Here is a 56,431-nt window from a genome sequence, read left to right as displayed (position 1 = left end):
GACACTGGTCAACGTGATGGTGGACGGTATCAACCTGCGTATCACCTTCCGTAACCAGTTCTCCGACCTGTATCAGCAGCAACGCAGCATCGGTGACACCATCGAAGCCTGGGCGGCCAAGATGCAGGATGTAAAGCTGGAAAAAACGGCAGGCAACGACGATGACAGCAGTGAAGGTTGAGCAGGTCTCTGCCGAAGAGATACGGCTGAGTGGCGACATGATCTTTGCGACCGTGCTGTCGGCACGCACGTCGCTGCTGTCGCTGTTGTCCAGCGCCAGTGGCACCTGTCGTGTGGACTGGTCCGGCATCGACCGGGTGGACAGCTCGGCGCTTTCAATGTGGCTGGTGTGTCAGCGTTACGCACAGAGCCGTGACCTGAAGCTGGTGCTGGAAAATCCGCCGTCCGGGTTTTCCTCCATCGCCGGGCTGGTCGGTCTGGCGGACCGGCTTTCTTGAATGGGGGAAGGGCGACGCGTCGCCTTTCAGCCCCCGTTTCGATAACATTTACATATTCTGGAATGCAATCTAATCACGAGGTAAGGGCTACGCATGCAGGCTGAAGAGGTAAAACAGATTCTGGAACAGCAGCTTGAAGGCTGCACTGCCATTACCGAAGGCGAAGGCTGTGATTTCAGCGTCACCGTAATCGGTGAAGTCTTTGCCGGACTGACACCGGTTAAGAAGCAGCAGCTGGTGTACGGCTGTCTGAGTGAGCACATTGCCAACGGCAGCATTCACGCCGTGACAATCAAGACCTACACCCCAGAACAGTGGTCAGCCCTGAGCTGATACCCGGCGGAAGACCCTGATGGACAAATTGATAATTGAAGGTGGCGTACGCCTGAACGGCGATGTGCGCATTTCCGGTGCCAAGAACTCGGCACTGCCCATTCTGGCGGCCACCCTTCTGGCTGATGAGCCGGTCACGATCTGTAATCTGCCGCACCTGCATGACATCACGACCATGCTTGAACTGCTGCGCCGAATGGGCGTGGACCTGGTGGTCGATGAAAAGCTGAGTGTCGAGATTAACGCCAACACCATTCATGACCTGTGCGCGCCTTATGATCTGGTTAAAACCATGCGCGCCTCGATTCTGGTGCTGGGGCCCCTGCTGGCTCACTTTGGCCGTGCCGAAGTGTCGCTGCCGGGTGGTTGCGCGATCGGCAGTCGTCCGGTTGACCTGCACATTCGTGGCCTTGAAGCGATGGGTGCGGATATCCAGGTGGAAGGCGGCTATATCCGTGCTCGCACCAATGGTCGACTGAAGGGCGCGCGTGTTTTCTTCGACACGGTGACGGTGACCGGTACCGAAAATATTCTGATGGCGGCTGCACTGGCGGATGGCGAAACCATCATTGAAAACGCAGCCCGTGAACCCGAGATCGTGGATCTGGCGAACTGCCTGAATGCCATGGGTGCAGACGTCCGCGGTGCCGGTACCGATACCATCACGGTATACGGTGTCGAGTCCCTCAAGGGGTGCCGCTATTCTGTCCTGCCGGATCGCATCGAAACCGGCACCTTCCTGGTGGCCGCAGCCGCCACGGGCGGTCGAGTGAAGTGCAAACACACCCGTCCCGATATTCTGGATGCCGTGCTGCAGAAGCTGATTGAAGCGGGTGCGGACATCGAGACCGGTGAGGACTGGATCAGCCTCGACATGCATGGCAAGCGGCCCAAGGCCGTCAGCGTGACTACCGCTCCCTACCCGGCATTCCCGACCGATATGCAGGCGCAGTTCGCTGCACTGGACGTGGTCGCCGAAGGCGTGGGCAAAATTCGCGAAACCGTGTTCGAGAATCGTTTCATGCACATGCAGGAGATGATTCGCATGGGCGCGGATATCTCCATCGAAGGGAATACCGCCGTGATCGAAGGGGTCGACAGCCTTCAGGGGGCGCCGGTGATGGCGACCGACCTGCGTGCATCGGCCAGCCTGGTTATCGCGGCACTGGTGGCCGAAGGCGAAACTGAAATAGACCGCATCTATCATATCGACCGCGGTTATGAGTGTATCGAAGAGAAACTGCAGCTGCTGGGCGCACGCATCCGTCGTGTTCCCGGCTAGAGCTGAATGAGCGAAGAGGCCCATGAAACAACAGCTGACCATTGCCCTCTCGAAGGGGCGCATCCTGAAAGAGACGCTGCCACTGCTGGCGGCGGCTGATATTGTTCCGGCTGAAGATATTTTCAGCAGCCGCAAGCTGATCTTCGATACCAACCATGACCATATCAAGCTGGTGGTGATTCGTGCCACCGACGTGCCCACCTACGTTGAATACGGTGGCGCAGATATGGGGATCGCCGGCAAGGATGTGCTGATGGAACATGGCGGCGCGGGGCTGTATGAGCCGCTCGATCTCGAGATTGCCAAGTGCAAGCTGATGGTTGCGGGCATGAAGGACGCGGCTCCCGTTGAAGGCCGCATGAAGGTGGCGACCAAGTTCGTTAACCTGACCCGTGAGTACTTTGCCCGTCAGGGGTGCCAAGTCGATATCATCAAGCTGTATGGTGCCATGGAGCTTGCGCCGATCATGGGGCTGGCGGATCGCATTGTGGATATTGTCGATACCGGCAACACCCTCAGAGCCAACGGGCTGGAGCCGATGCAGCATATCGCCGATATCAGCTCCCGGCTGGTGGTAGGACAGCCGTCGATGAAGATGAAACACGCAGTGATCCAGCCCATTCTGGATCAACTGCAGCGTGCAATCGATGCACAGCGCGAGGGTGTGGCATGAGTATCAATATTCGCCGCCTGGATATGAACCAGGCAGGGTTTGATTCCGAACTGGAAGCGTTGCTGGCCTGGGAAAGCGTTTCGGATACCCGGGTCAATGCAATTGTGGATGAGGTGATTGCACGGGTACGTGCCGAGGGCGACGCCGCGTTGGTGGAATATACCAACCGTTTCGATCGCACGCAGGCCACAACCATGCAGGATCTTGAACTGGGGCAGGCGCGCTTGCAGCAGGCGCTGGACGGGCTGCCACAGGCGCAGCGTGAAGCGCTGGAGCAGGCCGCTCAACGAGTGCGTGCCTACCACGAACGTCAGAAGGGCGAGTCCTGGCAGTACACCGAGGCCGACGGCACCATGCTGGGTCAGCAGATTACGCCCATGGATCGCGTCGGGATCTATGTGCCCGGCGGCAAGGCCGCTTACCCGTCGTCGGTGCTGATGAACGCACTGCCGGCACACGTGGCCGGCGTGAAAGAGATCATCATGGTTGTCCCGACACCGGACGGCACGCTGAATGAACTGGTACTGGCGGCGGCAGCGCTGGCGGGCGTCGATCGCGTCTTCACGCTGGGCGGTGCTCAGGCGGTGGCCGCACTGGCCTATGGTACGGAAACCGTGCCGCGCGTTGACAAGATCGTGGGCCCGGGGAATATCTTCGTGGCGACCGCCAAGCGTGCGGTGTTTGGTACCGTCGGGATCGACATGATTGCCGGGCCTTCCGAGATTCTGGTGGTGTGCGATGGCAAAACCGATCCCGACTGGATCGCGATGGACCTTTTCTCACAGGCGGAACATGACGAGGATGCCCAGTCTATCCTGATTGCGCCGGATCAGGCCTATCTGGATCAGGTAGAAGCCAGCATCAACAAGCTGCTGCCGACCATGGAGCGCCGTGAGATTATTGAGGCTTCCCTGCAGGGACGCGCGGCCCTGATCAAGGTGAATGATCTTGAGCAGGCGGCCGAGCTGAGCAACCGCATCGCGCCGGAGCACCTTGAGCTGTCCGTGGAAGACCCGGAAGCGCTGTTGCCATCGATTCGCCATGCCGGCGCCATCTTCATGGGACGCTACACGGCTGAGGCGCTGGGAGACTACTGCGCAGGCCCCAACCACGTCCTGCCGACTTCCGGCACTGCACGTTTCTCATCACCGCTGGGCGTATACGACTTCCAGAAACGCTCCTCGCTGATCATGTTCTCGCCGGACGGTGCATCAGAAACCGGCAAGATTGCATCGGTACTGGCACGGGGGGAAAGCCTGACCGCGCATGCCCGTTCTGCGGAGTACCGTATCAAGGATCAGTGAAGCCGCGGATGGCTCAAAAAAAAGCGCCCTGAGGCGCTTTTTTTATATCCGCTTACTGCCGGCTGGGCGGGCGCTCGCCAACTTGTGCATCCAGACTCATCTCATGTCCGTTTCGCAGCACGCCCAGTGTAATACGATCACCCGGCTTGAGCCCCGCGATGCGGTTCATCTCAAGACGGCTGCTGCGGACGGTTTCACCGTTGATGGACAGGAGCACATCACCCGGCTGCAGCCCGGCCTTGTGCGCGGGGCCGTTGCGGAAAATGCCTGCGACCACCAGACCCTTGCGATCACCAACGCCGAAAGATTCAGCCAGCCTTGGGCTGAGCTCCTGAATTTCCACACCCAGCCAGCCACGAATGACGCGCCCATGCGTGATCAGATCCTGCATCACCTGTCGCGCCAGGCTGGAAGGGATAGCAAAACCGATGCCCTGTGATCCCCCTGATTTGGAGAAAATGGCGGTGTTGATGCCGATCAGGTTGCCGTGTGCATCCACCAGTGCGCCACCCGAGTTGCCCGGGTTGATCGCGGCATCGGTCTGAATGAAGTCCTCATAGGTGCTCAGGCCAAGGCGGTTACGACCGGTGGCGCTGATGATCCCCATGGTGACCGTTTGGCCAACACCAAAAGGGTTGCCTATCGCCAGTGCCACATCGCCGATACGCAAATCGTCGTTGGCAAAGGTAATACTGGGCAGATCTTCCAGGTCGACTTTCAATACCGCCAGATCGGTTTCCGGGTCGACACCCACCACGTCGGCGACCGCCTCACGCCCGTCTCGCAGTGCGACAATAATGCTGTCCGCACCCGAAATAACGTGGTTGTTGGTGACGACATAGCCCTGCGGATTGAGAATCACCCCGGAGCCCAGACTGGATTCGATGCGCTCCCGCTGCGGCAGCTGGTCGGCATTGAAAAAATTGCGGAAGAAGGGGTCATTCAACAGTGGATTAACCGGCTGACGCACCAGTGTACGGGTATAAATATTCACCACCGCCGGTGCAGCCTGGTCCACGGCATCCGCATAGGAGACCACACCGCTTGAGGGCAGTGCCGTTGTATCAATACTGGCGGCTTCCCGTATTTCCACACGGTTGACCGGCGGAGAGACAAGCCCCGGCCATAGCTGCAAAATCAGCAGAGCAGCCAGGATGCCGGTTACAACAGGCCAGATCAGATAGGAAATTCGTCGCATTGGCTTGATTGCACCTGTGAATCATTTAGGTATGCGATAATTATACGTTTGCGGAAACTGTTTGAACAATTGCGGAGGTCACCATGTCCACAACGCTGAAAGAGCTACAGACCTATATTGATCAACTGCTTGAGGTGCCCCGTTTCAAGGATTATTGCCCCAATGGCTTGCAGGTCGAGGGGCGGCCTGAAATCTCGCGCGTACTGACCGGTGTGACGGCCTCTCAGGCGCTGCTGGATGAGGCCGTTCAATGGCAGGCGGATCTGGTGCTGGTCCATCACGGTTATTTCTGGAAGGGGGAGGCTGAGCCGATTACCGGTATCAAGCGCCGCCGCATTCAGACACTGCTGGCCGCTGATATCAACCTGATGGCCTATCATCTGCCGCTGGATGCGCATCCGACACTGGGCAATAACGCCCAGCTGGCGCAGTTGCTGGGGATCCAGATGGAAGGGCCGCTGTCGCCGGGTGAGAGCCCCGCGATCGGCAATGTGGGCACACTGGCGTCACCGATGACGCTGCAAGCGTTTGAAGCGCGTGTTGCCGAGGTGCTTCAGCGCGAGCCTCAGACCATTGCGGGCGGGGATCACACTATCGAGCGTGTTGCCTGGTGTACCGGCGCAGCCGAACGCATGATCGATCTGGCGTTGGCACAGGATGCAGACCTGTACCTGAGTGGCGAAATTTCAGAACCCGTTGTGCATGTGGCGCGAGAGGCGGGCATTCATTACATCGGGGCCGGTCACCATGCAACGGAGCGCTACGGTGTTCAGGCGCTGGGTGAGCATCTGGCGGCGGAGTTCGGGCTGGAGCACCGTTTCGTGGATATCGACAACCCGGTATAAGGCAGGCTCAGGCGGCTGTGCCGCCTGAGAATGGAGCTTACTGAGGCTTGCGGGACTCGGTCTCGCCGTCCTTTTTCTCCAGCTCCGGATCTTCGGCATAGGCCGTGGGGTCGGTTCCGTGCGGGTTATCGACCGCTTCGGCTTCCGCCTTTTCCTTCTGTTTCAGGCCGTACTCCTCTGACAGGGTACCGGCTTCGTCCGGGCTCTTGGGCGCGTAATCGCGCGGCGGCTCGGGCAGTTCATCCTGCTCGTCGTTGTCGAGCGCATCCGTCACGGTGGGAATGCTTTGCCCCAGCTGGGCCTGCTCCTGCTGCTGCAGTGCGGCCGATACGGGAAGGCCGGGGCAGAGCGTTTCAGCGCTGCTGGCCAGGTGGTGGTACACCTTGCGGTACTGCTCACTGAGCCCGTTTACCAGCTCAGCCGTTTCCTCAAAGTGGGATGATACCTTGTGCTTGTAACTGTCCAGTTCGGCACGGGCTTCGTCGAGTTCATCGACCAGCTCCTGTTCACGGCTTGAGCTGCCACCGGCGCGGCCCAGCAGAAAGCCGATCAAGGCGCCAATGCCGAGCGCTACAAGAGTGATTATCCAGATATTGCTTTGTTCCACGCATCAATCCTCGGTCGCTCATGGGTGATGGGGTCATCTTAAAACAAAGTGAGACTGAAGCCCATGCGCCCATCACAGTATTGCACCGCTCGGATCGCTTCGCTCCAGAGCCTTTGGCGATGCCCGGGGTTGCGCGTTTCAAATCAACGTTTGACGGGGCCGTGTTCTGATATACTGACGCGTGTAGGCTACACGAAACATCGACCCCTGTTGCGCTTAAAGGATCAGTGTGAAGTATCAACAGACGCTTAATTCCATCTATTCGCGGCTGGACCGGCTGGGTGATCTGCCCGTCTTCAGTGCGACGGTCAACCGGATCCGCCAGGTCAGCAGCTCGCGCCAGAGTGATGCCATGGCGCTGGCCATGGCCGTCATGAAGGATGCCAACCTGTCGACCAAGCTGCTCAAGATTGCGAATACGCCGACGTACAACCGCAGTGGCGGCCATATCAGTGCCGTGTCCAGAGCCGTGGTGCTGATCGGCTTTGAGCGGATCCAGAACCTCTGTGTCACGCTGAAACTGATCGAAAGCTTCCGAGATGAACAGCCCGATAGCCTGATTGAACCCTTGCTGATCCGTGCATTCCTGAACGCTTCCATGGCGCGTGAGATGGCAGCGGCTGCCAATATCCGCGACATAGAGGAAACCTACATCTGCGGTCTGCTGTACGGCCTTGGCGAAATCATCGTGGCTTTTACGCTGCCGGATACCTACCGGGACATGTTGCGCCAGAGAGTGGCGGCACGTGAAAGCTGGGGCCGCATTCAGTTGCAGGCGCTGGGGGGCAATTTCAGCGACATTGGTCAGGACCTGGCACAGGGTTGGGGGTTTCCCAAATCCGTGGTTCAGGCGATGGACCCGATGACGGCCGACCAGCTGACCGGGGGGCGCAAGGCCAACTACAGCCTGGCGTCTGGCTGCCATGACCTGCTGGAGCTGATCTATCAGCGTGATACGGCGGATGAACTCGACTACGACAAGCTCATGAATGGCCTTGCAGATGTTACCGGCCAGCAGCCGGAGCAGCTTGAAGCGCACATGGACGAATCCTTCCGTCAGCTGTGCGATTTGGCGGAAGAGTATGGTCTGGCACACTCGGTGATCAGCCCGAAAATGACCGAGAGCGAAAATGAGTCGCTGAACGATCTGACCCGTCGTCTTGCCTACTATGTGCATTCACGGGAACACCGTCAGCGTGATACCCAGCCGGCCGCCGAGCCGGCCTCGCCCTCAGTCGATCGCCAGTCGCTCTGGATGGAGCAGCAGCTGCAGTACCTGCAAAAGCTGAATGACCTGATTGCCCAGCAGGCCAGTGCCAGCCAGCTCATCGAAGTGGCCGTCAAGGCCGTGGTGGACTGCTGTGGCCTGGAGCGTTCCGCGTTCTGCCTGTTGGGAGGCCTGGGGCGTGAGCTGAAGGTACGCTTTGCGGCCGGTTATGACTGTACGACGCTGGAGCACTTTTTCCAGCTGCGGCAGGGCGATGCGGACAGCACGCTCTTCTTCCGCATTCTCAGCAAGCGAATGACCCTGCTGGTGCCGGACGCGAACGAGCCCGGCTGGCGCGAGCGCCTGCCGGACCGTTTTCTGGATCAGGTGCAGCCGCAGGGGTTTATCATGGCGCCTCTGGTCGTCAAGGAGCGCCTGATCGGTTTGCTCTACGCCGACAAGCTGAGTACGGGCAGCACGGTCGAAGACGAGGAGTTTCGGGTATTCAACCAGTTCCTGGTGCAACTGCGGCTGGGACTCGAGGTGATGCAGGGGCGGCGCTAGCCCTTGCCCGAGGGGGAGCGTGGCTGCCACAGAATGTCGCCCCTGTTGTCCTCCCGGTTGAGGCAGCGGGCCGCTACAAACAGCAGGTCCGACAGGCGATTCAGGTAGGCAACGGCCTGCGGGTTGACGGTTTCGGCGTCTGCCAGCTCCACCAGACGCCGCTCCGCACGTCGGCAAACCGTTCGGGCCAGATGCAGTTGAGCGGCTTCTCGGCTGCCCCCGGGCAGGATGAACTCCTTGAGCGGAGGCAGGGTTTCGTTCATGCGGTCCAGTTCCGCTTCCAGCCACTCGACCACCTCAGCCGTCATGACCGTATAGTCCGGGCTGTTGACCGCCAGCTCGCCGCCCAGATCGAACAGATCGTTCTGTACCCGGCGCAGCAGACACAGCAGCGGGTCTCTGTCGTCTCGTTCGGCCAGTGCACAGCCGAGCAGTGAATTCAGTTCGTCCACATCCCCCAAGGCTTCGATGCGAGGATGGTACTTGGGCAGGCGGCTGCCATCCGCCAGGCCGGTCTGGCCCTTGTCACCACTGCGGGTGTAAATACGGCTGAGTCGGTTGCTCATGAGGGGTCCTGTGTAGTGTTGGCTTTCAGGCTCAGGTGAGCCGGCTGAACGATCAGTGGATCAGGCTCAAGCTCCAGTTCCGGGTTGGCATCCGGGTAGGGTAGCTCGCTCAGAATAAATTTCAGTGCATTCAGGCGTGCCCGCTTCTTGTCGTCCGACTTGATCACGGTCCAGGGGGCATCGGCGGTATCGGTATGGAAGAACATCGCTTCCTTCGCTTCCGTATACGCATCCCACTTGTCCAGTGATGCCATGTCGATGGGCGAGAGCTTCCAGTGTTTCAGCGGGTCTTCACGGCGCGCCTGAAAGCGTCTGAACTGCTCTTCCCGGCTGACCTCGAACCAGAGTTTGAACAAACGAATGCCACTACGCACGAACATGCGCTCCAGTTCAGGGGCTTCACGCATGAACTCCAGATATTCCGTCGGGGTGCAGAAGTCCATCACTCGTTCGACACCGGCCCGGTTGTACCAGGAGCGGTCGAACAGCATGATCTCTCCGGCGCTCGGGAGGTGCTTGATATAACGCTGGAAGTACCACTGCGTCTTCTCACGTTCCGTTGGCTTTTCCAGCGCAACTACGCGAGCGCCACGAGGGTTGAGGTGCTCCATCACGCGCTTGATGGTGCCTCCCTTGCCGGCGGCGTCACGGCCTTCGAAAATAATCAGGATTTTCTGGCCGGATTCCTTCACCCAGCGCTGGACCTTCAGCAGCTCAATCTGCAGTTGTCTTTTCTCGGCCTCATACAGGTCACGTTTGAGCTTTTTCTTATATGGATAGCTGTCCGGCAGGTTACTCATCAGGTGGAAACTCCTTTGCCACATTCAAGTTGCGGACCTGCTCCAGCAGGGCCTGGTTGACCGGGACGCTCAGTCCCAGGTGTTCAGCCTGGCGGCATAAAAATCCGGTGATATGTTCGATCTCGGTCGGACGGTGTAGCCGTATGTCCTGTAGCATGGATGAAAGGTTATTCCCTGTCGACTGCGCGACCGCTTCGGCCTGCTCGGCCAGTGGCGTATCAAACAGCCGGATCTCCAGTGCCCTGGCAACGGTTTCGACTTCATGGCATACCTGTCGGAGCCTTTCGTGCCGTGCCGGGTCCGTCAACAGTTCACTATTGCGGCAGTGATGCAGGGCCGTCAGCGGATTGATGGCACAGTTGATGGCCAGCTTGCGCCAAAGCACAGACTTGATGTCGGGTGTACTCTCCAGGTCGATCTCCAGTGCCCCCCAGCCGTCAGACTGCAGCATCTGGTTTGTCCCCCAGGGGCCTATCCGGGTCGAGCCGAGACTGACCAGTTGCAACCGGGTGGGGGACTCGCGCCAGGCACCCGCCGTGGTGGTGGCGGCCCAGAGTAACTGCGATGGCAGCAGGCGCGCTGCAGCCTCATGTTGCCCCATGCCGTTTTGCAGCAGCACGACCTGAGCATCGGGTGTCAGACGGGGGATTATCTGTGCCAGTGCCGCTTCGGTCTGCTGAGCTTTTGTTGTCACCAGCAGGTGTTCGATGTCGGGGCCTTCAGAGCTCAAGGCTTCTGTCGCGGGCTCGATGCCTGAAGTCCCCCGGCTGCTGATAATCTCGATGCGTTGATGCTTGGCATCTGGCTGGCGCTGCAACAGGGTCACCCTGTGACCGGCCTGCAGCAGCAGGCTGGCCCAGAGGGTGCCGATCGCGCCGGGCCCAAGAATGTACCAGTGCATGTATACTCCGCTGGAAAAAGTGACAGGGTGTCCCCATATAGGGGACTGTAACCCGATATTAACAGGAGATGCGCAATGCCTTCATTTGATGTGGTATCCGAGCTGGATATGCACGAAGTCACCAACGCCGTTGATCAGGCCAATCGTGAGCTGCAGAGTCGCTATGACTTCAAGGGCGTCAATGCCGGTTATGAACTGAGCGGTGAGAAGGTGCAACTTGAAGCCGAGGTGGATTTTCAGCTGCAACAGATGCTGGAAATGCTGAAAGCCAAGCTGACCGGGCGCAAGATCGACATCAAGTGTATGGAGATCAAGGAGCCTGAGCTGGGCGGAGTCAAGGCGCGTCAGGAAGTGGTGCTGCGTCAGGGGCTGGATCAGGCGCTGTGCAAGAAAATCACCAAGACGGTCAAGGAATCGAAGCTGAAGGTCCAGACACAGATTCAGGGTGAAAAGGTACGCATCACCGGCAAAAAGCGCGACGATCTGCAGCAGGCGATTGCGCTGCTGCGTGAAGCGGATATTGAGCTGCCGCTGCAGTTCAACAACTTTCGAGACTGACAGGCAGGGCCTTCTGGCCCCGCCCGTTGCTGTCTAGTCCTGGCAGCACAGCAGAAACAGTTCACGTGCCAGTGCCTGCTGCTCGCTATCGCTGCCGTGGTGAAAGTCGGCGGCCACCAGGCCGCCTTTATCCAGCAGCCGGTTCAACTGTGCCCCCTGCCACTCCAGCAGGGTCATGCCACTTGCCTTGTCGCTGATGGTCAGTTTGGGTTCCGGGTGATCCAGCCAGGCGTTGATCTGAAAAGTCATCTTACCTCCCTGCATGAAAAAGCATCGAAGCTTCACTATAGCGAGGCGATCTCAGCGTGTAAATAATAATGATTATTATTTACTATCATCCTGTCTGATGCGGTCGATCCGGTGTCGAACCGTCCACAGCATCAGCAGCGACGGCAGCACCATCAGCGCCGTTACCACGAAAAAGCGTTCCCAGCTGCCCAGCCAGTCAACGGTATAGCCACTGAAACCGGCCAGCGTGGTGCGACTGAGGTTGCCGAGAGAGGCCAGCAGCGCGTACTGGGTCGCGCTGAATGCACGTCCGGTCAGCAGTGTCAGGAAGGACACGAATGCGACTGTCGAGAAGGCGGTGGTGAAGTTATCCACAATCAGTGTGAGCAGCAGCAGCCACTCGACGGGGCCGGCCGCTGCAATGAGCGCAAACATCAGGTTGCTGGCGGCCATGGCACTGCCGCCCAACATCAGGCCCTTGACCACGCCGAAGCGTGTGTTGAAGGCGCTGCCCAGCAGCGTGAACGTGACCGTGATAAACCAGCCAAACAGCTTGGTGTACTCGCCGATCTGTTCGTTGCTGAAACCGACTTCCTTGTAAAACACCACGGACATGCGGCCCAGGAAGGCTTCGCCAATCTTGAACAGAAAGATGAACAGCATCAGCATCAGGGCCACCTTGATACCGTTCTTGCGGAAAAATTCGGCAAAGGGCTCGATCAGCGTCACGGCCAGCCAGCTGAGCCAACGGCGTTGCGGCATCTCCTGGGCATAGGCCTGCTCGGCACTGGCCTGGAGTGCGTCCCGGGCTGTGCTGGGCTCGCGTACACACAACGTAAACAGCATCAGGACAACCAGTACGCCGGCCATCATCAGATAGACGGTATTCCAGCCCACCTGATCGGCCTGGGCAAACGCCAGATACCCCGGCCAGGCATAGCCGGTCCACCAGCCGATTACCGCCATGGCGGCGGCCGGTGGCAGAGAGTCCTTTTCGTGGGGGGCAAACTGATCGATACGAAAGGCATCGACCGCAATATCCTGAGTGGCTGAACTGGCGGCAACGCCCAGTGTCAGGGCGCCGGCCAGCAGCAGCTGGGACGACGGATCGATGGTGGTGAGTGACAGAATGAACACCAGCATGCTCAGCTGAGTCAACAGAATCCAGCTGCGGCGCTGTCCCAGACGGGAAATACCGGGCAGACGTACTCGGTCAATCAGGGGTGCCCAGAGGAAATTGATCGCATACACGGTGGCGACACTGCCCAGCAAGCCGATTTCTGCGCGGGCGATACCGGCATCCGCCAGCCAGCCGCTTAACACGCTGCCTGTGAGCAGAAACGGGAAGCCGCTGCAGCAGCCCATCAGAAAGATCCATAGCAGTCGGATGTCGCGATAGCGGCGAAAGGTATCTGTCCAGCTGTGTGCCATGGATTGGCTCCCTGCTTGGTGAAAGCAGGTGAGTATATCAAAGTCGAGCTGAATGGCAGGGGCACGGCCCGAAGGCCGTGCCGAATCGGCTAGATGCGCAGGGCGCCGTCGATTTCGAGGCAGCGACCGTTCACGTAGTCGTTTTCAAAAATGAAGCTGACGGTTCTGGCAATTTCTTCCGGCTTGCCCAGGCGCTTGGCGGGGATACCGGACGCAATCTTTTCCAGTGCTTCGGGTTTCATGCTCATTACCATCTCGGTGCCGATGTAGCCCGGTGCGATGGAGGCAGCGCGAATGCCATAGCGTGCCAGCTCCTTGGACCAGGTCACGGCCATCGCCTGTACACCGGCCTTGGTGGCGGTGTAGTTGGTCTGGCCCATGTTGCCGGAGCGGGAAACCGAAGAAATATTGATGATGCAGCCTTCGGAGCCGGTTTCGATCATCTTGATGGCGGCTTCGCGGCCACACAGGAAGGTACCGGTCAGGTTTACGTCAATCACCTGATTCCACTGCTCAAGGGTCATTTTACCGACCACCTGGCCCTCTTTGGCCTTGATGAACAGACCATCACGGGTGATACCGGCATTGTTGACCAGACCGTTGATCGCACTGAAATCGCGGGCGATTTCGGTGAACAGTTGTTCAACCTGAGCCTCATCAGCAACGTTGGCGGTGTAGGTGCGAGCTTCGACGCCTTTTTCCATGCAGAGGCCGGCCGTTTCGTCCAGGTCGTCCTGGTTGAGGTCGACCAGTGCCAGCTTGGCGCCCTTGTCGGCCAACTCCAGTGCCATCGCGCGGCCCAGTCCACGGCCACCACCTGTTACTACGATTACTTTGTCTTTGAGCTCCATGGGTATCACCTCTTTTTTGGATACTTTCTTATTGTGCAGTGCGTCATATTGCAGTGCAACAATTTAGTTGTCATCGTCCAAAAAGTCTATATCTGCCATGAAAATGACATTAAAAGGCGTAATAATCGAATATTTTTTGCCTTCCGTGTTTGCGCGATATGCTCGCAAGTGCTTGTTGCTATTAGGGTTTTTACTTATTTGTTGATCGGGTGGATCATTGTTCCTGTGCTTGGTTGAGCCGAACAAAAATGAAACAATCCCGTCCAACGGGCAAAGGTTCACTCCAAGAGGCTGTCATGCGTTTTCTGTTTTTGCTGTTCATCATCGTTCCGATCATCGAAATCACGATCCTGATCCAGGTGGGGCAGGCGATAGGTGCCTGGTATACGGTTGGTCTGGTTCTGCTGTCTGCGTTTATTGGCGTCAACATGCTGCGTCAGCAGGGGCTGTCGACGCTGGCGCGGGCGCAGCAGCGGATGGATCAGGGCGAAGTGCCCGGCCAGGAAATGGTCGAAGGTATCGTGCTGGCCGTGGGCGGCGCTCTGCTGGTGACCCCGGGGTTCGTGACGGATGTGGTGGGGTTCAGTTGTCTGATTCCCGCCATTCGCAAGACAGTGGTGAAAGGGCTGCTGAGCCGCTTTACCATCATTGCGGCGGGTCAGGCCGGTACGCATGCACACTATTCAGGGCCACATGGGCCACATGGGCCGCATGGGCCACATCAGGACTCTGTGCCGCCCCGCGAAGGCGATATCATCGACGGCGAGTATGAACGCCGGGACTGAAATCCTTCTGTTTCTGACTTGAAAAACCCGCCACTGCCCCCACTGTAGGACACAGGATGTGGGGCACCGCCCGCTGCAAAAAAAATTGCAGCTCAGGTATTGAAAACCTGTTGGTCTCCCCCCATTAAAGATGCAAACCGATTTCGGACACTCTCCGTGTCCGACGTTAACAACAACATCGCATTGGATCCTACATACCAGGAGAACAACCAGATGAAAATTCGTCCACTTCACGACCGTGTTGTAGTTCGCCGCAGCGAAGAAGAGACCACTACGGCTGGCGGTATCGTCCTGCCGGGTTCTGCAGCCGAGAAGCCCAACCGTGGTGAAGTCGTGGCAGTCGGCCCGGGCCGTACGCTCAACAACGGTGAGGTGCAGGCGCCTTCCGTCAAAGTGGGTGACAAAGTCCTGTTCGGTCAGTACGCCGGCTCCAACACTGTCAAAATCGACGGTGACGAGCTGCTGATCATGCAGGAAAGTGAAATTTACGGCGTCCTGGAAGACTGAGTCTTCAGTTTCGCGTCGCGCTAATACAGCAATTTTCAACTCGATACAGAATTGTAAACAATGGCTGCTAAAGACGTACGTTTTGGTGATGATGCCCGTCAGCGCATGCTGGCCGGCGTAAACATTCTGGCTGATGCGGTGAAAACCACGCTGGGCCCGAAAGGTCGCAACGTTGTTCTGGACAAATCTTTTGGTGCGCCGACCGTCACCAAAGACGGTGTTTCCGTTGCCAAGGAAATCGAACTGCAGGACAAGTTCGAGAACATGGGTGCACAGATGGTCAAGGAAGTCGCTTCCAAGGCCAACGATGTAGCGGGTGACGGTACCACTACCGCAACCGTACTGGCTCAGGCGATCGTAAACGAAGGCCTGAAGTCCGTTGCGGCCGGCATGAACCCGATGGACCTGAAGCGCGGTATCGACAAGGCGGCTGCGGCTGTCGTTGCTCAGCTGGCTGAAATGTCTGTTCCCTGTGAAGACTCCAAGGCGATTGCTCAGGTAGGTACCATCTCTGCCAACTCCGACGCTGAAGTCGGTCGCATCATCGCTGAAGCGATGGAAAAAGTGGGCAAGGACGGTGTCATCACGGTTGAAGAAGGCTCCGGTTTCGAGAACGAACTGGACGTAGTAGAAGGTATGCAGTTCGATCGTGGCTACCTGTCTCCGTACTTCGTCAACAACCAGGACACCATGACCTGCGAGCTGGAAGACCCGTTCATCCTGCTGGTAGACAAGAAAATCTCCAACATCCGCGAACTGCTGCCGGCACTGGAGCAGGTGGCCAAGGCCTCTCGTCCGCTGCTGATCATCGCGGAAGATGTTGAAGGTGAAGCGCTGGCGACTCTGGTCGTAAACAACATGCGCGGCATCGTGAAAGTGGCTGCTGTTAAAGCGCCCGGTTTCGGTGATCGTCGCAAGGCCATGCTGCAGGACATCGCAATCATCAGCGGTGGCCAGGTGATCTCTGAAGAAGTTGGCCTGAGCCTGGAAAACGTAACTCTGGAACAGCTGGGTACGGCCAAGCGTGTCAACATCACCAAGGAGAACACTGTTGTTGTTAACGGTGCAGGCTCTGCGGCTGACATCGATGCTCGTGTACAGCAGATCCGTGCTCAGATCGAAGAAACCACTTCCGACTACGACCGCGAGAAGCTGCAGGAGCGTGTGGCCAAGCTGGCAGGCGGTGTTGCCGTGATCAAGGTCGGCGCTGCGACTGAAGTGGAAATGAAAGAGAAGAAAGCGCGCGTTGACGATGCACTGCACGCAACCCGTGCCGCCGTAGAAGAGGGTGTTGTACCGGGCGGTGGTGTTGCCCTGATCCGTGCCCTGAGCAAGATCGAAGGCCTGGAAGGTGAAAACCACGACCAGACCATCGGTATCCAGCTCGCACTGCGTGCGATGGAAGGCCCGCTGCGCCAGATCGTCAGCAACGCCGGTGGTGAAGCCTCCGTTGTTGTCGACAAGGTACGTGCCGGTGAAGGCGCCTTCGGCTTCAACGCCGGTTCCGAAGAGTACGGCGACATGATGGAAATGGGTATCATCGACCCGGCCAAAGTGACTCGTTCTGCACTGCAGGCGGCCGCGTCTATCGCTGGTCTGATGATCACCACCGAAGCCATGATTGCTGATCATCCGGACGAGAATGCCGGTGGTGGCATGCCGGATATGGGCGGCATGGGTGGCATGGGCGGCATGGGCGGCATGATGTAATCAGCCGTTCCCGTTCCGTGTGCACTTGATGCGCCACAAGCCCCGCCTGTGCGGGGCTTTTTCGTTTTTGGCAAAACTGCTAGTGTTGATCGCTCCGATGCAGGGAATACTGATACATGGCTGAGCGTAAAGAGCCCGGGCTGAACCCGGATTCACTTGAGTCACTGTCCGCCGAACCGCAGCAGGCTGCTGCGCCCAACCCCGGTTCCATTCCGTCAGAGCCCTCGGCTTCCGGCCGTGGCAGTTGGCTGTTGACGCTGATTCTGCTGTTGCTGGCCGCAGGCGGAGGCTATCTGGGCTATACCCTGATCGAGCAGCAGGCACGCATTGATGAGCTGTCCCGGTCACTGGAAGAATCCCGCTCACGTCTGGCGTCACTTGAGGACAGCCTGGCCGTCACCAGTGACAGTGCCGAGCAGTCGGGGCAAACACTGCAGCAGCGCCTGCAGGAGATGAATCAACGGGCCAAGGAAAAGTATGCCCATTTTGATTCCGAAATTGCCAAGCTTTGGACCGTGTCCTATCAGCGCAACAAGCCGCAGCTTGAGCAGCAGGCCCAAGCCCTCAAGGCACTTGAACAGCAGCAGTCCGAGCTGGGCGCTACGTTGTCAGGCCTGCAGAAAAAGACCGATCAGATTGCGGGCCTTCAGGCCGGCATCGAGGGCCTTGAAGCCGAACTGGGCAGTCAGGCCAAGCGGGCCGAGGCGCGTGTGGGCAGTCTCGAACGTCAGCTGGATACTCTGGAGCGCAGCCTGAAACTGGAATCCGAAGGGCGTCTGCAGGTGCAGCAAGAGCTGGCTGAACAGCTGGCTGAAATCGAAGGCGACAGCAGCCTGAGCGCGGAGCTGGCGCAGCGCATTCGCCAGAATGAGCAGGCGATCAAGGCGATCGACGGTACCCGCCGTCAGCTGAGTCAGGATCTGCTGCGCATCCGTCAGCAATTGAATAATCTTCAGCTGCAGATGCAGCAATCAAGTTAACACCAGGAGTAACAACGTTGATCAAGGTATATGGCAGTGTGTTTTCCCGTGCCGGTATGGTGATGCTGGCGCTTGAAGAGCTGGGCCTTGAATATGAGAGCGTCGATATGCTGCCTCGGAGTGAGCAGACGCAGTCCGAGGAATACCGCGCCCTGAACCCCACCGGCAAGATCCCGACGCTGGTGGATGGGGATCTGGTCCTGTTTGAAACTCAGGCGATTCTCTATTACCTGGCGCGCCAGTACGGCGAAGGGCGGCTCTGGGCTGATACGCCGGCTGCCGAGGCGGACATTCTGCGCTGGTCACTCTATATCAGTAATCAGCTGGAAGTGCCTGCTCTGGACATGCTGATCCAGTTCAAGTTCAAGTTCAACCGCGACAACCCGGATCAGGCCGTGATGGAGCGTGCCGGTAACGAACTGAACCGTTTTCTGCCACTGCTGGAACGGCAGCTGGACGGGCAGGAGTGGCTGAGCGACAACCGTTTTACCATCGCCGATATCCACGGTGCGCTGGTGCTGAGCTGGCCCAAGCTGACCGGTTTTGATTACTCGGCCTATCCGAATGTGCACCGGTGGGTGAAATCCGTGCTGTCTCATCCGGCGCAGAAACGCTTGATGGACAGGGCGAAGGGGGCCTGATCGGCCCCGCGCTGAAACCTGCTTATGAAGATCAGAACTTTTTTTGCGTTGCCGATCCCCGAGCGAATCGCGCGTCCCTTGTCGGACTGCGCCGATACCCTGTGCGAATATGATCGTGGGCTGGATGCGCAGTGGGTCGATTCGACCAACTATCATTTGACGCTGTGCTTTTTGGGCAATGTGACGCTGGATCAGGTGTCCGAGCTGGAAGCCATTGCCCGCGAGGGGCTGCAGGACCAGCCGGCCTTCATGGTGCCACTGGATCATCTGGGCTATTACCGCGCCAATCCTCGCCTGTCGGTGCTGGCGGCCCTGACCAGCCATCATGAGGCGCTGGAAGCCCTGCATCTGCGGATGGTGAATATCGCCAAAAAGGCCGGAATCCGGTATGATGAGCGCGATTTCAAGCCCCATGTGACGCTGGCGCGATTGCCTGCTCGGAACCGATTCGAGGTCCCAGAGTCCTGGCCGGAGCCGGGCTTGACCACACCGGCAGACTCTGTGGTGTTGTACCAGAGCCGTCCCGGTGAGCGTGGATCCATTTACACGCCGCTGTTTGATGTACACCTGTCCACCTGATGCAAGGCATCGGGCCCACGAAACAAGATACGACTACCCCTATGCGATCACCCGAACTGCTGTCCCCGGCCGGGACACTGAAAAACATGAAGTATGCATTCGCTTACGGTGCGGATGCTGTCTATGCAGGTCAGCCCCGTTACAGCCTGCGTGTACGCAACAACGATTTCACGCACGATAATCTGGCGGAAGGGATTCGCATCGCCCATGAACTGGGCAAGAAGTTTTTTGTGGCCAGCAATATTCTGCCGCACAACTCCAAGCTCAAGACCTACATGAAGGATCTGGATCCGGTGATCGCCATGGGACCGGATGCGCTGATCATGTCCGACCCCGGTCTGATCATGATGGTCAAGGACAAGTACCCGGATCTGCCGATCCACCTGTCGGTCCAGTCCAACACCATGAACTGGGCCTCGGTGAAGTTCTGGCACCGTGCCGGCATCGAGCGCATCATCCTGTCCCGTGAGCTGTCGCTGGACGAGGTGGCCGAGATCCGCCAGCAGTGTCCCGAGATCGAACTGGAAGTATTCGTTCACGGCTCGCTCTGTATCGCCTACTCCGGTCGTTGCCTGCTGTCCGGCTATATCAACCACCGCGACCCGAACCAGGGCACCTGCACCAACGCCTGTCGCTGGAAGTATGACGCGCACGAGGCGAAAGAGGATGAGTCCGGTGATGTGGTGCCGGTGCAGTCATTTGATCCCAGGGCTGGCGCTGGGCAGCCGGCGTTGGGGGAAGGTGAGCCCTCCGACAAGATCTTCCTGTTGCAGGAAGAGACCCGCCCGGGTGAGTACATGCCGGCGTTTGAGGATGAGCATGGTACCTACATCATGAACTCCAAGGACCTGCGCGCCATCCAGCACGTGCACAAGCTGGCCGAGATGGGCGTCGACTCGCTCAAGATCGAAGGGCGTACCAAGTCCCACTATTACGTGGCGCGCACCGCCCAGGCCTATCGTAAGGCGATCGATGATGCCGTCGCCGGCAAGCCCTTCGACATGAGCCTGATGGATACGCTGGAGAACCTGGCCAACCGTGGCTATACGGAAGGCTTCTACCGCCGCCACGTGCATGACGAGTATCAGAATTACGAAACCGGCAACTCCGTGGGCGTGCATCAGCAGTTTGTTGGCGAAATTACCGGGCATGATGCGCAGAAAGGCTTCATCGAGGTGGATGTGAAAAACCGCTTTGAGCTGGGGGATACCCTGGAGTTGATGACCCCCGCGGGTAACAAGCGCTTCAAGCTGCAGGAGATGCTGAACAGGAAAGGTCAGCAGGCCGAAGTGGCACCGGGGTCCGGCCACCGTGTCAGCATTCCGGTCAATTTCAATACCGATATGACCTATGCGCTGCTGATGCGAGATCTGCCGAATGCGCCCGAGCGGGGCTGAGGCTTCAGTTTCAATCAAGGGAGCCTGGCTCCCTTTTTTTATGCACAGGATATCTGCGTTGATGGCAACTCCTACCTCCGCCGCACGGGCGGGGAAGTACCGCTTTTTGAGAGCTCTGCGGCCTTTTTCGTTCCCGGTGGCGATGGTGACCTGCCTGATCGGGGTGGTACTGGCGGCGCGTCAGGTGCCGATCTCTCTGCTGGAAAGTCTCATGGTTCTGGCCGGCGGGGTGTTACTGCAGGCCGGGGTGAACCTGATCAACGATTACGCCGACATCAAGACCTTGCGGCATCAGCCGGACGCAGACCGGTTGATTGTGGCCGTGCGGCGTAACTTTCGGGCCGGAATGGGCTGTTTCCTGATCGCGGCCGTGATCGGGCTGTACTTCGTGGCGCAACAGGGACTGGGCTTTTTACTGCTCTGTGTGCTCGGGCTGCTGGGGGCGCTGGGATACACACTCAGCCCGATCAATTATAAAAGCCGTGGGCTCGGGGTTGTGCTGGTGTTCTGGCTGATGGGCATACTGATGATTGCCGGCAGTGCCGTGGCGCTGGGAGCAGAGCTGAATACCGCGCTGGTACTGCAATCCGTGCCGGTCAGTGTGCTGGTGTCGCTGCTCCTGCTGAGCAACGAGCTGCGTGACTACGAGCAGGACCGGCACGAGGGGCTTGAAACACTGACGGTGCGAATCGGCTATACGGCCGGTGTCCGCCTGTATCAGGCACTGTTGGCACTGGCCTATCTCAGTGTGGCGTTGCTGTTGTGGCTGGGTCTCTTGCCCGGAGCCTTCTGGGTGCTGTTGAGCCTGCCGCTGGTGCGAAAGCCATTACGGCTGCTCGGCGCGCCTGCCAGCCTGCGGACGCCGATTACGCCAGCGACAGCCCGCGTGCTGCTTGGCTTCGGGCTGCTGTTTTGCCTGGCACTGATCAACCCCTGGCCCTTGCCTTTCTAATACCAATACCCGAGAAATCCAGCGGCTAAATTGGTGTATAATGCGCCACCAGATTCTGTCCGTGTTCGGATGTGCCCTCCGGCATCGTTCGTACGCAATGAACCCAAACCCAGCAGATTGGAGAGTCGTCAATGAGCGTTATTCGCCAGGATGATTTCATCAACAGCGTCGCCGATGCGCTGCAGTTCATTTCCTACTACCACCCGATCGACTTCGTTCAAGGTGTGCACGAAGCCTATCTGAAAGAGGAAAACCCGGCGGCGAAGGATGCCATGGCGCAGATCCTGATCAACTCTCGCATGTGTGCTGAGGGTCACCGTCCGATATGCCAGGATACCGGCATCGTGACCGTGTTCCTGAAAGTCGGCATGAACGTGCAGTGGGACGCCAAGATGTCCGTGACCGACATGGTCAACGAAGGTGTGCGCCGTGCCTACATGAATCCGGATAACGTGCTGCGCGCTTCCATTCTGGCCGATCCGGCCGGCAAGCGTCAGAACACCAAGGACAATACCCCGGCGGTTATCCACTACGAAATCGTTGAAGGCGACGAAGTGGAAGTGCACGTGGCGGCCAAGGGTGGTGGTTCTGAGAACAAATCCAAGATGGTCATGCTGAACCCGTCTGACAGCATCGTCGACTGGATCGTCAAGACTGTTCCGACCATGGGCGCTGGCTGGTGTCCGCCGGGCATGCTGGGTATCGGTATCGGCGGTACTGCCGAAAAGGCTGCGGTACTGGCAAAAGAGTCTCTGATGGACCCGATCGACATTCACGAGCTGCGTGAACGTGGCCCGCAGAACCGCGTCGAAGAGCTGCGTCTGGAGATCATGGACGCGGTGAACGCACTGGGTATCGGTGCTCAGGGCCTGGGCGGCCTGACCACTATCCTGGACGTGAAGATCAAGGATTATCCGACCCATGCGGCTTCGCTGCCGGTGTGCATGATCCCGAACTGTGCCGCCACCCGTCACACCCACTTCACCCTGAACGGCAATGGCCCGGCCGTGCTGACGCCGCCGAGCCTGGATGACTGGCCGGAAGTGACCTTCGAGGTTGGTGCCAATACCCGTCGCGTGAACCTGGACGAGATCACCCCGGAAGCGGTGAAAGAGTGGAAAGTCGGCGAAACCATCCTGCTCAACGGCAAGATGCTGACCGGTCGTGACGCTGCGCACAAGCGCATGGTCGAAATGCTGAACAACGGCGAAGAGCTGCCGGTGGACCTGAAAGGCCGCTTTATCTACTACGTGGGTCCGGTCGATCCGGTCCGTGACGAAGTGGTTGGCCCGGCTGGCCCGACAACGTCTACCCGCATGGACAAGTTCACGCGTCAGATCCTGGAAAGCACCGGCCTGCTGGGCATGATCGGCAAATCCGAGCGTGGCCCGATCGCCATCGACGCGATCAAGGACAACCAGGCCGTCTACCTGATGGCTGTGGGTGGCGCCGCCTACCTGGTATCCAAGGCGATCACGCACGCCGACGTTATCGCCTTCCCGGAACTGGGGATGGAAGCGATCTACGAGTTTGAAGTGAAGGATATGCCGGTGACCGTAGCGGTCGATACCTCCGGCGAGTCCGTTCACACCACAGGCCCGGCCAAGTGGAAAGACATCATCGCTCACAAGGCGGTTTGATGAGCTTCTGCTGAGATATTATCCAGCCTGATTGAAACCCGCTTCGGCGGGTTTTTTGTTATCCTAGCACCATTTTAAAATCATAAAACAAATAAGAATCATTGTTATTCGGTTTGTAACTATTTATCCTATGCCGCCAGATTGACGGATCGGGGGTGTCGGTTGTGACACAGACATTGGGCATAGAGCAAAGTGAAGACAGCTCGGCGCAAAAACTGGCTGAGTTGTGTTGGAAACTTCTACCTGCTCTGCCCGTGGATCAAGGATCGCTGAGCGCACCCAATGTAATGGTTCTGACCAGGGCGCAAGACGGTCAGCTCGAAGCATTGGTGTCCGCATTGGCAAAACATCATCCGGAAGCCGGGCGTCATTACTGGAGCGTGCGCGCCTGGAATCTGCTCATGTGGCAGCCGGTTCTGGTAACCCTCCTTGCAACCGAGGTGATGTCCAGACCTGTCGATCTGCTTCAGTTGGGACAGAAATGTCAGGATACGGTGGTTGCGGGGATGGTGCTGGGGGATGAGATCCTGCCCTCCGGTGTTCTTTCTCGCTCGGAGATGGGTGCTTACTTGCGAGAGGTCAGTGAAGTAACGCTGACAGATCTGGGGCGGGTTATTCGTATCAACTCCGCTCTGGCGCGGCGCCTGCTGGCTGACCGAGTTCTGTCGACCCTGCTGCGTATTCGTCCTTTATTGGCAGAAGCCAGTAATACCAGAGCACATTCCCTGGCGGAGCATTGGTTGCGTGCAGCAGGCTTGAAGAGTGCCAGTGCGCTAATGGAATTTGAGCTACCGGACAGGTCACCAGCACTGGCGCTGGATCGAAAAGGCTGCTGTCAGCATTTTCGTCGTCAGGATGGTGGCCTGTGCAAGACCTGCCCACGGCAGTCAAAAACGACTCGTATCAAACGCTTGCAAGAGGAGTGGCACCCGGATGCTGGAGCTGAATGATCTTCGTGTTCACCGCGGTGGCAGAGTGATCCTTGGGCTGGATCAGCTGTGCCTTGCGACAGATGAGTTGACAGTCATCCTGGGCCATAACGGCTCAGGCAAGTCGACGCTGATGAAAGTGTTGGCACGCCAGTTAGCGGCCGATGAAGGGCAGATTCAGCTCAAGGGTCAGCCATTGCAATCCTTCTCACAGCGTGACCTGGCGCGAGAGGTGGCGTTCTTGCCGCAGCAGTTGCCAGTGGTGTCCGGAATGCGGGTGTGCGAATTGGTATTGCAGGGACGTTTCCCCTGGCGGGGCTGGCTGTCGCGCATGACACCTCAAGATCAGAGAATTGCCGAGCAAGCCATGGCACAGACCGATGTACTGCGTTATGCGGACCACATGCTTGACGTTCTGTCTGGCGGAGAGCGTCAGCGGGCTTGGGTTGCCATGCTTTTGGCGCAGCAATCACCGCTGCTGTTGCTGGATGAGCCGACCTCGGCCCTCGATCTGTCCCACCAATATGAACTCATGTCGCTGCTGTATCGGCTTAACCGGGAAGCTGGTCGGGGGGTCGTGGTTATTTTGCATGATATCAATCTGGCCATGCGGTACGCCGACAGAATCCTGGCGCTTAAGCAGGGGGAGGTTGCATTTGACGGATTCCCTGAGCAATTGCTGTGTGAACGCACGCTGTCCAGCCTCTATGACATTGATATTCGACTCTGCGCTCATCCTGACCGGGATGAGATGTTAGCGGTTGTTGCCTGAAGGTAAGCGTCATGCTTTTGAATAGATTCAAGGTGTTATTGATCGTTCTGCTGTGTTGTTTGAGTCTGTCGGTTCGAGCCGAGATTCAGGTGAACGACAGTCGCGGCACTCAGCGCTTTGAAACCCCTCCCAAGCGGGTTGTCGCACTCAACTGGGGAGCTGCTGAAGAGTTGATCGAGTTGGGCGTCACGCCAGTCGGTGTTGCCGATATCCGAGGGTATCGCGACTGGGTTGTGCGTCCAGCCATGCCTGAGGGTGTGACGGATGTGGGGCGGCGGGATGAGCCCAGCCTGGAGCTACTGATTTCGTTGGAGCCTGACTTGATCATTATCGGATCTCAACAAAAAGGGCTGCTGGAAAAGCTAGAGCCTATCGCTCCGGTGCTCTATTTCGATAACTTTCGTGCCGACCATAACAACTCGGCGGCCGTAGAGGCCTCTTTTATTGCCTTGGCGCAGGCGCTGGGGAAGCATTCTGAGGCGCAGTCAAGGCTGCGCCAGCGAGACCGGCGCCTGAGTGAATTAGCACAAGAGGTACAGGCCCATTTTCACGGGAAGCCCCCTGAAGTGGCCGTTGTGCGGTTGGGAAATGCGACCCATGCACGGGTTTATGGCGCCAACTCCATGGTAGAAGCGGCCCTCAATTCACTGGGATTGGAGAACGCACTGCCTCAACCTGTGACCACCTGGGGGCAGGTGCAAAAGAAAGTCACCGATTTGGCTGCCGTTGAAAAGGGTGCATTGCTCTATATCGAACCTTTTCCTAAACGTGAGCAGTTGTTCAGTACACCGTTGTGGCAGTTCATGCCCTTTGTACAGAATGACCGTATCGCGGCCGTCAGGCCGGTCTGGACCTATGGCGGGGCATTATCAATTCAGCATTTGGCAGAAGCCATAACCGAAGCGCTGCTGGAGATCCAGACCTGATGCGGCGTTACTGTTTGACCTTCTTGTTGCTGCTGGCGGTGGTGGTGTTGCACCTCCAGGTCGACACTTCGCTGTCGATACCTGATCAGTTTGAGCTGCTGCTGGGAGCAGAGCCCTATGACTTTGCAGGCTATCAATACTGGTTTTCGTCCTTGCCACGGGTGTCGATGGCACTGTTGGTGGGAGGTGCCATGGGACTTGCCGGCAGTATGTTGCAACAGCTGCTGCAGAACTCGCTGGTATCGCCGATGACTCTGGGGGCATCCTCGGGGGCCTGGCTGGGGCTTGTCATTATCACGCTCGTATCACCTTCTCTGGCCGCGTTATGGGGTGGATGGGCGGCCCTTTTGGGAGCGATGCTGGCCGTTATGCTGGTCCTGGTGATCGCAGGCCGGTCCGGTCTCAGAGGGTTGTCGGTCGTGTTGGCAGGGATGGCCGTTAACCTCCTTCTGGGCGCACTGGCATCCGGGCTGGTGCTGCTGAATGAGCAGTACGCCCGCAACCTGTTTATCTGGGGGGCGGGAGATCTGGCGCAAACGGATTGGGATGGAGTGACCTGGCTGCTGCCGCGCCTCTGGCCGCTGCCCTTGCTGATGTTATTGGCTGCCCGACCGCTGACATTGCTGCGATTGGGGGAAACGGCTGCGCAGGGGCGCGGCATGAATCTGTTGCCCGCAATGCTGTTGTTGATTCTGGCCTCTCTGTGGCTTACGTCCGTGAGCATTACGGCAGTTGGGCTGATCGGCTTTATCGGCCTGTTGACGCCGAACCTGGCCCGATTGTTGGGCACCCGTACTGCGCGCGATGAAATGGGATACAGCCTGCTGCTTGGGGGCTTACTGCTGACGGTGACGGACTTGCTGGCACTGCTTTTCAGCCAATGGTCAGTCGATATGGTGCCCAGCGGTGCGGCGGCTGCGCTGATCGGTGCGCCAGCCCTGATCTGGCTGGCACGTAACCGCCTCAGAAGCGAGGAGGCAGGTCGACAACTGCCACAGGGGCGGCAACAGTTGCATCCATTCACGGGTGGCGCTCTGATTCTGTCAGTAGTGCTGCTCGCGGGGCTGTCACTCACGCTGGCACCCGGTGCCAAGGGGTGGCACTGGGGTTGGCCGGACGACCTGATACTGTCCTTGCGCTGGCCCAGAGTCGTGGCGGCAGCCAGTGCCGGCGCGGCGTTGGCAGTTGCCGGGGCTGTACTGCAGCGCCTGATTCGTAACCCCCTGGCCAGTCCGGATATTCTGGGGCTTTCAGCCGGTGCCACCCTGGCACTGGTGATGAGCGTGATGCTCTTTGGGGGGGCGGTTCGTGAAGCGGGGCCTCTGGTTGCACTGGGGGGCAGTCTCATGGTTCTGGCGCTGTTACTTCTGCTGGGTCGGCGTCACCAGTATGCCCCCGGCATGATGGCGCTTACGGGGATTTCGCTGGCGGCACTGTTGGAAGCGGTGGTGCAGTTTTCCCTGGCACGAGGCACCCAGGACACGACGGCTATTCTGGGGTGGCTGGCCGGTTCAACCTATCGCATCTCTTCTTCCCAGGCGTGGCTGCTGATGGCGGGTACCTTGTCTGGACTTCTGCTGGCACTCCTGGCACGGCGTGCGTTGACACTCATATCGATCGGGGATGATTACGCGGCCGGGCGAGGGCTGGATAAATCCCGAGCACGTATTCTACTCCTGTTGCTGGTGGCACTTCTGACCGCACTGGTTACCTCTATGCTCGGGCCTGTCGCCTTTGTCGGCTTGCTCGCACCGCATATGGCTAGCCTGCTGGGGGCTCGCCGCGTAGTGCCGCAACTGCTCGTGGCGGCGGGTGTGGGTATGTCGCTGATGCTGCTGGCGGATTGGTCCGGTCGCATTCTCATCTGGCCCCAACAGATACCGGCGGGGCTGCTTGCCTCGGTTGTTGGCGGTAGCTACTTCATCTGGCTCCTGGCGCGCCGTCGCCTGCATTGAATGTCCTGAGGTCCCTCCATGTTTTCGCTTTTCGAACGCCTGACGCACGCCTTTCCCGATTATCCTGCCGAGCAGCCGCCTGCGGGCACCTTGGCTTTCTTTCGTTTTTACTGTCGGGGATATGAAAAGACGTTGCTGTTGTTGGGCGTCATGACCCTGGTCGTCGCGTCTATCGAGGTGGCCATGTTCGGCTTTCTGGGAAATCTGGTGGATTGGCTCGGAACCCGTGACCCCGCTTCCCTGTTCGAGCAGGAAGGGGTTCAGCTTTGGGGAATGACATTGCTGGTGTTGGTGGTGTTGCCTCTGGCCGTGGTGGTTCACTCGATGCTGTTTCATCAGTCGTTATTCGTCAATATGAGTGCGGCCATTCGTTGGCATGCACATCGTTACCTGCTGGGGCAAAGCCACCGCTTTTATCAAAACGAGTTTGCCGGTCGCCTGGCAACCAAAGTGATGCAGACATCCGAATCCTTGCGCGAAACCGTGATGAAGCTGCTGGATGTGCTGTTGTATGTACTGGTGTACCTGTCCGGCATGACCGCACTTATTCTGTCGGCCGACTGGCGCTTGTCGCTGCCTCTGCTGATATGGGCTGCCGGGTATCTGTTTCTGCTGTGTGCGCAAGTGCCCAAGCTTAAATACCATGCCAGCCTGCAGGCGGATGCTCAGTCTGAGATGACCGGCCGGATTGTAGACAGTTACACCAATTTTCATACGTTGAAACTCTTTGCCCATTCTGAGCGTGAGCAGGATTATGCCCGCCAAAGCATGCAGCGTTTTCTGGATGCCGTATATCCATTAATGCGGCGCATAACCGGGTTGAATATCACCCTGTGGATGCTGAATGCGCTGCTGATTTTTGCCACTGCCGCATTGTCGATACTGTTATGGCGCGAGGGCAGTGTGACAGCTGGAGCCATTACCATAGCGGTCTCTCTGACCTTGCGTCTCAAGAGCCTGTCCCAGTTCATTATGTGGGAAATTGCGGCCCTGTTTCGCAATATCGGCACCGTACAGGATGGGCAGCGATTACTCGCTCAGCCTCAGGAGTTGCTGGACAGGCCCGACGCGCAACCGCTGGTGGTGCAAAAGGGGGCTATCGAATTTGACTCAGTGGTGTTTGGTTACGACTCGGCAGTACCTGTGATTGATGGCCTGACGCTCAAGATAAAGCCCGGTGAAAAGGTTGGCATTGTGGGTGGGTCGGGGGCTGGAAAGTCGACTTTGATCAACCTGTTGCTGCGCTTATACGACCTTAATAAAGGGCATATTCGAATCGATGGCCAGTCGGTTTCGGCTGTCACTCAGGAAAGCCTCAGGGCATCCATTGGTGTGGTCAGTCAGGATACGGCGCTGCTGCACCGCTCAATACGTGACAACCTGCTTTACGGTCGGCCGGATGCCAGTGAGGCTGAGATGCACTCTGCTGTACGTCAGGCACATGCCGACACCTTTATTGAAACCCTGCAGGATGATGCTGGCAGAAAGGGGTATGACGCCCATGTGGGTGAGCGTGGCGTCAAGTTGTCAGGTGGGCAGCGGCAGCGTGTAGCCATTGCCCGTGTGCTGCTGAAAAACGCCCCTGTGCTGGTGCTGGATGAGGCCACTTCAGCACTGGATTCGGAAGTGGAGGCCGCAATACAGGAGAATCTGTCGGTTTTGATGAAGGGAAAAACGGTGATTGCGGTCGCGCATCGTTTGTCGACCATTGCGGCCATGGACCGGTTGGTCGTGCTGGAAGCAGGGCGTGTGGCGGAGCAGGGAACCCACGAGGAGTTATTGAATCTGGAGGGGTGTTATGCGCGCCTGTGGGCTCATCAAAGTGGTGGTTTCATAAAAAACGGATGAATAATTTGTATCTTTCTATTTAAATGCAAAGCATTATCGTTTAGATTTGCGTTAGATTTAAACGGTATGGATGCTGTTCATTCAACGATTCAAAGAGATTCGATTCATGCAGTTCAAACGAAACCCGCTTTATTATGCTGTTACGGTGGCGTTGGCTACGGGCACCTTATCCATTTCGGCAAAGGCAGAAGAAAAGTCTGTTGAGCAGGATGTTGTTGAGATCAAGGCCGTTGCCTCCGATCAAGGGTATGAAGCGCCTGTCAGCCGCAGTGCGACGGGGCTGGCATTATCACCGCTGGAAACACCCCAGGCGCTCACCAGTGTGAGCCGCCAGCAGATGGATGACTTCGGTCTTGATGACCTGAATGCCGTGCTGGAGTCAACGCCTGGCGTAAGTGTTGAGCGCGTTGAAACTGATCGCACTTACTACACTGCGCGTGGTTTCGATATCACCAATTTTCAGCTCGATGGGCTCGGAGTGCCGGCGGTATACGGTAACCAGATGGGAGATCTTGATACCGCACTGTATGAGCGAGTGGAAGTGTTGCGAGGGGCCAATGGGCTGATGTCAGGCAGCGGCAATCCGTCTGCAACCGTTAATCTGGTGCGCAAGCGTCCTACCCGTGATTCTCGGGTGGCTCTTGATGTGACAGCAGGCTCCTGGGATCGCTATCGGTTGCAGGGCGATGTTTCGGGCACCCTCAATGAAACCGGCAGTGTGCGTGGACGTGCGGTTCTGGCACTTGAAGACAAGGACTCCTATCTGGATCGTTATGAGAAGGAACGGACCCTTTTCTATGGTGTGATCGAGGCTGATCTGAGTGCCAGTACATTGCTTACCCTGGGGCATAGTCGTCAGCGGGATAATGCGGACAGCCCGCTTTGGGGGGCTTTGCCGATGCAGTACACCAACGGCAATCCGACGGACTATGACCCTTCTACCAGCACTTCTGCTGATTGGTCGTACTGGAACAACGAAACATTGAACACCTTTGCCGAGCTTCAGCAGACGCTGGGTCATGGGTGGGTATTAACCGGTCGCCTTACCCATACGGATACCGACTCAGACAGCAAACTGTTCTATGTATACGGAACGCCTGATGCAACAACCGGCACCGGTCTGGCCGCTTACCCCAGCCGTTATGACATGCAGACCGAGCAAATCATAGCGGATGCACAGATAACGGGGCCGCTCCTGATCGGAGGTCGTGAACATGAAATGATCCTGGGTGCCCAGTGGTTCAAGTCAGACGTGTGGGATGAGTCCAACTACGGACAGGGTATAGGCACCGCACTGACCGAGGAGGAAGCGTTTGATGGCAGCTACCCGGAACCGGCGTTTGATGCCAGTGTTGATGGCAGTGAGTGGACCCATAAGCAGGCCAGCCTTTATGGAGCAGGTCGCTTTAGTCTGACTGACCGATTCAATCTGATTGCAGGGCTCAAGGCCGTAACCCTGGAAAGTGAAGGCGAAAGCTATGGCAGTACCCGCAATACGGAGTATGACCTGGAGCTTGTTCCCTACGCAGGCCTGACGTACGCGCTGAACGATACATACACCTGGTATGCAAGTTATACCGAGATCTTTGAAGCGCAGGAGGAGCAGGATCAGAATCGCAGCCTGCTGGATCCGCTGACCGGCTCTACCTATGAAACCGGCCTCAAGGCCAGCCTCTTTGAGGGGCAGGCATATGCAGCCGTATCCCTGTTTCAGTCTACACAGCAGAATGTGGCCGAGCTGGCAGGTGCGTTCGGTAATGGTCAGAGTTATTACCGAGGGGTGGATGGTGTTACCAGTCAGGGCGTTGAGGTTGACCTCTCGGGTGAGCTGGCGCCCGGCTGGCACATGAATGCCGGGTATACCTACCTGGATATTGAAGATGCGGAAGGCAACAGAACCAAAACGGAAACCCCCCGCCACCTGGTCAAGCTGTCCTCAACGTACCGACTCCAGTCTCTCCCCGGGTTGACATTGGGCGGCAGCGTGCGCTGGCAGGATGAAGTGTCCAGCAGCGTCGCCGAGCAGGATGCCTATGCACTGGTTGACATGATGGCGCGTTACGAGATCAACCCCAACCTCACCGCCTCTTTGAATATCAATAACCTGACCGATGAAAAATATATCAACAGTGTTCGCTGGGCGCAGGCGTACTACGGTGCGCCGCGTAATGCCATGTTCAAGCTGAGCTGGCGTTACTGAGCCTTTGGCGTTTGCGGGTGCCCTTAATGAGGCACCCGTACTAACCGCTTAAAGAACCTTAATCTATTTGAATGGATCGTTCATGGATCGCACGCCCTTCACTTCGGCACTGTTCCTCGCCTGCTGCCTGCCTGCCTCCGTGGCAGCAGCCGCCACGCTGGAACAGACGCAAGACACTCTGAAACAGTCCCACAGGCAGGGGGCTGAGGTTCAGCGCGGTATCGAGCAGCTGGATCAGCAGACCCGAGACAACTATGAGGCCTATTCCGCTGCCGTGCAGCAGGCAGAGCTGATGGAAGCCTACAATCGCCAGCTGGCGCGGATGGTTGAAGACCAGTCCCTTGAGCTTGAGGATATCCAGGCTCAGCTTGCTTCGCTGGCGGAAACCGAGCAGGCAACCCTGCCGTTGCTGGTGCGGATGCAGGCCATGCTGGGTGAGTTCGTGGCCCATGACCTGCCGTTTCTGGCAGATGAGCGGGAACAGCGCGTAGCCCGTCTGGCGCGTCTGTTGGATCGGGCGGATGTGAGTCTGGCCGAGAAATACCGCCAGATGCTGGAAGCCTATCAGATCGAGGCCGAATACGGCCGCACACTGGAGGCCTGGCGTGACCGGTTGTCACAGGAAGGGCGCGAAGTGACCTTCCTGCGTCTGGGCCGTGTTGCGCTTTACTACCAGAGCCTCGATGGCGAAGAGAGTGGTCGCTGGGATGCTCGACAGCAGCGCTGGATTTCGCTGGACGAGCAGTATGACTGGTCTATTCGGCAGGGCATCCACATGGCGCGCCAACAGTCGGTGCCGGAACTGCTTGAACTGCCGATTCAGCAGCCGGGAGGTGCATCATGAGCGCCCTCGTAAGACTGTGTGGTTGTTTGCTGTGTCTGTTGGTTATTCCGGCACAGGCGAATGAGCTGACACGGCTGCTGGAACAGGTCCGCGCCCAGGTTGCTTCCGATCAGCGGGCGGATGCGCAGCGGCTGGCCGAGTTCCGGGCCGATGCCGACCGTCAACAGGCCCTTCTTGAACAGGCACAGGCCCGTCTGGCCGCAGCCGAAGCCCGGCAGGCAGAGCTCAAGGCGGCCTTTCAGGCCAATGAAGATGCACTGACCGAGCAGGGGGAGGCCTTGCGTGTGCGCAGTGGGCAGCTGGGTGAGGTCTTCGGCGTGGTCAAGCAGCAGGCGCAGGATCTGCGCGGGCTGGTGGAGGATTCCATGATCACGGCCCGTTATCCCGGTCGTCTGGCGTTGCTGGATTTTGCCGATCAAAAGCGCGTGCCGACACGGCAGGAACTGGAGGGGCTCTGGTACCTGTTGCAGCAGGAGATGACGGCTACCGGTGAAGTGGCACCGTTTGAAACTCCGGTCGTTAATGCCGATGGTACAACTCAGACCCGTCAGGTGCTTGGCATAGGGCCTTTTACGGCGATTACCGCGCAGGGCGAATATCTCAACTATCAGGCCGGGCAACTGAATGTGCTGCCGGTACAGCCTTCGGCTGCGACCCTGCAGCAGGCGGCCCGTTTCTTTGCCGGCAATGAGGACAGTCTGGTGGTTGACCCCAGTCGAGGCAACCTGCTGGCCCTGCTGGCGCAAACGCCTGACATCAGGGCGCGTATCGCTCAGGCGGGGCTGGTCGGCTACATCATCTTGGGTCTGGGCGGTATCGGTATACTGGTGGCGCTGTGGAAGCTGGCCAGCACCCTGAAGCTGGAGTTTGGCGTGCGCGCTCAGTTGCGCAAGGCTGACGCTGCAGACAGCCGTAACCCGCTTGGACGGATCCTGCTCGCCGGCCAGCGTGGGCGTACCACGGATGAAACCGAGCTGCGGGTTGATGAAGCCCTGCTCAAGGAAGCGCCGTTGCTCGAGCGGGGGCTTACACTGCTCAAGCTGGTGGCCGCCGTGGCGCCCTTGCTGGGCTTGCTGGGGACGGTGACCGGCATGATCGGCACCTTCCAGAGCATCACCCTGTTCGGGACCGGGGATCCAAAACTGATGGCGGGGGGCATTTCTCAGGCCTTGATGACAACGGTGCTGGGGCTTTGTGTCGCTATCCCTCTGCTGTTCTGCCACAGCCTGCTGGCTGCGCGCAGCCGCCGCCTGCTGCAGTTGTTGCAGCAGAAGGGGCTGGCCCTGCTGGCACTGCAGCGCGAGCAGCTGAGCGATGCGCAGGAGGCGCGCCATGCTGCCTGATGTCGCTCAGTTTGAAGCGGCGCTGGTCGGGTTTTTCAATGCGGGTGGGCCGGTGCTCTGGGTGCTGCTGGTGGTGAGCCTGGTGCTCTGGACCTTGCTGCTGGAGCGGCTCTGGTTTCGCTGGTTTGATTTCCCGCGCCGGATACGTCGTTACCGCCAGTTGCCAGGCTCCGCGGTGCGGCAGCTCAAGCGTGCCGATCTGCTGCTGGACCTGCAGCTGGCCTTGCCGCTGATTCGCACGCTGGTCGCACTCTGTCCGCTGGTGGGGCTGCTGGGCACTGTGACCGGCATGATTCATCTGTTTGACACCCTGGCATTAAACGGTACCGGCAACCCGCGTTTGATGGCGGCGGGAGTGGCACGTGCGACCCTTCCCACGCTGGCCGGCATGGTGGTGGCTGTCAGCGGGTTGCTGATCTGGAACCGGCTGGCGCGCTGGAGCCAGCTGCAATCTGAACGTTTGGATATCACGGGAGCCAGGGGATGAGGCAGCGATTGAATCTGGAGATGCTGGAGCAGGATGCCGATATCGACATGACCCCCATGCTCGATATCGTCTTCATTATGCTGATCTTTTTTATTGTCTCGACCAGTTTTATCCGGGAGGCCGGTGTCGAGATCGAGCGCCCGGTATCCGCCACTTCAGAGGTTAAGGAAAGCCAGGGCGTCATGCTTGCGATTACGGCAGAAGATGAAATCTGGCTGGACCGTCAGCCGGTGGATCTGCGCATGATCAGGCCCACGCTGGAGCGCCTCAAGGTGGAACAGCCGGATCTGGGTGTGATGATTCAGGCCGATACCAACGCCCGGACCGGTCTGCTGGTGAAGGTGATGGATCAGGTCAAACTATCGGGGATTGAGCAGGTTGCGGTGGCCACGCGTGAGGGAGCGGGCTGATGCGGGGGCTGCTGTTTGCTCCGGCGGCACTGCTGGTCAGCCTGCTGCTGTTTGTGTTGATGGCCCATCTGGCAGGCGTCGGGCGCTCGGCCGAGCCGGTCAGGCAGGACTATACGGCCGTCAATCTGCAACGCATGACGCTGGAGTCCGACGTACGTGTGCGCACGCGCGAAAGCCTGCCACCACCTGAAATGATGCCTGAGCAGCCTCCGGCACCGGCCAACCCGGACTTGGCACAGCCGGTCACCATGAGCAGTCCGGCAGTGGCACTGAATATGCCTGCGCCTGCGCTTGAAATGGCGATGAGCTTCAATACACAGGTAGACCTGTCCGGGGTTCAGGCGATAGAGGCTGTAGCACCCTCATCCGGAATGGCGACACAGTTGAATGCCCGCCCGGTCTCGCGCATGCATCCACAGTATCCGCGTCGGGCGTTGAGCCGACGGATCGAGGGCCATGTGGTGGCCGAGTTTACCGTGGATACGCAAGGGCGTGTGGTGCCTGATTCGTTCAAGATCGTGGAGTCCAGCCCGGCCGGCATGTTTGATCGTGCGGTGGAGCGTGCGCTGTTGCGCTGGCGCTTCAATCCGCTGGTGGAGGGCGGGTCAGCCATCCCCTTCCGTACTCGGCAAAGACTGGAATTCAAACTGGAGTGATAAGGACAATGCTTAAGCAATTCTGGCTGTCATTGCTGATGTTGTTGAGCACAACTGCCGCAGCCGAGACAGTGCGTCTGCCTCCTGCCGTTCTCAGTGGGCTCAATCAGGCACAGGCCGCGATGGCCGAGGCGCAGTATGATAAGGCTGAGCAGGCTCTGAGCGGGCTGGCAAAGAAGGAACTGTCGCCCCCGGCACAGGCCTATCTGCTGCAGTTCCGCGGCAACCTGGCCCTGACGCGAAAGCAGGATAAGGCCGCACTGGACTATTTTGGCGGTGCCTATGAGCTGAATGCGTTGCCGGCGCAGAGTCAGCGCAGTCTTTTACATACACTGGCACAGCTTCAATTGAGCCAGGAACACTGGCATGCGGGAGTCCAGTCGCTGAGTCGCTGGATGCAACAGGTGCGTGAAAAGGGCCAGGCGGATGAAACCATCCGGGCCAACGATTATCTGCTGCTGGCTCAAGGATACGCTCAGCTGGAGCAGTGGGCACAGGTTGTGAAACCGGTAGCAACCGCGATTGCGATGAAAGGCCAGGCTCCCGAGGACTGGTACCGGTTGCAGCTGGCCGCTCACTTTCAGCTCAAGCAGTGGAAGGGCGCAACGGCGGTGCTGGAGCTGTTGGTGAGCCGTTATCCACAGCGGGAACGTTATTGGGAACAGCTGGCCAGCGTGTATCAGATACGGGACCGGCACACCGATGCACTGGCAACGCTTCGGGCTGCCTGGGCAGGCGGCAAATTCACACGGGAACGGCAGTATGTCTGGCTGGCGCAGTTGCTATTGCAGCAGGGACTGCCGCAGCGGGCCGCAGAACTGCTTGCAGAGGCGATGCAGACCAAACAACTGACGCGAACGCTCAAGCATGAGCGACTGCTGGCGCAGACTCAACTGCAGGCCAGACTCTACGAACAGGGGCGAGCCACGCTGGCCCGTATCGCGCAACGCCAGCCGGATTTCAAAACCTGGCGTCAAATCGCCTATCTGGATATGCGCCTGCAGCAATGGGGGGCCATGAAGCGGAGTATCGATCAGGCGGTGAGCCTTAAACCCGATGCCGCGGAGCTCTATCTGCTCAGTGGCATTGCAGACGTCAAGCGTGCGGATTACCCGCAGGCGCGGCGCAGTTTCAAGAAGGCCAGCGCCTTTGATGACACCCGCACACAGGCAGAGAGCTGGCTCAACTATCTGAATCAGGTGACCGGAGAAGTGGCCGAGGCCAGGCATGCCAGCGTAACCGAGAACACCCGGCGCAGTTGACTGCAGCAAAAGCGGCTCGGTTATGGCAGGATACGCGCATGTTCAATCAGGTACCCGACATGAGTAATCCAACCCGTACATCCAGCCGACCGTTACAGCAGCAGTGGTCCACCCGCATTTCCTTTATTCTGGCCGCCGCAGGGGCGGCCGTCGGGCTAGGCAATATCTGGAAGTTTCCCTATGTGGCCGGTGAAAACGGCGGCGGTGCGTTTGTGCTGGTATATCTGGTCTGTATCGCCCTGCTGGGGGTCCCCATGCTGATGGCCGAGGTGTTGATTGGCCGTCGTGGCCAGCAAAACCCGGTCAACTCAATGGCTCGCCTGGCTGAGGAAGCGGGTGCGCGTCCTGTCTGGAAAAACGTGGGCCGCCTGGGGGTGCTGACCGGCTTTCTGCTGCTCAGTTTCTATGTGGTCGTGGCCGGCTGGGCTCTGGCCTATATCCCGTTGACGGCCAGTGGCAGCTTTGCAGGGGTAGAGCCTGCCCGGATCGGTCAGATGTTCGATGGTCACCTGCAGCAGCCACTGTCGCTGGTGGGCTGGAGTACGCTGGTGCTGATCATGACGCTTGGCATCGTTGGGCGGGGCGTACGCAAGGGGCTGGAGAAAGCCGCCAACCTGTTAATGCCCATGTTGTTTGTCTTTCTCCTCATACTGGTGGGCTATGCCACTACAACGGGGCATTTCGACACCGCCCTGGCGTTCATGTTTGAACCGAATTTCGACCAGCTGACGGCATCCGGCGTGCTGATCGCGCTGGGCCACGCCTTCTTTACGCTCAGCATTGGCGGCGGTGCCATGATGATTTATGGATCTTACCTGTCACCCGGCGTATCCATCGCACGGACCTCCATTCTGGTGGCGGTGCTCGATACGGCGGCGGCACTGTTGGCGGGGCTGGCGATCTTCCCGATCGTCTTTGCCTATGGACTCGAGCCGGGTGGCGGCCCGGGGCTGATTTTCGTAACGCTGCCGATCGCGTTCGGACAGATGCCGCTGGGTACGCTGTTTGGCACGCTGTTCTTCATCATGCTGTCGGTTGCGGCGTTGACATCGGCCTTCTCACTGATCGAGCCGGCCATCGCCTGGCTGATTGAAAAGCGCGGTATGTCGCGCTTCAAGGCCAGCGTCCTCAGTGGCAGTGGCATCTGGCTGCTCAGCCTGGGAACCGTGTTCTCCTTCAATATCGGGGCCGACTGGACCCTGGCCGGCAAAACCTTCTTCGAGTCCCTCGACTATCTGGTCTCCGGCTGGATGCTGCCGCTGGGCGGTCTGCTGATGGCGCTGTTTACGGCCTGGGTGATGAAACCGGATGCGACCGCACAGGAGCTGGGCGGAGACAGTGCCGGCTACCGTCTCTGGCGGGTTCTGATTCGTTATCTGGTGCCCACGGTGATTATGATTATCTTCCTGCAGGCGATCGGGATTATCAGCCTGTGAGCACGGATACCTGCCTGATTCGCCGTGGTGTTGAGGCCGACTGCGAAGCCGTGGTCGGCATCTACAACGCCGCCGTTCCGGGGCGCCTTGCAACGGCGGATACGGAGCCGGTGGCGGTATCGGAAAAGCGTGAGTGGTTTGAGCGGCATACCGCACAGCGGCCGATCTGGGTCGCCGAGCAGGACGATCGGCTGCTTGGCTGGGTCAGCCTGGAGCCTTTCTACGGCCGCCCGGCCTACGCTCAAACGGTCGAGGTCAGTCTTTACCTGCATCCCGATGCGCAGGGGCGGGGGCTGGGCAAGCGCTTGCTCAGGCACGTTCTGGAGCAGGCTCCCGGGCTTGGAGTTACCCATCTGGTCGCCTATATTTTTGCCCACAACACCCCCAGCCTCGGCCTGTTCCACGCGTTCGGGTTTGAAGACTGGGGCCTCCTGCCGCATATCGCCCGTATGGATGGTCGGCGTTACAGCCTGTCGATTCTGGGGCGCGAGGTTTAGCGCGCCTCGCTTCATCCAATCCGCCTCGTGCAGCCACCCTGTACGTGGCGAGTTTTTCCCGGCGTTTTAACCCTGTACGAGCCCATCAGGCTCAACCTGTCGTCCTCCCGCGTCCCTCTCTTTACAAAAATTAATTAATAATAATTCTCATTCGTTGATGGTAATTGATAATTATTATACTCTTTCGGCCGCACAGTTGAGGACGCAGGAGAGCCCGGCATGGAACGCACAGAGATCAGGAGTACAGAAACGCGCGAAGCCGGGCCGTCACGGGCGAAATGGTTGCGCCGTCTGCTGACCTGGCACTGGATCAGCTCTGCGCTGGCGCTCTTTGGCATGCTGCTGTTTGCCATTACCGGCTTTACCCTCAATCACGCCGGTCAGATCGCGGCCGAGCCACAGGTAACGACGCTGGCGCAAACGGTGCCGGCACCGGTTCTCAAGGCTCTGCAGGTGTCCCGCTCAAAGGAAGCAGCGCTGCCACGGGAGCTGAGAGTCTGGATGCAACGGCAGCAAGGGATCCATCTGCCTGCAGGTCCGGCGGAGTGGTCGGAATATGAAGTCTATCTTGCCATGCCCCGTCCCGGTGGCGATGCCTGGATCAGTGTAGAGCTGGACACTGGTGCGCTGCTGTACGAATCCACCGACCGCGGCTGGATCGCCTACCTCAATGATCTGCACAAGGGGCGTCACACCGGGGCAGCATGGCGTCTGTTTATCGATGTTTTTGCGCTTGTCTGTGTGGTGTTCAGCCTGACCGGCCTTGCCGTGCTTTGGCTGCACGCGCGTGAACGGACGGGTGTCTGGCCCGTTACGGGGCTGGGTATTCTGGTGCCACTGCTGCTGGCGATTCTAATGGTGCATTAAGGAGTCTTTATGCGATGGAAAGGTGCGACGGCCGCCATGTTGCTGTCCGTTTCGGCAGGCCGGTTACTGGCCGGGGAGTTGAGTGTTGAAGTGGAGATTCCGGCACTCAGGGTGGCGGAATACCACCGCCCGTATGTGGCGATCTGGATCGAGGATGAGCGAGGGCGCCACCAGCAGGATCTGGCTGTCTGGTATGACTTGGAGATGAAAAACAATGAAGGCACCAAATGGCTCAAGGACCTGCGCCTCTGGTGGCGCCGCAGTGGTCGCCAGCTCGAGTTGCCGGTTGATGGGCTGTCAGGGGCTACCCGTCCGGTGGGGGTGCATCGATTGACCTTTGCCGCTGGTGAGGCGCCTTTGAAGAACCTCTTGCCCGGACAGTATCGCCTGGTGGTGGAGGCGGCACGAGAAGTGGGCGGGCTTGAGCGGATACGTCTGCCGTTTCAATGGCCGGCTGAAACAGCCCTGCAACAGCACAAGCAGGGGCAGCACGAGCTCGGGCGTGTGGCATTGGACATGAAGCCGTAAAACTGAAGGAAGCAACATGAATATGAAACGTTTCGGGGCCGGAGCCCTGTTGGTACTGGGAATGAGTCTTGCCACCGTCGCGCAGGCACACCGTGCCTGGATGCTGCCCTCGGCAACCGTCCTGTCGGGCGACAACGCCTGGGTGACCGTCGATGGCGCCGTATCCAACAGCCTGTTCTACTTTGAATACCACCCGTTGCAGCTGGACTCGCTGCAGATCCTGTCACCGTCCGGTGAAGCCGTCGACGCGCAGAACCGGGCCAAGGGGCGTTTCCGCTCCACGTTTGACGTTGAGTTGAAAGAAGAGGGCACTTATACCCTGCAGATGCATCGGCAGGGCGTGTTCGCGTTCTTCAAAATGGATGGCAAGCCCACGCGCTGGTGGGGCAGGGCTGACGAGCTTGATCAGATTCCGGTGGCGGCACAGGATTTGCGCGTCAGCGAGGTTGACCGTCGCATGCAGGTGTTTGTGACCAGAGGCGCACCGACGAACGCAACCTTTATGCCCAGCGGACAGGGGCTCGAGCTGGTGCCGCTGACCCACCCCAACGATCTGGTGACCGCTGAGCCCGTGCGGTTCAAGTTTCTGCTGGATGGCAAGCCTGCGGCAGGACTGTCAGGGGTGCTGATTCGGGACGGTATCCGCTACCGTGACCGGGTTGACGAGATTGCGCTGACAACGGATGGCGGCGGAAAGGTTGAAGTTATCTTTGATGAGCCGGGCATGTACTGGCTGGAGCTGGAGGCAGAGCAGCCGAGCCAGGTTGTTGAAGGGGCCAAACGCCGTCTGAGCTACAGCGCCACGCTGGAGGTGTTGCCGCTGTGAAGTGGGCGTCAGGGGTACTTTGGCTGTTGCTGGGGCTGCTGCTGTTGGGCATCTGGCAGTTGGACGCCCTGAGCGCTGAGCGTCGCGGCTGGGCCAGTGTTGCACTGGTCGCCTATGCCCTGGTGCTGGCCCGTTCGCTGCGCCGCCAGCGAGCATCGGCCCCACCTGCATCGGATCGGGTTGATTACCGCGTGGTCTATGCGACCGAAACCGGAACGGCACGCCAATTGGCGCAGGCAACCTGCAAGCGCCTGCGCAAGTCCGGCTTCAGTGCCGAGCCGGTTGCGCTTAATCAGCTGGGCCGTGTTGAGCCGCCTGACAGGGCGCTGTTACTGGTGGTCAGTACCACCGGTAACGGAGATCCACCCAAAACTGCTGTCGGGTGGGAGGCGAGCGTTCAACTTGATCGCTTTGCCGGCAGGCCGTTTGCCGTGCTTGCTCTGGGGGATCGCAGTTACCCCCGCTTTTGTGCCTTTGGCCTTGAAGTCGCGCAGCGGTTTCAGGCCGCTGGAGGCAAGCCCCTGTTTGCGCCCGTGCAGGTCAGTCAGGCCGACCCGCGCATGATTGATCTCTGGTTCAGGCAGTTGCAGCAGGAGTCCGCCTGAAGCGCCTGCCCGGAGCCGGTCCTCACAGACGCTGGGCACGTTAGCGCAACAGTCTATACAATAGGCCCATGAGTCTGTTTTCCGTTAACACTGACCGCCAAACACCATGGTAGCGCGCACCCGGCCTTCCCTGTTATCCCGCTATATTCTGCGCCCCCTGTGGTGGCTGACCTGGCGACTTCTGCTGGTGCTTTGCCTGCTGGCGCTGTTGCTGATACTGGGCGTGAAAGTCATCGATCCGCCGGTCTGGTCCTGGATGGCGTGGCGGGAAATCACCCGGCCGCCGGGGTATCCGGACAGCATTCGCCACCAGTGGGTTGATCTGGAACAGATCCCGCTCAGCATGCAGCTGGCCGTTGTCGCCTCCGAAGATCAGCGCTTTCCATTGCACTTCGGAGTGGACCTCAAGGCGATACAGCAGGCGCTGGGTGATGCACTGGATGGGCAGGGGCTGCGAGGGGCCAGCACCCTGACGCAGCAGACGGCCAAAAACCTGTTTCTCTGGCCCGGGCGGGACTGGGCACGCAAGGGGATTGAGCTGCCGCTGGCATTGGCCCTGGAAGGCGTGTTGGGCAAGCGTCGCATTCTGGAGCTGTACCTGAACATCGTGGAGTTCGCCCCGGGCGTTTATGGTGTGGGGGCCGCCAGCGAATACTGGTTTCAGCGGCCCCTGTCTCGCGTATCGCCACAGCAGGCGGCCCGGCTGGCAGCCGTGTTGCCCAACCCCTGGCGTTACCCCGCGGAACCGCCCAGCCCTCATGTGCGACAGCGAGCACACTGGATACTGGCGCAGATGCAGCAGCTGGGGCCGGACTGGCTCGCCTCGCTTCGATAGAAAGTTATAAAAACTTCAGTTCATACTACGTTTGTAGTATAAAGGACCACTTCTTCGCGCAGGGTGGCGCAACTCTATTGGGCCCTTGTCGATTTAAGCCTCGACAAGGTTTGTAACCTCTTGAATCCGTTGTCTCTGTGAGCCTACCCGGCCCGCAGTGGCAAGGTGTTGGCCTGATCGGCCATAAACAATCCGGATACGCATAATGAAGCAGAACTCTCCGCTGGCCTTGTTGCCACTTGGACTCTTTTTGGCACTGTTTATCGGCAGTGGTCTGTACTATCAGGCGGCAGACGTTGAATTTGCCTTCTACCAGATCTCGGCACCGGTTGCGATTCTGCCCGCGATCGTGCTGGCGTTGCTGTTCCAGAAAGGGCAGCTGAACGAACGGATCGAGACCTTCATCTCGGGCGTGGGTGATAACACCATTATTACCATGGCGCTGATCTACCTGCTGGCCGGCGCGTTTGCCAGTGTCGCCAAGGCCGTGGGCGGCGTGGATGCGACCGTGAATCTGGGGCTCAGCGTTATTCCGCCATCGCTGGTGTTGCCGGGGCTGTTCGTGATCACCGCGTTTGTCGCCACCTCCATGGGCACCTCCATGGGGACTATTGCTGCCATCGCTCCCATCGCGGTCGGTGTGGCCGAAGCGACGGATCTTTCGCTGCTGCTGACCATTGGTACCGTGGTCGGTGGCGCCATGTTCGGCGATAACCTGTCGATCATTTCCGATACCACCATCGCTGCTACCCGTACCCAGGGCTGCGAGATGCGTGACAAGTTCCGCCTCAACTTCAAGATTGCACTGCCGGCTGCCCTGCTCACGCTGGTGTGGCTGTTTATTCAGGGCAGCAGTGCCCAGATGGAGGCGCCGGGTGACTATGAGCTGATACGCGTCCTGCCGTATCTGGCGGTGCTGGTGCTGGCCCTGTCTGGCTTGAACGTAATGGTGGTGCTCTTTGTCGGTATTCTGCTGGCCGGTGGCGTTGGCTTCTACGCAGCGGAAGACTACCACCTGGCGCAGTGGTCCAAGGATATCTATGCCGGTTATACCGGTATGCAGGAGATTCTGATCCTGTCGCTGTTGATCGGTGGTCTGGGCGCGTTGATGAAGTCTCAGGGTGGGCTGGTCTGGCTGGCCGGGGTGATCGACAAGCTCTCGCGTCAGAGCAGCGACCCGAAGAAGCACCGCCGCTCCGGCGAGTTCAGCATCAGTGCTGCCGTGGCGCTGACCAACGTGTGTACCGCCAATAACACGGTGGCCATCCTGATTGCGGGCAGCCTGGCCAAGGATATTGCGGGACGCTACGGCGTTGATGCCCGTCGCAGTGCCAGTCTGATGGATATCTTCTCCTGTGTGGTACAGGGCATGCTGCCCTACGGTGCACAGGTGCTGCTGGCAGGCTCGATCGCGGGGCTTTCACCGCTGGTGATCGTGGGCAACATTCACTACTGCTGGGTGCTGGCTGCCGTGGCGCTGGTGTCCATTGTGCTGGGCAAACCGAGCCCCAGGAACGCCTGATCCTGATACCGCACAATAAAACGGCCCCGAAAGGGGCCGTTGACGTTGGGGAGAGGATGATGTCAGGTGCTCAGAAACGCATCTCGACAGAGGCGAGGAAGTTGCGGCCTTCACCGAGGACCGTGGTGGTCTGATCCCCGCCGGCGAGGTAGTCCTCGTCAAACAGGTTCTCCACTTTCAGTCTCAGAGTCAGGTCGGCCTGCTTGAATTGGCGTACCTGGTGGGACAGCCCGGCGTCAAAGCGGGTGTATGCATCCTTGCTGTAGGTATTCTCACTGTCACCGTACCGCTCGCCCACGTGGACGGCACCCAGGTTCAGTCGGGTGTCCCCGGTCAGGTCATAGCGGGTCCAGACGGACGCGGAGAACTCGGGTACATCCGCAGGCCGGTTGCCGTTCAGTGCCGGTCGGCTCGGATCGATGATTTCAGCATTCAGCCAGGTGGCGGAGCCCTGCAGAGAGAGTCGGTCAGTCAACTGGCCGGACGCCATGATTTCCGCGCCGATATGTTTCTGTTCCCCGGCCTGAAAGGCTTCGTACATGCCGGCATTGGGACCTGAGGTGATTTCTTCACGCAGCACGATATTCTGCTGGCGCAGGTCGAAGACCGCAGCGCTGAGCAGAAGCCGCTCATCCATCAGATTCCACTTGGTGCCCAGCTCGATGATTTCACCGGTGACCGGGTCCAGCTTCATACCCTCATTGATGTAGTTGATGCCGCGTCCGCTGGTTACTTCCCCCTGGGGTTCAAAGCTTTCCGAGTAGGTCAGGTAGACAGAGCCTGCCGGGGCGAGGTGATAGATCAGTCCGGCCTTGGGCACGATGTTGCTTTCCACCTGTTCGCCGTCATCTTCACGGTCGTAACGTGCCCCGAGCAGGAGCTGCCACTGTGGGGTCAGTGTGATCAGGTCCTGCAGGTAAAGGCCGTAGGAGTCGCGCTCACTGGGCGCACCGGGTGCAACACTGGTGTAATCCAGCCCCGCCGGAAACGCGGTGCTGTTGCCGACCGATGCCGACAGGCCACTGAAGTTGTCCTGCTGACGCAGGTAGTAATAGTTGAGCCAGTTTGCGCCCAATAACACTTCATGCTGAATCCGGCCCGTATTGAAGCGGCCGTTCAGGTCCGCGTAGGCCGTTTCAAACTGCCAGTTGTCGTGCCGGTCGAACCCGCGTACCTCCCAGGTACCGGCAGCGGCGTCATAGTTGCTGAACGACATGCTTTCCAGATCATGACGCACAAAATCCTGGTGGTTGTATCCGGCGTTCAGTGCCCAGTCTCTGCTCAGTTGCCAGGCCAGGTCCACGCCGATGTTCTCGACCTCGTTGTCGATGTTGGACCACTGGGCATTCCAGATATGCTGATCTCCCAGCACCGGCTTGCCATCTTCGATATAGGCGCCTGAATCCACGCTGCCGTCATCCCGGGTTTTGTCGTAGTGGAAGGACAGAGTGGCCTTGTCGCTCAGGTCGTAGTCCACGAACAGGCCGCCCACGAAGCGCTCGGTTTCGGGCGTGCTGCCATCGGTATACTCACGCCAGCTGTCATACTGCTGGTGTGACAGCACCAGGCGGGCACGCAGACGTTCGTCCTCGGTCAGAGCACCGCTGGTATCCAGCAGGGTACGGCGTTCGTTGTCTGAGCCGAAATCCTGACGTACAAGCGTTTGCTGTTCATAGGTGGGCTTTTTGGTGACCATATTGATCAACCCGCCCGGAGCCGACTTTCCGTACAGCAGCCCGGACGGCCCCTTGAGCACTTCTACCCGGTCCAGCAGCTCAATGGGCTGGCGGTAGTGGGACCAGTGCTGCTGTCCGTTGCGCAGGAACCCGCTGCCGCTGTTCAGGCTGAAACCGCGCAGAGAAAAGCGTTCGCGGTTACGGCTGGTTCCACCCGCTGCAATGCTGGCATCGTTCTCCAGCACTTCGCCCAGCGTCGTTGAGCCCTGTTCGGTGATTAACTGTTCGCTGATCACATTCACCTGCTGTGGGGTCTCCAGCTGTGACATGTCCATACGCATGGCACCGGTGCTGGTATCGCTCTTGAAAGACTGGGCCGTGCCGGTAATCACCACCTTGTCCGAGTCGATCTGTGTGGCTTCGGTGCTCTCGGCCTGAGACGTGTGTGAAACCAGCAGGGTGGCAATGGCGAGGGAGAGGGGGTGTCGCTTGAGCATAAAACGTCCTTTCGCGGGGATCCATAAGTTAAAATGCCTGATTATGATATTGATAGTAATTATCATTAGCAATAAATAGTTGATCAGAGTGCGTCGTTGCAGTCGGTTCTGGTCAAAAAATGCGCTATACTCGCGCCCCCTGATCCACCCTTAAGCGCAGAGTTGTTCATGCCGGCTGTGACACCGATTTACGATTATTCCAAATACTGGGCCGAGTGCTTTGGCCCGGCTCCTTTCCTGCCCATGTCCCGTGAGGAGATGGATCAGCTCGGCTGGGACAGCTGCGACATCATCATCGTCACCGGTGATGCCTACGTCGACCACCCGTCCTTCGGCATGGCGATCATCGGTCGCCTGCTGGAAGCCCAGGGGTTCAGGGTCGGCATCATCGCGCAGCCGGACTGGAGTGCTGCCGAGCCGTTCAAGGCGCTGGGCAAGCCCAACCTGTTCTTTGGTGTGGCTGCAGGCAACATGGACTCGATGATCAACCGCTACACGGCTGATCGGAAGATCCGTTCCGACGACGCCTATACGCCGGGTGGCAAGGCGGGCAAGCGCCCGGACCGTGCCAGCCTGGTGTACAGTCAGCGCTGCCGTGAAGCCTACAAGGATGTGCCGATTATTCTGGGTGGCATTGAGGGCTCGCTGCGCCGCATCGCCCATTACGATTACTGGCAGGACAAGGTGCGCCGGTCCATTTTGCTGGATGCTCGCGCCGATCTGCTGCTGTACGGCAACGCCGAGCGGGCGATTGTCGAAGTGGCGCACCGCATCGCCCGTGGTGAACCGGTCAGCGAGATTACCGATGTGCGCGGCACCGCCTTCGTGCGCAAGGATACCCCTGAAGGCTGGATGGAGATCGACTCCACCCGTATCGACCGTCCGGGCAAGATCGACAAGATCATCAACCCTTATGTAAACACCCGTGATCTGGATGCCTGCCAGCTCGAAAATGGCCGCGAGGGTGGCGAAAGCGCCGAGATGGAGGCCGAAGACGAGGTGCAGGTGCTGCATATCGAGCCCCGTGTGAGGCTGGACCGCAGCAAGACCGTGATCCGTTTGCCATCCTTCGAGAAGGTACGCAATGACCCGGTCCTCTACGCCCACGCCAACCGGGTGTTGCACCTGGAAACCAATCCGGGCAATGCTCGGGCGCTGGTGCAGCTGCACGGGGATCAGGAGGTCTGGCTCAACCCGCCGCCGATCCCGCTGACCACTGAAGAGATGGACCATGTGTTCGACCTGCCGTACCAGCGAGTACCGCATCCGGCGTATGGTGATGCCGAGATTCCGGCGTACAAGATGATCCGTTTTTCGGTCAATATCATGCGCGGCTGTTTCGGTGGCTGTACCTTCTGTTCCATCACCGAGCATGAAGGCCGCATTATTCAGAACCGCTCCCACGAATCGATCCTTAACGAGATCGAAGAGATTCGTGACAAGGTGCCGGGCTTTACCGGCGTGATTTCCGACCTTGGCGGCCCCACGGCCAACATGTACCGGTTGGCGTGCAAGAGCCCCGAGATCGAAGCGGCCTGCCGCAAGCCATCCTGTGTGTTCCCGGGCATCTGTCAGAATCTGAACACCGATCACAGCTCATTGACCTCGCTCTACCGCAAGGCACGGGATCTCGAGGGCGTCAACAAGATTCTGATCGCTTCGGGGCTGCGTTATGACCTGGCGGTGGAAGACCCGGAGTACGTCCGCGAGCTGGTCACGCACCATGTGGGCGGCTACCTGAAGATTGCACCGGAGCACACCGAACGGGGCGTGCTCGACAAGATGATGAAGCCGGGCATCGGTACCTATGACGCATTCAAGAAGATGTTCGAGAAGTTCTCGAAAGAGGCGGGCAAGGACCAGTATCTGATTCCGTACTTCATTGCGGCTCACCCGGGCACGACCGATGAAGACATGATGAACCTGGCGCTCTGGCTCAAGCGCAACGGGTTCAAGGCTGATCAGGTACAGGCGTTTTATCCTTCACCAATGGCTACCGCCACGGCGATGTACCACTCCGGCCGCAATCCCTTGCGCAAGCTGACCTATAAGAAAAGCGGCGAGAAGGTGGAAACGGTGAAAGGGGAGCGTCAGCGCCGTCTGCACAAGGCGTTCCTGCGCTACCATGACCCGGACAACTGGCCACTGCTGCGTGAAGCGCTGACAGCAATGGGCCGTGCTGATCTGATCGGTGATGGCGACAGACAGCTGATCCCTGCCGAGCAGCCCGAGGGCGCCCGGCATGTGAGTCCGCGTCGCAAGAATTCGCCCAAGTCCAGCCGTGCCGGCAAGGGCAAGCTGCTCACCCAGCATACCGGGCTGCCGCCAAGAAGCGGCAATCGGCCGGGCAAAAAGGGCCGCAACGCCGGTGGTGCCGGTCGCCGCGGCCGACGCTGATCCTGATCAGGGGGGCATAACCCCACCATAAAAAGCGCCTTTGTCTGGATGCAGGCAGGGCGCTTTTGTGTGTATGGGATCGCGTGAAAAGGTGTAAATAAAAATTGCGCTACAGCATTGTATTTGCCCTTTACTGGAGTATTATGCTTTGAAAGTGAGTTAGCCGGAGCCCTGTTTTTAGGGTGACCGGGCAGCCGACAGGTGTCGGCACGGAGCAAGATTTTTTGATACATCAGTACGCAAGCGGTTCGGATACCGCGCTTTACGATTCGAAGCTTTGTCGGCCTCCTGCCGGTCATGACTTCGATTTGTCATTTGGCAGGATCGCCCCGCCAAACTCTGTTTCCCGCGTTTCCTTCAGTTGTAACTCCTCTTCTCGTTTTGCTTCCACATCTCTGACAGCGACCGGTCTGACTGTTTCAGACAGGGCTCTCGCATGTCGTCATGGTTTCGCAATGAAGGGCACTTATGCTGAAGATGCGGCTTGCGTGGCTGCCGGTATGCACAGGAAAGCAACCGGATAAAGGTTTCTATCCCGGAATTCCGGGGTCGAAAAGGCCTTGACTGAATGGACAGTGAAGGCCGGGGTTTGTGGAGACAAACCTGAACGACCGGATGCCAATTGAGGGCGTCCATACATAAGAAAAAACCAGCCTGGCTGGTTCGATACAAATGAAAGAGGCAAAAAATGTCACAGCTCGTTACCGGTACCGTTAAATGGTTCAACGATGAGAAAGGCTTCGGCTTTATCCAGCAGGAAAACGGCCCGGACGTGTTCGTTCACTTCCGCGCTATCAACGGTACTGGTCGTCGCACTCTGCACGAAAACCAGACAGTAACTTTCGAAGTTACTCAGGGCCAGAAAGGTCCGCAGGCTGAAAACGTTACTGTCGTAGCATAAGCGACAGTCCGGATTCGCAACAGCGGGCTTCCAGCCCGCTGTTCAGTTTACATTCCCCCGGGCAACTCCCCCGTCACGGGCATCTGTAATCCTTCCTTCGACTGACCCATCAGAAACGCCTGATTGGCGTCGACCGCACGTTTCAGAAAATCCCACAACAAGCGCACACGCAACAGTTGCCGCTGCTCCGATCGCGCTGCAATCCAGAACTCTCGCGTAATGTCGATCTGATCCGTCAGTACGGCTTCCAGTCCCGGCTCCTGACTCGCCAGGAAGCAGGGCAGAATGCTCAGGCCCGAGCCACAGCGGGTGGCGTGAAACTGAGTGATCACGCTGGTGCTGCGCAGGCTGAAATGCGGGGCGCTGGGCAACTCCGACAGCAAAGGGTCCAGATAGCAGAGCTGGTCGCTGAACACCAGATCATCCACATAGCCGATAAGATCGTAACGATAGAGGTCACGAACCGAGTGCGGGTATCCCTTGCGGTTCAGGTATTCCTGCTCCCCGTAGAGCTGCAGCCGGTAGTGGCACAGTCGGGAGACCACCATTTCCGCGTTGCGCGGGCGGTCGATGGTGATGGCGAGATCGGCTTCGTGGCGGCCCAGATTGACCGCGCGGGGCAGGGCCAGCAGATCGATGGTGATATCCGGGAAGTGACGTCGGAACGCACTGAGAAGCGGCGTGATGACATAGGTGCCAAACCCTTCAGTCACCCCCAGACGGATCTGTCCGCTGACCTGCAGGTTCTGATCACTGATATTGTCCGAGGCCCGGCTGGCCTGACGCGCCATCTCCTCGGCAAACAGCAGCAGCTGCTCGCCGGCGGCCGTGAGCTGGTAACCGTGGGTACTGCGCTCGAACAGCTGGGTGTTGAGTGACGTCTCGAAACGACGAATCCGGCGCGAAACCGTAGAGTGGTCTATATTAAGTCGGCGGGCGGCATCCGTCAGGCGATCGGCGCGTGCGACCTCGAGAAAAATTTGCATGTCCTGCCAGTTCAGCATGGAGGCTTCCCTTGTGCGTTTTTGCAAAAGCAATGTGCTTAAGTGTTTGTTGTCTGTCAAGCGTATCCACCGCTAGACTCGATTGAACCTCATTTATCAGCTTTGTTTTGCCTGAGTACACAAGAAATATAAGGAGATCAGGTTCATGTCGGTTCGCGAAATTCCTCTGTTAATCAATGGTGAAAAGGTCCGCTCCGTCAGCAATGACTGGCGCGATGTGGTCAATCCGGCAACGCAGGAAGTGGTTGCCCGGGTACCCTTTGCAACGCCGGAAGAGGTCGATCAGGCCGTGGCCGTTGCCAAGGAGGCCTTCAAGTCCTGGCGCAAGGTGTCGCTGGCGCAGCGCATGCGCATCATGCTCAAGTTTCAGGCGCTGGTGCGTGAGCACACTGAAGAACTTGCCGCACTGATCACCGAAGAGCACGGCAAGACACTGCCGGATGCCGAAGGTGAAGTGGGCCGCGGTCTGGAAGTGATCGAGCACGCCTGCTCCATCACCACCCTGCAGCTGGGCGACATCGCCGAAAATGCAGCCGGTAACGTGAACGTGTACTCCCTGCAGCAGCCGCTGGGCGTAGGGGCAGGTATTACCGCCTTCAACTTCCCGGTGATGCTGCCCTGTTTCATGTTCCCGCTGGCCATCGCCACCGGCAACACCTTTGTCCTCAAGCCGTCCGAGCAGGATCCGACCTCCACCATGCGACTGGTCGAACTGGCGCATGAGGCCGGTATCCCGGCGGGTGTACTCAACGTGGTCCACGGCGGGCCTGAGGTGGCCAACCAGATCTGTGACCATCCCGACATCAAGGCGCTGTCGTTCATCGGCTCTACCCACGTGGGTACACACATCTATGACCGTGCCGGTGCGGCAGGCAAGCGTGTGCAGTCGATGATGGGGGCGAAAAATCACTGTGTGATCATGCCGGATGCCAACCGCAGCCAGGCGATCAACAACGTGATCGGTTCCTGTTTCGGTGCGGCCGGTCAGCGCTGCATGGCCAACTCCGTCGTGGTGCTGGTCGGCCAGGCCAAAGAGTGGCTGCCCGAGATTATAGAAAGCTCCAAGACCATGAAAGTGGGGCCGGGCACTCAGCGTGATGCTGACCTGGGGCCACTGGTATCGCCGCAGGCACGTGAGCGCGTGATCAGCCTGATCGACTCGGGCGTGGCCGAAGGCGCAACGCTGGCGCTGGATGGACGCAGCATCAGCGTGGATGGCTATCCGGACGGCAACTTTGTCGGCCCGACCATCTTCACCGATGTGAAGCCGGGCATGCGCATCTATGACGAAGAGATCTTCGGGCCGGTGATGTGTGTGGTGTGCGTCGATACGCTGGACGAGGCGATCGAGTTCATCAATGCCAACCCGAACGGTAACGGCACCTCCATCTTCACCAACTCCGGCTGGGCAGCACGCCGCTACGAAGCGGACATCGACGTGGGCCAGGTCGGTATCAACGTTCCCATTCCGGTTCCGGTGGCCTTCTTCAGCTTCACCGGGTCACGCGGATCCAAGCTGGGCGACCTGGGCCCCAACGGCAAACAAGCGATCCAGTTCTGGACCCAGACCAAGACGGTCACCTCACGCTGGTTCGAGCCGGATAACCAATCTGAAGGGGTTAATACCACTATCAGCATGAAGTAAATCACAGATCGGCACGGCACCGGGCCGTGCCGCTGAATTCTGTTTTCACTGCAACAACAAAAAAAGGACGTGAAACATGAGTCAGTTCTCCCGTATGACCACCGCACTGGGTGCAGGTGCCGCGGCACTTGCCCTGTCCACCTCACTGCAGGCCGCCGGCCCGTCCAAGCTGGATGTGGCCAGTACCTTCAACACCAATATCTTCATCGGCGAAGGCGCCGTGCGTTTTGCAAAGGAGCTGGGCACCGTCACCGACGGCGAAGTGGAGCTGAAGGTGCATAACCCCGGTGATCTGGTACCGGCGTTTGAAGTGTTCAACTCCGTTTCCTCCGGCGCTGTGCCGGCGGGCTGGGACTGGATCGGCTACTGGGCCGGTACCGTGCCGGTGACCAACCTCTACGGCGCACTGCCGTTTGGTCCGACCCCTGAAGCCTTCATGTCCTGGATGTGGTCCGGCGAAGGGACCGAAATCCTGCAGAGTGCCTACGACCAGTACAACGTGAAGGTACTGCCGTGTTTCATCTCGCCGCAGGAAACCGGCGGCTGGTACAACAAGGAGATCAACGACATCAAGGACTTTGAAGGCCTGCGCATGCGTATCTCCGGTCTGGGTGCCAAGGTGCTGAACAAGTACGGTGCGTCCACTCAGCTGATTCCGGGTGGTGAAATCTACCTGGCGCTGGAACGTGGCCGTATTGATGCGTCCGAGTTCTCCGTCCCGCAGGTCGACCAGATCATGGGCTTCGAGGACGTGACCAAGTACTACTACTTCCCGGGCTGGCACCAGTCTGCAAGCTGGTTCTCTTTCATCATCAACAAGGATGTCTGGAACGAGTACGACGACGCCACCAAGGCCAAGTTTGAAACCGCATGCCGTGCCACTCTGCAGTGGTCCATGTCTGAAGCCCCGGCCGAACAGATCCGCACCATCCGCAAGCTGGAAGAGAAGGGCATCGAAGTGAAGCGCTTCCCGGATCCGGTCCTGGCTGAACTGCGCAAGGGATGGGACGAAGTGCGTGAAGAAGAGATGAAAAACAATCCGCTGTTCAAGAAAGCGTATGAGTCTCTGATGGAGCACACCAAACTGGTGGACGAGTGGTATGAGCTACAAGCAACTCCGCGTTAATCCACCCCTGCCCGGCTGGCGCCTGACCGGCGCCCGCTGGTGCGCCTGCCTGGCCAGTCCGCTGGTCGGGCTGGGCCGCTGGCTGGGCAAGGTCAGCAGCTGGCTGGTCATTGGTGTGATGCTGGCGGTGCTGGCCACCGTCATTATGAATGCCATGAGTGTGAACGAGGTGATGCGCTGGGAGGAGAAGGTACTCCTTCTGGGTAACGCCATCACCATCAACACCATGACAGAACTGCAATGGCATCTGTTTGGCCTGCTCACGCTGATCGGCGGCAGTTATGCCATGCATGCCAACATGCACGTACGGGTGGATATGCTGCATCACCGCATGTCACGCACGACCCGTCACTGGGTGGAGATCCTTGGCCACCTGATATTTCTGATTCCGTTCTGTGTACTGATCGCCTGGCTGTCCAAGCACATGGTGCAGATGTCCTACATCTCGGGCGAGCAGTCCAACTACGGCGGCCTGACAGACCGCTTTCTGATCAAGGGAGCTCTGCCGGCAGGCCTTCTGTTGCTGGCACTGGGCGCACTGGGACAGGTGTTTGACCGCCTGGCACGCATACTTGATCCGGCACGTGATGTAGAGGAGAGCTCGGATGCTGGATGAATATGGACTGGCGATAGCGATGGTTGTCGCCCTGCTGGTAGGGATTTTCAGCGGATATCCGGTTGCCTTCCTGCTGGGTGGCCTGGGCATCCTTTTCGCGTTCATTGGCGACATTCCGCTGCCGTTTCTGGGCACGGTTGCTTCGCGCATTTTCGGCGGGGTGATTGAAAACTGGCTGCTGATCGCCATTCCGCTGTTCGTTTTCATGGGGCTCATGCTGGAGCGTTCCGGCGTGGCCAAAAACCTGCTGCTGACGCTGCAACGGTTGTTCGGCAATGTGCGCGGTGGTCTGGCGGTTTCCGTGGCGCTGCTGGGCGTGGTGATGGCGGCCAGTACCGGCATCATCGGTGCATCCGTGGTCATGCTGGGGCTGCTGGCGCTGCCCGTGATGCTCAAGCAGGGCTACAAGCCGGAAATGGCCTACGGGGTTGTGGCGGCTTCGGGCACACTGGGTATTTTGATTCCGCCCTCCATCATGCTGGTGCTGATGGGCTCGATCATGCAGATCTCCGTGGGGGATCTGTTCAAGGCTGCACTGATTCCCGGTCTGATGCTGGGCGTGCTCTACACGCTCTATCTGCTGATCGCGGCCTGGCTCAAGCCTGAGTGGGCACCGCTGGCCAAAGAAGGCGGTGCCTCTGAACAGACCGAGCATCAGGCACCGTTGGCGATCGCGCTGCTGCGTGACCTGCTGGGACCGGTCGTGTTGATTGTGGCAGTACTGGGCTCCATTATGGCCGGGATCGCAACACCCACCGAAGCGGCTGCCATCGGGGCTGCCGGTGCCATGCTGCTGGCACTGTTCCTGAAACAGCTCAACGTGAAAGCACTGCGGGACGTGTGCCGCTCCACCTCCAAGACCTCAGCCATGATCCTGTTCGTGGTGATCGGGGCCACCTGTTTCAGTGTGGTGTTCAAGCGCCTGGGTGGCGCTGACATGATCGAAGAAATGATCACCGGCACCGGTCTGGGGCCTTACGGCCTGCTGTTGCTGCTGATGGGCCTGATCTTTCTGCTCGGCTTTTTCCTGGAGTGGATCGAGATCAGCTTCGTGATCCTGCCGCTGCTGCTGCCGGTGGTGTCCGCACTCGACTTTGGTGGCCAGCTCTACGGTGAGGCCGTGCTGGTCTGGTTCGCCATTCTTGTGGCGATCAACCTGCAAACAAGCTTCCTGACGCCACCCTTCGGATACGCCCTTTTTTATCTGAAGGGGATCACCCAGGGCAATGTGGGTATCGGCACCATCTACAAGTCGATCATCCCCTTTGTGCTGTTGCAGCTCACCGGGCTGGTGCTCTGCATTCTGTTCCCGTCCATTGTGCTCTGGCTGCCGGGGCTGAGCGGTTAGATTTTTCCAGTGAGTGTTATTGGCCAGGGAAGGCCTGATGAGCCAGGACAAAGCAATTACTGGACGCCAAACATGGCCTCTTGCTGCTGTTCGGCTGGCAGAGACTCCAGAAACGTCAGTACATCGGCCCCAGATGGACAGCCGATTTCTCGAATCAAGCCGGCGAACTCAGCATACCACCCTGACATGCGCTTAGGGTTTATCAAGAGGGCTGCACGTACCGGCAAAGTGATCCGGCTGCCGAAAGGCATTCGGGTATTTCTTGCCGATGGCATTTGGCAGCGAAGGCCCATGACCCTGGCGGTTATCCTCTTCCTGGATCGCGAGTGCCTGCAGGATCTGGGCCTGCAAGGGGGCATGAAGGCGTTTCCCCAGTACTGTTTTGCGATCCTTGTTGCCCTTACCGTTCCTCACCGTGATGGAGTTATCAGAGAAACCGATATCCTGAACGCGGAGGCGCAGGCACTCGGTAATACGAAGCCCACTACCGTACAACAAGGAAAAAATCAGCCGGTTGCGAGGATCAAGCTGATCCAGTATCAGAGCTACTTCGGAAGGTGTCAGAACAACAGGCAAGCGCCGGTATCGTTTGGCGTGCTGAAAATCCAAGTCGCCGAGTTCGATGTTGAGCACTTTGTGGTAAAGAAACGCCAGAGCATTCAAAGCGGTTTTCTGCGTGTTGATTGCTACATTATTGTCGTTGACCAAGGATGTCAGAAAAGCGCGGACTTCTTGTGCGCCCATCTGTGCCGGATGGGTGAGGCGGTGGAAGTAGATAAAGCGCTTGATCCAATGAAGATAGGTCTTCTCCGTGCGCAAGCTATACCCGCGTAACTTGAGTTCTTGACGAATGTGGTTCAGAAACGGGCTCTGTCCCATGTCAGCACCTCCTGTGCATAACTGATCCTATAACACTGTATTTATATGGTTCTTCACCCGTTACTGTGGGTTGGCTCCATCACCAGTCCTCCAAAGTGAAACAGGATCGCACGCTTGAAGCGTTCCTTATTGCGAAAGCCGCAGGCCCTCACCCTCAGCAATCGAATCTTACTATTGATCGCTTCAGCCAAGGCGTTGGAGGCTTGCAAACGCATCGCATTGAGAATGCCCCAGAGGTTGTCTTCTATCTGACCTGCGACCGTGATCAAGGGGCGAATCGAAGAGGCCTTAGCTAGTCCAATCCACTCCTGCCATGCGGATTTGGCCCCTCGGACCCGGTTACCCTTCCAGATATCCCGAGCTTTTTCTTTGAAGTACCACACCAAAGCCGTGTCAGATAACGCCACCGTCAAGCGGTTGAGCCTTTCCCGTTGTATATCGGTCAGGGTGTGGCGATTTCTCAGCCAATGAAAACGACTCTGGTGTGCCTCTTGGCGCAAATGCATATCGACCGTACGCATCTCGGCTTTGCGTGTGGCGCTTAGCGCATCCGTTAAAGACTGGGCAATATGGAAGTGGTCGAAGGCGATCTTTTTG

Annotated in this window: 56 protein-coding genes (1 of these 56 cut by a window edge); 44 read left to right on the top strand and 12 right to left on the bottom strand. The window is 58.7% G+C overall.

What is annotated here, in order from left to right; all coding sequences use genetic code 11:
* The 6 genes from H9C73_RS08560 to hisD form a co-directional block, all read left to right on the top strand.
* Positions 1 to 181: the 3' portion of an MlaC/ttg2D family ABC transporter substrate-binding protein gene (locus H9C73_RS08560; RefSeq protein WP_209287405.1), read on the top strand. 482 nt of this gene lie to the left of the window's left edge; 181 of the gene's 663 nt are visible here — the last part of the coding sequence; its start codon lies off the left edge, out of view; the stop codon is at positions 179 to 181.
* Positions 162 to 458 (top strand): STAS domain-containing protein, encoded by a 297-nt coding sequence (locus tag H9C73_RS08555; protein WP_209287404.1) that lies wholly within the window; start codon positions 162 to 164, stop codon positions 456 to 458. Before H9C73_RS08560 ends, H9C73_RS08555 begins: the two co-directional genes overlap by 20 nt.
* A gap of 93 nt (positions 459 to 551) precedes the next feature.
* Complete coding sequence (locus H9C73_RS08550; RefSeq protein WP_209287403.1) at positions 552 to 791, top strand: BolA family protein; 240 nt, start codon at positions 552 to 554, stop codon at positions 789 to 791.
* A gap of 19 nt (positions 792 to 810) precedes the next feature.
* A complete protein-coding gene (murA, locus tag H9C73_RS08545; RefSeq protein WP_209287402.1) occupies positions 811 to 2,073 on the top strand; it encodes a UDP-N-acetylglucosamine 1-carboxyvinyltransferase in 1,263 nt (420 codons plus the stop codon).
* Positions 2,074 to 2,095: 22 nt separating this feature from the next.
* Positions 2,096 to 2,746: an ATP phosphoribosyltransferase gene (gene hisG / locus H9C73_RS08540; protein ID WP_209287401.1), complete on the top strand. Its 651-nt coding sequence runs from the start codon at positions 2,096 to 2,098 to the stop codon at positions 2,744 to 2,746.
* Entirely contained in the window at positions 2,743 to 4,050 is a 1,308-nt protein-coding gene (gene hisD / locus H9C73_RS08535; RefSeq protein WP_209287400.1) for a histidinol dehydrogenase, read from the top strand. Before hisG ends, hisD begins: the two co-directional genes overlap by 4 nt.
* A 52-nt stretch (positions 4,051 to 4,102) precedes the next feature.
* Here hisD and H9C73_RS08530 read toward each other — a convergent pair whose 3' ends face one another.
* The gene (locus tag H9C73_RS08530; protein ID WP_209287399.1) at positions 4,103 to 5,248 is read right to left on the bottom strand and encodes a trypsin-like peptidase domain-containing protein; all 1,146 of its coding nucleotides are present in this window, start codon (positions 5,246 to 5,248) and stop codon (positions 4,103 to 4,105) included.
* 83 nt (positions 5,249 to 5,331) lie between these two features.
* Between H9C73_RS08530 and H9C73_RS08525 the strand changes: the two genes are divergently transcribed.
* Positions 5,332 to 6,093, top strand: a complete 762-nt coding sequence (locus H9C73_RS08525; RefSeq protein WP_209287398.1) for a Nif3-like dinuclear metal center hexameric protein — start codon at positions 5,332 to 5,334, stop codon at positions 6,091 to 6,093.
* A gap of 37 nt (positions 6,094 to 6,130) precedes the next feature.
* Here H9C73_RS08525 and H9C73_RS08520 read toward each other — a convergent pair whose 3' ends face one another.
* Positions 6,131 to 6,700, bottom strand: a complete 570-nt coding sequence (locus H9C73_RS08520; RefSeq protein ID WP_209287397.1) for a YhcB family protein — start codon at positions 6,698 to 6,700, stop codon at positions 6,131 to 6,133.
* Between the two features lie 229 nt (positions 6,701 to 6,929).
* Between H9C73_RS08520 and H9C73_RS08515 the strand changes: the two genes are divergently transcribed.
* Positions 6,930 to 8,471, top strand: a complete 1,542-nt coding sequence (locus tag H9C73_RS08515) for an HDOD domain-containing protein (protein WP_209287396.1) — start codon at positions 6,930 to 6,932, stop codon at positions 8,469 to 8,471.
* Here the strand turns inward: H9C73_RS08515 and H9C73_RS08510 are convergent.
* The 3 genes from H9C73_RS08510 to H9C73_RS08500 are packed head-to-tail and all read right to left on the bottom strand — an operon-like array spanning position 8,468 to position 10,738.
* Positions 8,468 to 9,037 (bottom strand): cob(I)yrinic acid a,c-diamide adenosyltransferase, encoded by a 570-nt coding sequence (locus H9C73_RS08510; protein ID WP_209287395.1) that lies wholly within the window; start codon positions 9,035 to 9,037, stop codon positions 8,468 to 8,470. The two genes, H9C73_RS08515 and H9C73_RS08510, sit on opposite strands and share 4 nt — an antisense overlap.
* Positions 9,034 to 9,837 carry a polyphosphate kinase 2 gene (gene ppk2 / locus H9C73_RS08505; RefSeq protein ID WP_236014179.1) on the bottom strand — a complete coding sequence of 268 codons (804 nt, stop codon included), beginning with the start codon at positions 9,835 to 9,837 and terminating at the stop codon, positions 9,034 to 9,036. Before ppk2 ends, H9C73_RS08510 begins: the two co-directional genes overlap by 4 nt.
* Positions 9,830 to 10,738, bottom strand: coding sequence for a ketopantoate reductase family protein (locus H9C73_RS08500; protein ID WP_209287393.1), 909 nt, complete (start codon positions 10,736 to 10,738; stop codon positions 9,830 to 9,832). The genes ppk2 and H9C73_RS08500 overlap by 8 nt, the downstream gene beginning before the upstream one ends.
* Before the next feature lie 75 nt (positions 10,739 to 10,813).
* Between H9C73_RS08500 and H9C73_RS08495 the strand changes: the two genes are divergently transcribed.
* A complete protein-coding gene (locus tag H9C73_RS08495) occupies positions 10,814 to 11,296 on the top strand; it encodes a YajQ family cyclic di-GMP-binding protein (RefSeq protein WP_209287392.1) in 483 nt (160 codons plus the stop codon).
* Positions 11,297 to 11,329: 33 nt separating this feature from the next.
* Here the strand turns inward: H9C73_RS08495 and H9C73_RS08490 are convergent, their stop codons facing one another.
* From H9C73_RS08490 to H9C73_RS08480, 3 genes are all read right to left on the bottom strand, one after another.
* Positions 11,330 to 11,545: a PA4570 family protein gene (locus tag H9C73_RS08490; protein ID WP_209287391.1), complete on the bottom strand. Its 216-nt coding sequence runs from the start codon at positions 11,543 to 11,545 to the stop codon at positions 11,330 to 11,332.
* A 75-nt stretch (positions 11,546 to 11,620) separates the two neighbouring features.
* Entirely contained in the window at positions 11,621 to 12,955 is a 1,335-nt protein-coding gene (locus H9C73_RS08485) for an AmpG family muropeptide MFS transporter (protein ID WP_209287390.1), read from the bottom strand.
* Positions 12,956 to 13,044: 89 nt separating this feature from the next.
* Positions 13,045 to 13,806, bottom strand: coding sequence for an SDR family oxidoreductase (locus tag H9C73_RS08480; RefSeq protein ID WP_209287389.1), 762 nt, complete (start codon positions 13,804 to 13,806; stop codon positions 13,045 to 13,047).
* A gap of 296 nt (positions 13,807 to 14,102) precedes the next feature.
* Between H9C73_RS08480 and H9C73_RS08475 the strand changes: the two genes are divergently transcribed.
* From H9C73_RS08475 to H9C73_RS08335, 29 genes are all read left to right on the top strand, one after another.
* The gene (locus H9C73_RS08475; RefSeq protein ID WP_209287388.1) at positions 14,103 to 14,591 is read left to right on the top strand and encodes an FxsA family protein; all 489 of its coding nucleotides are present in this window, start codon (positions 14,103 to 14,105) and stop codon (positions 14,589 to 14,591) included.
* A 213-nt stretch (positions 14,592 to 14,804) separates the two neighbouring features.
* Positions 14,805 to 15,098 (top strand): co-chaperone GroES, encoded by a 294-nt coding sequence (locus H9C73_RS08470; RefSeq protein WP_209287387.1) that lies wholly within the window; start codon positions 14,805 to 14,807, stop codon positions 15,096 to 15,098.
* A 60-nt stretch (positions 15,099 to 15,158) separates the two neighbouring features.
* A complete protein-coding gene (groL, locus tag H9C73_RS08465; protein ID WP_209287386.1) occupies positions 15,159 to 16,808 on the top strand; it encodes a chaperonin GroEL in 1,650 nt (549 codons plus the stop codon).
* 116 nt (positions 16,809 to 16,924) lie between these two features.
* Positions 16,925 to 17,788 (top strand): coiled-coil domain-containing protein, encoded by an 864-nt coding sequence (locus tag H9C73_RS08460; protein ID WP_209287385.1) that lies wholly within the window; start codon positions 16,925 to 16,927, stop codon positions 17,786 to 17,788.
* 17 nt (positions 17,789 to 17,805) lie between these two features.
* Positions 17,806 to 18,429, top strand: coding sequence for a glutathione S-transferase family protein (locus H9C73_RS08455; protein WP_209287384.1), 624 nt, complete (start codon positions 17,806 to 17,808; stop codon positions 18,427 to 18,429).
* Between the two features lie 24 nt (positions 18,430 to 18,453).
* A complete protein-coding gene (thpR, locus tag H9C73_RS08450) occupies positions 18,454 to 19,008 on the top strand; it encodes an RNA 2',3'-cyclic phosphodiesterase (protein WP_209287383.1) in 555 nt (184 codons plus the stop codon).
* A gap of 41 nt (positions 19,009 to 19,049) precedes the next feature.
* Positions 19,050 to 20,405 carry a prephenate-dependent tRNA uridine(34) hydroxylase TrhP gene (gene trhP / locus H9C73_RS08445; protein ID WP_209287382.1) on the top strand — a complete coding sequence of 452 codons (1,356 nt, stop codon included), beginning with the start codon at positions 19,050 to 19,052 and terminating at the stop codon, positions 20,403 to 20,405.
* 61 nt (positions 20,406 to 20,466) lie between these two features.
* Entirely contained in the window at positions 20,467 to 21,357 is an 891-nt protein-coding gene (locus tag H9C73_RS08440; protein WP_209287381.1) for a prenyltransferase, read from the top strand.
* A 131-nt stretch (positions 21,358 to 21,488) separates the two neighbouring features.
* Positions 21,489 to 22,997, top strand: coding sequence for a fumarate hydratase (locus tag H9C73_RS08435; RefSeq protein ID WP_209287380.1), 1,509 nt, complete (start codon positions 21,489 to 21,491; stop codon positions 22,995 to 22,997).
* Positions 22,998 to 23,161: 164 nt separating this feature from the next.
* Positions 23,162 to 23,947, top strand: a complete 786-nt coding sequence (locus H9C73_RS08430; RefSeq protein ID WP_209287379.1) for a siderophore ferric iron reductase — start codon at positions 23,162 to 23,164, stop codon at positions 23,945 to 23,947.
* The gene (locus H9C73_RS08425) at positions 23,931 to 24,698 is read left to right on the top strand and encodes an ABC transporter ATP-binding protein (protein WP_209287378.1); all 768 of its coding nucleotides are present in this window, start codon (positions 23,931 to 23,933) and stop codon (positions 24,696 to 24,698) included. Before H9C73_RS08430 ends, H9C73_RS08425 begins: the two co-directional genes overlap by 17 nt.
* Before the next feature lie 11 nt (positions 24,699 to 24,709).
* Positions 24,710 to 25,624: an ABC transporter substrate-binding protein gene (locus H9C73_RS08420; protein ID WP_209287377.1), complete on the top strand. Its 915-nt coding sequence runs from the start codon at positions 24,710 to 24,712 to the stop codon at positions 25,622 to 25,624.
* Positions 25,624 to 27,579 (top strand): Fe(3+)-hydroxamate ABC transporter permease FhuB, encoded by a 1,956-nt coding sequence (fhuB, locus tag H9C73_RS08415; protein ID WP_236014178.1) that lies wholly within the window; start codon positions 25,624 to 25,626, stop codon positions 27,577 to 27,579. The genes H9C73_RS08420 and fhuB overlap by 1 nt, the downstream gene beginning before the upstream one ends.
* Positions 27,580 to 27,597: 18 nt before the next feature.
* A complete protein-coding gene (locus H9C73_RS08410; RefSeq protein ID WP_209287376.1) occupies positions 27,598 to 29,427 on the top strand; it encodes an ABC transporter ATP-binding protein in 1,830 nt (609 codons plus the stop codon).
* Between the two features lie 106 nt (positions 29,428 to 29,533).
* Positions 29,534 to 31,627 carry a TonB-dependent siderophore receptor gene (locus H9C73_RS08405; protein ID WP_209287375.1) on the top strand — a complete coding sequence of 698 codons (2,094 nt, stop codon included), beginning with the start codon at positions 29,534 to 29,536 and terminating at the stop codon, positions 31,625 to 31,627.
* Between the two features lie 82 nt (positions 31,628 to 31,709).
* The gene (locus H9C73_RS08400; protein ID WP_209287374.1) at positions 31,710 to 32,471 is read left to right on the top strand and encodes a DUF3450 domain-containing protein; all 762 of its coding nucleotides are present in this window, start codon (positions 31,710 to 31,712) and stop codon (positions 32,469 to 32,471) included.
* Positions 32,468 to 33,814 (top strand): MotA/TolQ/ExbB proton channel family protein, encoded by a 1,347-nt coding sequence (locus tag H9C73_RS08395; RefSeq protein WP_209287373.1) that lies wholly within the window; start codon positions 32,468 to 32,470, stop codon positions 33,812 to 33,814. The genes H9C73_RS08400 and H9C73_RS08395 overlap by 4 nt, the downstream gene beginning before the upstream one ends.
* Complete coding sequence (locus tag H9C73_RS08390; protein WP_236014177.1) at positions 33,804 to 34,301, top strand: MotA/TolQ/ExbB proton channel family protein; 498 nt, start codon at positions 33,804 to 33,806, stop codon at positions 34,299 to 34,301. The genes H9C73_RS08395 and H9C73_RS08390 overlap by 11 nt, the downstream gene beginning before the upstream one ends.
* Positions 34,298 to 34,711, top strand: a complete 414-nt coding sequence (locus H9C73_RS08385) for an ExbD/TolR family protein (protein ID WP_209287371.1) — start codon at positions 34,298 to 34,300, stop codon at positions 34,709 to 34,711. Before H9C73_RS08390 ends, H9C73_RS08385 begins: the two co-directional genes overlap by 4 nt.
* Positions 34,711 to 35,367, top strand: coding sequence for an energy transducer TonB (locus H9C73_RS08380; RefSeq protein WP_209287370.1), 657 nt, complete (start codon positions 34,711 to 34,713; stop codon positions 35,365 to 35,367). Before H9C73_RS08385 ends, H9C73_RS08380 begins: the two co-directional genes overlap by 1 nt.
* Before the next feature lie 8 nt (positions 35,368 to 35,375).
* Positions 35,376 to 36,629 carry a tetratricopeptide repeat protein gene (locus H9C73_RS08375; protein ID WP_209287369.1) on the top strand — a complete coding sequence of 418 codons (1,254 nt, stop codon included), beginning with the start codon at positions 35,376 to 35,378 and terminating at the stop codon, positions 36,627 to 36,629.
* 38 nt (positions 36,630 to 36,667) lie between these two features.
* Positions 36,668 to 38,065 (top strand): sodium-dependent transporter, encoded by a 1,398-nt coding sequence (locus H9C73_RS08370; protein ID WP_236014176.1) that lies wholly within the window; start codon positions 36,668 to 36,670, stop codon positions 38,063 to 38,065.
* Complete coding sequence (locus H9C73_RS08365; RefSeq protein WP_209287368.1) at positions 38,062 to 38,562, top strand: GNAT family N-acetyltransferase; 501 nt, start codon at positions 38,062 to 38,064, stop codon at positions 38,560 to 38,562. Before H9C73_RS08370 ends, H9C73_RS08365 begins: the two co-directional genes overlap by 4 nt.
* Before the next feature lie 219 nt (positions 38,563 to 38,781).
* Positions 38,782 to 39,429, top strand: a complete 648-nt coding sequence (locus H9C73_RS08360; protein ID WP_209287367.1) for a PepSY-associated TM helix domain-containing protein — start codon at positions 38,782 to 38,784, stop codon at positions 39,427 to 39,429.
* A gap of 9 nt (positions 39,430 to 39,438) precedes the next feature.
* Positions 39,439 to 39,957: a DUF2271 domain-containing protein gene (locus H9C73_RS08355; protein ID WP_209287366.1), complete on the top strand. Its 519-nt coding sequence runs from the start codon at positions 39,439 to 39,441 to the stop codon at positions 39,955 to 39,957.
* Between the two features lie 16 nt (positions 39,958 to 39,973).
* Complete coding sequence (locus H9C73_RS08350) at positions 39,974 to 40,783, top strand: DUF4198 domain-containing protein (protein WP_209287365.1); 810 nt, start codon at positions 39,974 to 39,976, stop codon at positions 40,781 to 40,783.
* Complete coding sequence (locus tag H9C73_RS16080) at positions 40,780 to 41,388, top strand: flavodoxin domain-containing protein (RefSeq protein ID WP_209287364.1); 609 nt, start codon at positions 40,780 to 40,782, stop codon at positions 41,386 to 41,388. Before H9C73_RS08350 ends, H9C73_RS16080 begins: the two co-directional genes overlap by 4 nt.
* Positions 41,389 to 41,494: 106 nt before the next feature.
* Positions 41,495 to 42,223: a monofunctional biosynthetic peptidoglycan transglycosylase gene (gene mtgA / locus H9C73_RS08340; RefSeq protein ID WP_209287363.1), complete on the top strand. Its 729-nt coding sequence runs from the start codon at positions 41,495 to 41,497 to the stop codon at positions 42,221 to 42,223.
* A gap of 205 nt (positions 42,224 to 42,428) precedes the next feature.
* Positions 42,429 to 43,745: a Na+/H+ antiporter NhaC family protein gene (locus H9C73_RS08335; protein ID WP_209287362.1), complete on the top strand. Its 1,317-nt coding sequence runs from the start codon at positions 42,429 to 42,431 to the stop codon at positions 43,743 to 43,745.
* Between the two features lie 70 nt (positions 43,746 to 43,815).
* On the opposite strand, the gene H9C73_RS08330 is transcribed toward H9C73_RS08335, so the two are convergent.
* Entirely contained in the window at positions 43,816 to 45,918 is a 2,103-nt protein-coding gene (locus H9C73_RS08330; protein WP_209287361.1) for a TonB-dependent siderophore receptor, read from the bottom strand.
* Positions 45,919 to 46,086: 168 nt separating this feature from the next.
* Here H9C73_RS08330 and H9C73_RS08325 point away from each other — a divergent pair, with 168 nt between their 5' ends.
* A complete protein-coding gene (locus tag H9C73_RS08325) occupies positions 46,087 to 48,315 on the top strand; it encodes a YgiQ family radical SAM protein (protein ID WP_209287360.1) in 2,229 nt (742 codons plus the stop codon).
* A 688-nt stretch (positions 48,316 to 49,003) separates the two neighbouring features.
* Positions 49,004 to 49,216 carry a cold-shock protein gene (locus H9C73_RS08320; protein ID WP_181740479.1) on the top strand — a complete coding sequence of 71 codons (213 nt, stop codon included), beginning with the start codon at positions 49,004 to 49,006 and terminating at the stop codon, positions 49,214 to 49,216.
* A 47-nt stretch (positions 49,217 to 49,263) separates the two neighbouring features.
* Here H9C73_RS08320 and H9C73_RS08315 read toward each other — a convergent pair whose 3' ends face one another.
* Complete coding sequence (locus H9C73_RS08315; protein ID WP_209287359.1) at positions 49,264 to 50,220, bottom strand: LysR family transcriptional regulator; 957 nt, start codon at positions 50,218 to 50,220, stop codon at positions 49,264 to 49,266.
* A gap of 145 nt (positions 50,221 to 50,365) precedes the next feature.
* Here H9C73_RS08315 and H9C73_RS08310 point away from each other — a divergent pair, with 145 nt between their 5' ends.
* The 4 genes from H9C73_RS08310 to H9C73_RS08295 all read left to right on the top strand — a co-directional run bounded on the left by H9C73_RS08310 (position 50,366) and on the right by H9C73_RS08295 (position 54,955).
* Entirely contained in the window at positions 50,366 to 51,865 is a 1,500-nt protein-coding gene (locus H9C73_RS08310; RefSeq protein ID WP_209287358.1) for a CoA-acylating methylmalonate-semialdehyde dehydrogenase, read from the top strand.
* Positions 51,866 to 51,941: 76 nt separating this feature from the next.
* Positions 51,942 to 52,991, top strand: coding sequence for a TRAP transporter substrate-binding protein (locus H9C73_RS08305; protein ID WP_209287357.1), 1,050 nt, complete (start codon positions 51,942 to 51,944; stop codon positions 52,989 to 52,991).
* Positions 52,966 to 53,607, top strand: coding sequence for a TRAP transporter small permease subunit (locus H9C73_RS08300; RefSeq protein WP_209287356.1), 642 nt, complete (start codon positions 52,966 to 52,968; stop codon positions 53,605 to 53,607). Before H9C73_RS08305 ends, H9C73_RS08300 begins: the two co-directional genes overlap by 26 nt.
* Positions 53,597 to 54,955 (top strand): TRAP transporter large permease, encoded by a 1,359-nt coding sequence (locus H9C73_RS08295; RefSeq protein WP_209287355.1) that lies wholly within the window; start codon positions 53,597 to 53,599, stop codon positions 54,953 to 54,955. Before H9C73_RS08300 ends, H9C73_RS08295 begins: the two co-directional genes overlap by 11 nt.
* Positions 54,956 to 55,147: 192 nt before the next feature.
* Here the strand turns inward: H9C73_RS08295 and H9C73_RS08290 are convergent, their stop codons facing one another.
* Both H9C73_RS08290 and H9C73_RS08285 read right to left on the bottom strand, forming a co-directional pair.
* Entirely contained in the window at positions 55,148 to 55,834 is a 687-nt protein-coding gene (locus H9C73_RS08290; protein ID WP_209287354.1) for a phage integrase N-terminal SAM-like domain-containing protein, read from the bottom strand.
* 53 nt (positions 55,835 to 55,887) lie between these two features.
* Positions 55,888 to 56,431 (bottom strand): transposase (locus tag H9C73_RS08285; protein ID WP_209287353.1); only part of this gene is annotated, 544 nt, incomplete at its 5' end.

It is taken from the genome of Marinobacterium alkalitolerans, from assembly GCF_017776525.1.
Classification (GTDB): domain Bacteria; phylum Pseudomonadota; class Gammaproteobacteria; order Pseudomonadales; family Balneatricaceae; genus Marinobacterium; species Marinobacterium alkalitolerans.
This window is presented reverse-complemented; position numbering and strand designations above follow the sequence as displayed.

Excerpts from the sequence above, each read along its gene's own strand:
- H9C73_RS08555 (WP_209287404.1), top strand. The coding sequence starts at position 162 with ATGACAGCAGTGAAGGTTGAGCAGGTCTCTGCCGAAGAGATACGGCTG.
- H9C73_RS08550 (WP_209287403.1), top strand. The coding sequence starts at position 552 with ATGCAGGCTGAAGAGGTAAAACAGATTCTGGAACAGCAGCTTGAAGGC.
- murA (WP_209287402.1), top strand. The coding sequence starts at position 811 with ATGGACAAATTGATAATTGAAGGTGGCGTACGCCTGAACGGCGATGTG.
- hisG (WP_209287401.1), top strand. The coding sequence starts at position 2,096 with ATGAAACAACAGCTGACCATTGCCCTCTCGAAGGGGCGCATCCTGAAA.
- hisD (WP_209287400.1), top strand. The coding sequence starts at position 2,743 with ATGAGTATCAATATTCGCCGCCTGGATATGAACCAGGCAGGGTTTGAT.
- H9C73_RS08530 (WP_209287399.1), bottom strand. The coding sequence starts at position 5,248 with ATGCGACGAATTTCCTATCTGATCTGGCCTGTTGTAACCGGCATCCTG.
- H9C73_RS08525 (WP_209287398.1), top strand. The coding sequence starts at position 5,332 with ATGTCCACAACGCTGAAAGAGCTACAGACCTATATTGATCAACTGCTT.
- H9C73_RS08510 (WP_209287395.1), bottom strand. The coding sequence starts at position 9,037 with ATGAGCAACCGACTCAGCCGTATTTACACCCGCAGTGGTGACAAGGGC.
- ppk2 (WP_236014179.1), bottom strand. The coding sequence starts at position 9,837 with ATGAGTAACCTGCCGGACAGCTATCCATATAAGAAAAAGCTCAAACGT.
- H9C73_RS08500 (WP_209287393.1), bottom strand. The coding sequence starts at position 10,738 with ATGCACTGGTACATTCTTGGGCCCGGCGCGATCGGCACCCTCTGGGCC.
- H9C73_RS08495 (WP_209287392.1), top strand. The coding sequence starts at position 10,814 with ATGCCTTCATTTGATGTGGTATCCGAGCTGGATATGCACGAAGTCACC.
- H9C73_RS08490 (WP_209287391.1), bottom strand. The coding sequence starts at position 11,545 with ATGACTTTTCAGATCAACGCCTGGCTGGATCACCCGGAACCCAAACTG.
- H9C73_RS08485 (WP_209287390.1), bottom strand. The coding sequence starts at position 12,955 with ATGGCACACAGCTGGACAGATACCTTTCGCCGCTATCGCGACATCCGA.
- H9C73_RS08480 (WP_209287389.1), bottom strand. The coding sequence starts at position 13,806 with ATGGAGCTCAAAGACAAAGTAATCGTAGTAACAGGTGGTGGCCGTGGA.
- H9C73_RS08475 (WP_209287388.1), top strand. The coding sequence starts at position 14,103 with ATGCGTTTTCTGTTTTTGCTGTTCATCATCGTTCCGATCATCGAAATC.
- H9C73_RS08470 (WP_209287387.1), top strand. The coding sequence starts at position 14,805 with ATGAAAATTCGTCCACTTCACGACCGTGTTGTAGTTCGCCGCAGCGAA.
- groL (WP_209287386.1), top strand. The coding sequence starts at position 15,159 with ATGGCTGCTAAAGACGTACGTTTTGGTGATGATGCCCGTCAGCGCATG.
- H9C73_RS08460 (WP_209287385.1), top strand. The coding sequence starts at position 16,925 with ATGGCTGAGCGTAAAGAGCCCGGGCTGAACCCGGATTCACTTGAGTCA.
- thpR (WP_209287383.1), top strand. The coding sequence starts at position 18,454 with ATGAAGATCAGAACTTTTTTTGCGTTGCCGATCCCCGAGCGAATCGCG.
- trhP (WP_209287382.1), top strand. The coding sequence starts at position 19,050 with ATGCGATCACCCGAACTGCTGTCCCCGGCCGGGACACTGAAAAACATG.
- H9C73_RS08440 (WP_209287381.1), top strand. The coding sequence starts at position 20,467 with ATGGCAACTCCTACCTCCGCCGCACGGGCGGGGAAGTACCGCTTTTTG.
- H9C73_RS08435 (WP_209287380.1), top strand. The coding sequence starts at position 21,489 with ATGAGCGTTATTCGCCAGGATGATTTCATCAACAGCGTCGCCGATGCG.
- H9C73_RS08425 (WP_209287378.1), top strand. The coding sequence starts at position 23,931 with ATGCTGGAGCTGAATGATCTTCGTGTTCACCGCGGTGGCAGAGTGATC.
- H9C73_RS08420 (WP_209287377.1), top strand. The coding sequence starts at position 24,710 with ATGCTTTTGAATAGATTCAAGGTGTTATTGATCGTTCTGCTGTGTTGT.
- fhuB (WP_236014178.1), top strand. The coding sequence starts at position 25,624 with ATGCGGCGTTACTGTTTGACCTTCTTGTTGCTGCTGGCGGTGGTGGTG.
- H9C73_RS08410 (WP_209287376.1), top strand. The coding sequence starts at position 27,598 with ATGTTTTCGCTTTTCGAACGCCTGACGCACGCCTTTCCCGATTATCCT.
- H9C73_RS08405 (WP_209287375.1), top strand. The coding sequence starts at position 29,534 with ATGCAGTTCAAACGAAACCCGCTTTATTATGCTGTTACGGTGGCGTTG.
- H9C73_RS08400 (WP_209287374.1), top strand. The coding sequence starts at position 31,710 with ATGGATCGCACGCCCTTCACTTCGGCACTGTTCCTCGCCTGCTGCCTG.
- H9C73_RS08395 (WP_209287373.1), top strand. The coding sequence starts at position 32,468 with ATGAGCGCCCTCGTAAGACTGTGTGGTTGTTTGCTGTGTCTGTTGGTT.
- H9C73_RS08390 (WP_236014177.1), top strand. The coding sequence starts at position 33,804 with ATGCTGCCTGATGTCGCTCAGTTTGAAGCGGCGCTGGTCGGGTTTTTC.
- H9C73_RS08385 (WP_209287371.1), top strand. The coding sequence starts at position 34,298 with ATGAGGCAGCGATTGAATCTGGAGATGCTGGAGCAGGATGCCGATATC.
- H9C73_RS08380 (WP_209287370.1), top strand. The coding sequence starts at position 34,711 with ATGCGGGGGCTGCTGTTTGCTCCGGCGGCACTGCTGGTCAGCCTGCTG.
- H9C73_RS08375 (WP_209287369.1), top strand. The coding sequence starts at position 35,376 with ATGCTTAAGCAATTCTGGCTGTCATTGCTGATGTTGTTGAGCACAACT.
- H9C73_RS08370 (WP_236014176.1), top strand. The coding sequence starts at position 36,668 with ATGTTCAATCAGGTACCCGACATGAGTAATCCAACCCGTACATCCAGC.
- H9C73_RS08360 (WP_209287367.1), top strand. The coding sequence starts at position 38,782 with ATGGAACGCACAGAGATCAGGAGTACAGAAACGCGCGAAGCCGGGCCG.
- H9C73_RS08355 (WP_209287366.1), top strand. The coding sequence starts at position 39,439 with ATGCGATGGAAAGGTGCGACGGCCGCCATGTTGCTGTCCGTTTCGGCA.
- H9C73_RS08350 (WP_209287365.1), top strand. The coding sequence starts at position 39,974 with ATGAATATGAAACGTTTCGGGGCCGGAGCCCTGTTGGTACTGGGAATG.
- mtgA (WP_209287363.1), top strand. The coding sequence starts at position 41,495 with ATGGTAGCGCGCACCCGGCCTTCCCTGTTATCCCGCTATATTCTGCGC.
- H9C73_RS08335 (WP_209287362.1), top strand. The coding sequence starts at position 42,429 with ATGAAGCAGAACTCTCCGCTGGCCTTGTTGCCACTTGGACTCTTTTTG.
- H9C73_RS08330 (WP_209287361.1), bottom strand. The coding sequence starts at position 45,918 with ATGCTCAAGCGACACCCCCTCTCCCTCGCCATTGCCACCCTGCTGGTT.
- H9C73_RS08325 (WP_209287360.1), top strand. The coding sequence starts at position 46,087 with ATGCCGGCTGTGACACCGATTTACGATTATTCCAAATACTGGGCCGAG.
- H9C73_RS08320 (WP_181740479.1), top strand. The coding sequence starts at position 49,004 with ATGTCACAGCTCGTTACCGGTACCGTTAAATGGTTCAACGATGAGAAA.
- H9C73_RS08315 (WP_209287359.1), bottom strand. The coding sequence starts at position 50,220 with ATGCTGAACTGGCAGGACATGCAAATTTTTCTCGAGGTCGCACGCGCC.
- H9C73_RS08310 (WP_209287358.1), top strand. The coding sequence starts at position 50,366 with ATGTCGGTTCGCGAAATTCCTCTGTTAATCAATGGTGAAAAGGTCCGC.
- H9C73_RS08305 (WP_209287357.1), top strand. The coding sequence starts at position 51,942 with ATGAGTCAGTTCTCCCGTATGACCACCGCACTGGGTGCAGGTGCCGCG.
- H9C73_RS08300 (WP_209287356.1), top strand. The coding sequence starts at position 52,966 with ATGAGCTACAAGCAACTCCGCGTTAATCCACCCCTGCCCGGCTGGCGC.
- H9C73_RS08295 (WP_209287355.1), top strand. The coding sequence starts at position 53,597 with ATGCTGGATGAATATGGACTGGCGATAGCGATGGTTGTCGCCCTGCTG.
- H9C73_RS08290 (WP_209287354.1), bottom strand. The coding sequence starts at position 55,834 with ATGGGACAGAGCCCGTTTCTGAACCACATTCGTCAAGAACTCAAGTTA.